Origin of the sequence: Pleurocapsa sp. PCC 7319, from assembly GCF_000332195.1 — a bacterium.
In the GTDB taxonomy this organism is placed as follows: Bacteria; Cyanobacteriota; Cyanobacteriia; order Cyanobacteriales; family Xenococcaceae; genus Waterburya.
In genome coordinates this window covers 2,106,240-2,163,910 of the sequence record NZ_KB235922.1, presented here as the reverse complement: position 1 = coordinate 2,163,910, position 57,671 = coordinate 2,106,240, and the positions used below count along the sequence as shown (strand labels likewise).

Below are 57,671 nucleotides of genomic sequence, written 5' to 3'. Positions count from 1 at the left end.
TTTGGCTACTATTTACTATCACAACCCAAAGTTAAAAACTAAGAACTAAAAACTAAGAACTAGGAACTAAATTAGCTTAAGCTTAATTACATAGTAAACTTGGCAAAATTTATTATTTATCTGTGAACGGTAACTCTAATTTGATTTCGTCCCCTGCAAGCCGAATGTTCAAACGCTTGGCTTTTAATGGTTGGACTATTCTAGTTATGGCGATCGCCTTAGTGATTGCCATGCCTATATTTTTTGTTTTTAGTAGTATTTTTACTAAATCTACTGCTATCTGGAAACATTTAGCGGCAACAGTTTTACAAGATTACATCCTTAACTCCCTAATGTTGATGCTCTTGGTAGGTATAGGAGTATGTCTCATTGGAGTAGGAACAGCCTGGTTGGTAACGATGTGTCGTTTTTGGGGTAGCAGATGGCTGGAGTGGCTGCTCTTGCTACCTTTAGCTGCTCCTGCATATCTCTTGGCTTATGACTATACCAAAATGCTAGATTACTTTGGACCAGTGCAAACCTGGTTACGTGGTCTGTTTGGCTGGACTAGTTTCAATGATTATTGGTTTCCTAACATTCGCTCAGTATGGGGGGCAGCGGTGATGCTGCTATTGGTTTTATATCCCTATGTTTATTTATTAGCACGGGTAGCATTTCTCGAACAGTCAGTATGTACTTTAGAAGCTAGCCGCTCTTTGGGATGTAATCCCTGGCGTAGTTTTTTGACGATTGCTATTCCTTTGGCTAGACCATCGATTATGGCAGGCTTAGCTCTCGCATTAATGGAAACCCTGAATGATTTGGGTACTGTAGAGTATTTTGGAGTTAATACCTTTACCACCGGAATTTATCGAACTTGGTTAGGGATGGGAGAAAGGGCAGCAGCAGCTCAATTAGCGGCTTTTCTGATGATTTTTATTCTGGTGTTAATTGTCTTTGAAAGGCGATCGCGTAGTGCTGCCCAGTATTATGAAAGCTCTAATTCTCTGAGAAGATTAACTCCCTATCAACTAAACTTTTGGCGTGGTACATTGGCAGGGTTCTGTTGTTTATTGCCCGTTATCTTCGGATTTATCATTCCTGCTATCTACCTATTACATTTGACTCTCAAAAATATTGATTCTGCTTTCAATGACGAATTCTGGAGTTTAGCCCAACATAGTTTTACTCTGGCTATAGTGACAGCGATCGCCGCTATGCTCATTTCCTTATTGATGGCTTATGGTCAGAGACTGGAACCAAACTGGTTTATGAAAACAGCAGTTAGGATTGCCGCGATGGGTTATGCCATTCCTGGTTCAGTAATCGCTGTAGGAGTACTAATTCCTGTAGCAGGATTAGATAATATTATTGACGGTTGGATGCGTTCTACCTTCAATATTTCTACTGGCTTATTACTTTCAGGAACGATAGCCTCCTTGATTTTTGCCTATTTGGTACGTTTTCTCGCGGTAGCTTTTGGCTCGGTAGAATCAAGCTTAAACAAAATTTCTCCGAGTTTAGACGACGCTTCCCGCAGCTTAGGATATGGTTCCACTAGTACCCTCTGGAAAATTCATACTCCTTTATTGTCTGGGGGATTATTAACTTCGGCGATGTTAGTCTTTGTCGATGTGATGAAAGAATTACCTGCTACTTTGGTAATTCGTCCCTTTAATTTTGACACTTTAGGAATTAGGGTATATCAATATGCTTCTGATGAAAGACTAGCAGAGGCTGCATTACCTGCTTTAGCAATCGTCTTAGTGGGGATCATTCCCGTGATTTTCTTGAGTTGGCGTATCACCCATTCTCGCTAACTAGTTATTGATCAAAGTTAAAGCACTTTTTTTCACTTGTTCCACATCAATCATTTGCCTGAGTTCATTTCCATCATATATACCCTCAAAAGCTTCTAGAGCTGCTCTTTCAATTGCAGCTTCAAAAGCTTCATTAATAGTTTCAATTAGTTCATCTTCATTGGCATAGTAACCGCCAGATTTTCGTCTCTTATTAGTACGCTTAATTTCTCTAACAGAATTATTAATGGAAACACCCCAGGATCTAGTTGTCCGTTTTTCAGCTTGTTGTTTGATCAAATGTACTAAGAGAATCACCGCATAACTATAAATTTTGTTAAGTTTATCTTCCTTAGACATCTCTTCCAACTCACCAACAAGTTCCAAAGCTTTGATGTAGTTTTTTTCTTCAATGTATTTTCTTAAAGTAATTAATTCTTCCATCGCTGACTTGTTTTTTGGCTAACTTCGGAACTAGACAAGGTTTAATAATGAAGCGGAATAGTCATTAAAGGCAAAAATAACCAACATACCCAACCCCAGTTTTGCCAGTGATTGATCTGAACGCGAGATATTGGTTCAGGTTGTGCCAACAAAAAATTGATTCTTTCATTAAGGCGATTGGCAAATATGGAATCACCGAAATTGGCACATAACAAAGAAGCTGTCTCCAAGGGAGTTTTGACTACAGTTAACAAAGATTCTGCTAGAAGTAAATAATCAACTTTTTGCGCAGCTTGCCGATCTGCTCTCAATTCTCTAAGTAACAATAATTCTTGCCATAGTGCTTCTGTATTGGGCAACCAGATAGTAAATGAGCGGAGCCAACCCAACCAGAAAAACCAAAACGTATCACGGTAATATTGATGGGCTTGTTCATGAGCTAAGACCGCAGCTAAATGTTCTTCATCTAAAGTGGCTAATAAACCACGACTGACAACTAGTTCAGAATTCCAAAAGCCGATTTGCGCGCTGTAGAGAAAGTCTTGTTCAATAATTCTGGCTGTCTTGCCAGCAATAACTTCTTGTTTATAGGTATTTAGCTGCTTGAGCGAGCGATTACCTTGATAAGCTAGTTTAATCAAACACCAAAGGGCAAACAACATTAAGCTAGCAGACACAATGCAGCCCAAAGACCCCGCTGCTAATCCTAACATTGCTCCATGACAACCCATCCAAAGTATGGCGATCGCTGTAGTTAATAACAATAAAGCGGGAAATATTAGTACAAATAATGCCTGATGCCAACGATCAGACCATGTTCCCGCCAATAATAGAGAGCTATTACGGATGATATAAGCTGCAGTGATAACAGTTAAAATGACTAATAAGTGCATTATTTCTGCTCCTCTCTTTGTCGGCGAATAGAGTTTAGACGAGCGGCAATTTCTTCAATTTGCTCTAAACTAGCAGCATCTAGACTATCAGCGAAAGAAGCAACCACATCTGGGTTACTAACAGCGAGAAATCCATTTAATCTTTCATAGGATTGAATAGCCTGAGCCTGTTCCCGAGAAACTAGAGCTTGCCAAGAAAAAGCCCGTCCTTTTTTACTACATTTGAGCCAACCTTTTTGAGTTAAGCGTCGTAGCACTGTGGTAACTGAGGTATAAGCTAGTTCTCGATTAGGATCTTTGAGAATATATTCGTGAACATTCTTAACCGTCACAGTTTCTAATTTCCAAACTATTTCTAGTATTTCTGTTTCTAGTGGTCCTAGAGACAATTTTTTAGGTTTATGTTGAGGTAAAAAAGCCATTGATTAGGATGGAGAAGGGCACTAATACATTTTACCGCTTTGATACCAACACAATTCTGCTTGATAGTTAAAATTAAAAAATCATATTTTAGAACCTGAATTAAATTACTAACGTTGTCTAACTCTTTACTCTTTGAGATTAAACTATCTAATAAGTGAATTTAAAGAGAGCTTTATGGGTGCTTCTTGTAGCCGCTAAGTACACTGAGAATTTCTACTTAAATTTAATATTAACTATATCTTTATAAAAATTTAAGAAATGCTTGGTCATGAATAATTGGTGCAAACGAACAGCTTTATTGGTAATTGTTATTGGCGGAATCGTTGGGACAAAACTTTCTGGTATTAATGCCCACGAAATTCAAATTGCTTTAAATAATAATTATGAAACTAAAGCTAATCAAAGAGCAGAAGTTAATCAAAATGAGTCTAAGTTTTTAGCTCAAAATACTTCTAGTTGCCATCAAATTAACTTGACCTATCAAGAAGTGTATAGCTTTGAAACTGAGGATTTTTATATTAGTATTTGTCAGCTAGAAAACAGTTTTTTTTATTATCGAGAACCTAAGTCTAATCAAGAAGACACCTTGCTAATTCCTGCCCAAGCTATGTTTAGCGGAGATGTTTTTCAAGCCACAAGTGGAAAAACAATCTATTTTGTTGGCAGGGACGGCGATCGCTACTACTCATCAGTAATGCAAAATAATAGTGAAATTGTCTTTGAGCCAGAGCTACAATCACCACCACCAAAGGTAGCAACATCAGGCTATGAAGTCAGTAATATCAGCTCTACTAGTTCTAGCCACGATGCAAATCGTGGTCAAGTTGAGTTAGGCGGTTCTGAAAACAATGTCAAGCAGTCATCAGTATGTACTAAGAATAAATCGGCTCTGCATCCTCACCTTGACGGCTGGCAAAAATTGATTGGTAAATCAACTGATACAGCTAATGAATATGCACTAAATAATGGTCACAGCTTTATTTCCCATGAACATACTCCAGACAAAGCTTTAATCAAAACTGAAACAGGAGCAATCATCAATCTCGATGTAGCCACTGTTAGCAACGTAATTGAACAAGTTTGTGTTCAACCTGGAGTCTAAAAAAACCGCTCAGACGAAAAGATACTAGTTTAGTTTTTAACCGTATTGGGAGTTTCAATCAGATAGCCAGTAGCAGCTTTAGGAATATTAACAGCAGGTTTGTTAACTGCTACGGCTAACATAACCGAATCAGAGTTAACGGTAGTAGGTGACTCGATATTTGCCATTCTAAAAGACAAAGGAGTAATACCTGGAATAATTCCCGACATAGCAGCTAAAAGAGAAGCAACCAGCACTCCGCCTCCCAAGACTAGCCCACGTTGCCGGTTGTGGGTGCGATCTATTTCACGAAATACTTGTAGAGAAACTTCTGACGCAGATTTGTTGCTAGGCGGGGCCCAAGAATTTTGCATCTGACTTTGCAAGGCCAAGAGTTGAGTATAGAGATGTTTAACTTCTGAATCTTGGTCGAGCAAAACTTGCACCTGATTCCGATCTGAGGCGCTCAATTCTCCATCAATATAGGCACTCACCAACTCAAAATAATCAGGAGCTGCCCCTAAATTGTCGGTCTCTAAATCTGGCACTTCAGTTGATTGGTTATGTTGTAAATCTTCAAATTTAGATGTCATTCGGGCATCACCACTGCTCTTAATAATAAATTAACAATAATTGCGAAGATAGAGATCAACAGAAATAAATCCAACTTTAGATGTCTACTAGAGTAAATACTATTTAACACCTTATTACTAATCTACTCTTCATCCAGATATTTTTGCAATACTGATTGAAGTTTAAGTCTAGCTCGAGCAATTCTAGACTTTACTGTTCCCAGAGATACTCCTGTAATATCGGCAATTTCTTCGTAAGCTAATCCTTCAATTTCTCGCAGTACAATAGTGGTACGAAAAGTCTCTGGCAATTGAGCGATCGCGCTTTGGAGATGCTCATAAAATTCTCTGGTAGCCAAATCATCACTGGGGCTGGGAGCATTGTCAGGTAGTTCCCAACTCATATTGCCATCTTCTAAATAGCGAGGTGCATCGAGAGATAAAGGCGGGCTAACACGTTTACGTTTACGTAATTCGTCGTAAAAAAGATTGGTAGCAATTCGACTGAGCCACCCTCGGAATTTAGCTGGATCTTGGAGACGATTAATATTGCGATACACTCTAATCCAGACTTCTTGAGTCAAATCTGCTCTTTCCTGCCAATCTGGAGCTAGATGATAAAAAAGACGATTTAAATGAGACTGATATCTCCGCAACAATTCGGCAAATGCCAACCTATCGGGCTGAGAATCTGCTTGACAAAGAACGATCAGATCGTAGTTGGAGAGTTGTTCAGGAGACACTAAGCTATTAGTTTCGCTTACCTCGGCTCTTGACCATGATACAGGAAGAGATAGACTCATAAACTTAATTAACCTTGGGTATTAGTGTACTAGGAAATTCTGTATGGTTTTCATGACTCGCAATAAATTACAAAAGTTCCTGACGTTATTCTGCAAGAAGACTATTTGTATCTAAGAAATGGGATTTTGTTCGTAATTGGGAGCATAATCTTTAAGCAAGCTACTCAGTTGACTTGCCACATCAGAATCATTTTTCCCACCCAAAGCTTGTCTTTCGGGGAAAAATTCTGGGCGATCGAGATAGCGAGCGATCGCCTCAGCTACTTGTTCTTGAATTAAATCCTGTAGTTCTTCCCGAGCTCGTTGACGCTGATAATTGGCTCCTTCTTCGGTAGTTGCATACAGTGGAGGCAACCGATTAAGGGCGTAAGCGGCAATATCTCCCACATCAAGAGAAGTGTCGCTGGTTTGCTCAATCTCAGCAACACGAGTAATAGCATCGCTTAAGACTAATTCTTCCATGACATTGATAAACTGCTTACGAGGAACAGCAACAACTTCTCCAGTGAGCAGCGAGCCCATCAGCTTATCCAAAGCCATGTACTCTTCTACGGATAGTTCTGCGGCCGTATCACAAATTCGACCTACTTCCGCTTCCATGCTGGGAGTTAGATAACCATCTTGTAAAGCTTGTTCAACAATAGACTTGATTCCCATAGTAATTTCCGATAATAATCAACTCGAATTAAGTAAACCTTCCGACCTATCTTAATCGCTAATATTGAGAATCGAAAAGACATTAGTCTAAAAAAGACGAAAAATCTGATGTTTTCTAACTTTAAATTATTCTATAACGCTAAACCTCCAAGGAACTGGATCTACCGCCACCTCATTAACATATAAGCCCCAATGTAAATGAGGTCCTGTAGAAGCTCCAGTGGAGCCAATGGTGCCGATTTGTTGACCAGCCTTAACCATTGCTCCCTCTGAGACGTTAATGTCTTGTAGATGCATAAAAACGCTTAATACCCCTTGTCCATGATCGATGCCCACAATATTGCCATGAACATGAAAACCTTCACTTTCTTTACCGACTAAGCTAACTTTGCCTGCTGCTGGAGCAATTACGGGCGAGCCATAACCACCAGCATAATCAACTCCTTTGTGATAGTAGTCCGAGGCAAATTCGCCGTTGTAGTAACGACGCACGCCAAATCCTGTAGATATGCTAGAAGCATTCGGTCTCACAAAAGAACCTTGCCAAAATTTTTCAGGAGTAACTAATTTTTTAAAGGCAGCTACTCGATCTAATTCTATCTGAGTTGCTGGACGAGAAGCTTTGCCACTTAGCCAAATGCGTTGTACTGGGAAATTGCGATTTTTTAACCAGACACCAATATTACTAACCTGATTATCTCCTTGAACACGAAGAGTCATTTTACCAGCAGAATTTAAGGGTGAAGTAGGAATCAAAGCGCGATATATACCATTATTCTCAAAAAGAGGATAGTTTTTGCTGTCTAAAGTAACACTGGGGGGAATATTGGGATCATCAGTGGTAACGATGACGGAAATAGTGTCACCCTGTTGGGGAGTTTCGGGTGAAACTTGAACTTCTAGAGCCTGAGCAGGAAGAGAGGTTAAGCTATGCAAACCAGCACAGCCAAAGGTTAACATTATTTTGGTGGTAATTCCAGTTAGATTTGTTCGACAGCCCTCAAACATAATTTCTTGATTATGATGACAATGATGATTAAAAACTAGTTCAAAGTGTATTCCAACTTATGGCAAACTGCGGTAATTGTTGCGAATTATAATTATTGATTGTAGTTAGTTAGCGAGTTTTTTGTAGGATATTGGAATAAGTGAAATATTCTTTTGTGTCAAATTGATTTGCCAAGGCACGCCAGCATGCTACCACAATGATAGTGTCAGGCTAGAGCAGTTGGTTAATCTTCAAGCTTGCTTTAAAAGGCAAGTAAGGGTACTCCAACCCAAGCGGGGAAGGTTCTTACTAAAAAATATTTATAGATGAGCAATTTAAATTCTGTGGTGGAACAACTACTAGAATCTTGCACAAATTTGCGACCGCAAATGTACTTTAAGTCTTCTCTGACAGCGTTATCTCACGCCATGGAAGATTTAGTATTAAATGATTCGGATACACCTTTGGTAATTGCTAGTTTCCAACGGGAGCGTTTTTATCGTCAGGAAGCTCATCGTTATCGACGAATTGCTCATAAATCTAAACACGTATATGTTTTAGCCGCTCCTGAAACAGACTTTAGTAATAGTTCTGAAAATTATGAAACTATTGCTTTTGAACCTACTGATACTCTGGCCCAAGAATGGCACTTGGTGATTATTGCTCAACAATATGCTAGTTGTCTGATCTGTCGGGAAAAAACTATTCCTCTCACAGAGCAGAAAGATGTTTCCACCATGGATACTAATCGTCGCTTTGAGGGAGTTTGGACATTTGACCGTACTGTTACTCTTAAAGCTGCGGAGATTTTACTCAACCGTATTGCTGTTTATCGCCCAGAACTAACCGCCAAAATCAATCAGGCTCGTCAATTATATTTTTCTTCTCCTATAGAAACATCTAAAAAGCTACAGCTTGATTCTCCTCTCACCAATCCCGATCCGTTTGTGCAGCGATTGGTTACTTATCTTCAAGCAGGGCAATATAAGTTATTAAAAGCCAACAAATCTTTAGCAGCAAAACAACAAAAAGAAAAGTTACTCAATTCAGTCAACGACGCGGTAAGAAGATCGCTAGATACGAAACAAATCTTAAAGGTAGCAGTGCAAAAACTAGGAGAAGGACTAGGAGTTTGTCGCTGTATTATTTATCGCTGCTATGAAAACGATTCTGTGGCTACTGTCGATTATGAGTTTACCAGTCCAGGTATTAAATCCGTCAGGGGAATGAAATGGCAATTAGCCAATAACCCTCTATTTGAGGAAGCAGTGGCATCTACTGAAACAATTAGTGTGGATAATACTCTGGAGGACGAGCGTGTAAATGAGATCATTAAAGCTAAAGGGACAGGAGAATTCTTTCAAAACCTAATTCAAAATTATTCTCTGTTTTCTTTACTATTGGTACCCATTTTTTATCACGGTCGACTTTTAGGGGTGATGGAGTTACACCACTGTGAAACTAAGCCCATTGCTTGGAAACCTGATGATGTTGCCTTGGTAGATGCGATCGCCACTCAGGTGGGAGTAGCTCTGATTCAAGCTGAAGCCTATGCGGATTTGGAAGACCTTAATGAACAACTAGAGGCTCTAGACCGCACCCGTTCTAACTTAGTGGCTATTGTGGGTCATGAGCTGCGTACTCCCTTGTCAACCATTCAAGTATGTTTAGAAAGTTTGGCAAGTGAACCTGATATGCCTCCCGAATTAAGTCAGGTGATGCTTGATACTGCTCTCAGCGATGCTGAAAGAATGCGTAATTTAGTTCAGGACTTTCTTACCCTTTCTCGTTTAGAAGGCGGCGGTGTGGAATGGAACTTAGAAACTTTATCTATTAGTGAATGTATAGATTTAGCCATCAGTAACGTTAAGGCTCGTCACCAAGAAGGAGGAATGCCTCAAATTACCAATTTAACTACTCCCAAAGATTTACCCTTAGTGCAGATTGATGGCGAATGGCTGGTGGAAGTTTTAGCCAAACTACTAGACAATGCTTGTAAGTTTACCCAGGCTGATGGCGAAATAGCGATCGCTGTTAAGACTAATGGTGGCAAGAATCTTGAAGTAACGGTTTCCGATACTGGCAGGGGTATTGAAACTAATAGTTTAGAAACAGTCTTTGATCGCTTTTATCAAGAAGAAGGAGCTTTAAGGCGTAGTGCAGGAGGGACTGGTTTGGGATTGGCTATTTGTCGACAAATAGTCAAAAATTGGGGCGGTAAAATCTGGGCAGAATCGCCAGGAAAAGATCTTGGCAGCAAATTTCATTTTACTATTCCCATCAAAGCCAAGAGTAATAAGTCTCAGCAATCAGCACAAACGAGTACCAAATCCACAACTAGCAAGAAAAAAAGTAACAAAAAGAAAAAGAACTAAAAACTGTAACAGTTTTTGACATACTCACAATATTGCCCTGAACTGAATGATAGGATGCCGTAAATACCTTTAATTGAGGATTTTTATAAACATGGCAGAAGAACTTTCTGGAAAAATGCCCCAATTTGGTGGCAGCACTGGTGGCTTATTAACCAAAGCGGAAGTTGAAGAAAAATACGCTATTACTTGGACTAGTAAAAAAGAGCAAGTATTTGAAATGCCCACTGGTGGCGCGGCAATTATGAATGAGGGTGAAAACCTACTCTATTTAGCTCGCAAAGAACAGTGCTTGGCATTGGGCGCACAGTTGCGGACTAAATTCAAGCCCAGAATTCAAGACTATAAAATTTATCGCGTATTTCCTAGCGGCGAAACTCAATATCTGCATCCCGCAGATGGTGTATTCCCCGAAAAAGTAAATGAAGGTCGTGAGTTCAACGGTAAAAAAGACCGCAGTATTGGTCAAAATCCTGAACCAGCTACGATTAAATTCTCTGGGAAAGCTCCTTACGAAGTTTAAGGGCAATACAGAAGATAAAATTAGGAGGGATGAAGAATGAATTAGATTTCAGACTCGTCCTTCCTTCTTTTTGGCGACAAAAAACCATATTTTAGAGATAAGTATCGCTAAATTTCTTTATAATTGGCATTTATAGCAATACGAACTTTTATTAGGACACTCATTACTCGTTACTCGTTACTCACCCTTCGGGAGGTGCGCATTCCCTTGCGCCTTACGTCGACGCGGGGTCGCACCTTTACTTACGAGCAATCAAATAAATTTGTCCTAACGTAACTTTATACGGCTATACATGGGGTAGTTTCGTTTCATCTTTTACCTGCAATTACTCATTACTTTTGTCATGATTTTTCCCAATTTTTCCCAATTCATTGAGCTGGCACAACAGGGTAATTTTGTTCCCCTCTACCAAGAATTAGTTGCCGACTTAGAAACCCCTGTATCTGCCTGGTATAAAGTTTGCGCTGGTCAACCCTATAATTTTCTTTTAGAGTCTGTAGAAGGGGAAGAAAAACTGGGTCGCTATAGTTTTCTGGGATGCGATCCTATGTGGGTGCTAGAAGCTAGAGGAGAAAAAACCACCCAAACTCACCGTAATGGAGTAGTTACAGAATATACTGGTAACCCTTTTGAAATTTGTAGTCAGTGTTTAGCTTCGATCAAACCAGTAAAGCTGCCTCAACTTCCCCCTGGTATAGGGGGTTTATTCGGGGTTTGGGGTTACGAACTAATTCGTTGGATTGAACCACGAGTTCCTGTAAATTCCCCTCAATCAGGAGACTTGCCTGACGGAGTTTGGATGCAGGTAGATAATTTGATTATCTTCGATCAGGTAAAACGAAAAATTTGGGCAATTTCTTATGCCGACCTACGCAATCCTCTGATCAGCTTAGAACAAGCCTATCAAGATGCCAGCGATCGCGTTACCAAGTTGATGCTTAAACTACAGTTACCTTTACCGATAGAAGCAAAATCATTAGAATGGAAAGCACCAAAGTACCATAGTGCCGAAGATAGTTCTGGGTTAGTTTACTGTAGCAACACTGACAAGGAGCTTTTTTGCCATAACGTTACTAAAGCAAAAGACCATATTCGAGCAGGCGATATCTTTCAGGTAGTAATATCTCAGAAACTTTCAACCATTTACCAAGGTCATCCATTCAACCTCTATCGTTCTCTTCGTCTCATTAATCCTTCCCCTTACATGGGTTATTATCAATTCGGTGATTGGCAACTGATTGGTTCATCTCCAGAAGTGATGGTAAAAGCTGATGTCAGAAGTGATGGCAAAATTGAAGCTAATCTCAGACCCATTGCCGGTACTCGTCCCCGAGGAAAGACTAGCGTCGAAGATGAAGCTTATGCCCAAGATTTACTGGCAGATCCCAAAGAAATCGCTGAACACATTATGCTAGTGGACTTAGGACGCAACGATCTGGGTCGTGTATGTGTTAAGGGTAGCGTTAAGGTAGATGAATTAATGATGATCGAACGCTATTCTCATGTAATGCACATTGTGAGTAATATTGTCGGTGAATTAGAACCCGATAAAACTGCCTGGGATTTGTTAAAAGCTTGCTTTCCTGCGGGAACTGTGAGTGGGGCTCCCAAAATTCGAGCCATGGAAATTATTAACGAACTCGAATCAGAAAGACGCGGCCCTTATTCAGGAGTCTATGGTTACTATGACTTTGAAGGACAACTTAATAGTGCTATTACCATTCGTACGATGATTGTCAGATCTTACAAGGAAAATCAATGTATGGTTTCGGTACAAGCCGGGGCAGGGGTGGTAGCCGACTCAGTTCCTGAGACTGAATATCAAGAAACTCTCAATAAAGCACGAGGATTATTAGAAGCAATCAGAAGCATAAATTAACTAGTCAAAAGTAATTATCAAATAATTAACTAACACACTAATCTGAACTAAATTGAATTTAATCGATAAATTTGGGAATACTAAGTGTGAAATCTATCGCTTAAATTAAATGTGAGTTATTTTCCCCTTAATCTTGACCTGGTTAAAGTTAAATGAATTGTTTCTTACTTCTCTAAAAATACAATCAAAAATGTAGTTTAGTGAGTGAGTCATGATTCTAAACTGATGTTAAAACTATTGAAAAAAATTAGATTTATCTAAGATTAATCGTTAGAATAAGTCAATTACTATACACACAAAATAAATCAGTATATATATTTGAGTTTAAAATAACAAAATTAAGGTCGATGACAGAAATAACTCCAGATTTATCATTGGATCAAGCTTTGTCTTTAATAGATAGTTATGGCTTCGACTTGGGAGGAGATGATGCTGAAAAATTATTAAAATATTGGTTAGATTTATATCATGCTAGTTGGATTAGGTTGGCAACGATAGAAGCTCTTTATTTAGGACGTTATAAAGCAATCTCCATTGAACATATCCTCAGCGTTTGGTTGCGCTTGGGTAGTCCAAATACTCATTTTACCTATGAATTTGAACGGGTAATCTGCCAAAGACTACCTAAGCATTTGAATAGTATATCCAATTTCAACTCAAGCCCAACTAAAGTATCAGAAATTAGTCTTTCTCAGCAAGATTTTCCCAAAAATCAATCAAATATTCCAGTAAAATCAAGCAGAGAACGGAAGGAAAATCGACAGGCTGTCATAGTAAGGCAAAATAATAAGGTTTTAAAATCAGAAATATCAAATCCAGCCATAATTCCTCCTAAGCCAGATTATTTAGAACAACCGAAAGTTTCTTTGGTTTCAGCATTAGGACTTCGCTATCAAGCTAATTGGTCAGAATTGTCTGAGGAGCAGAAGACGATTCATCAGTTTATACCTCTACCTGATGTCTCTTCTTTCTTTAATAAGTTGAAGGCATTTGGTGAAGAAAAGTTAGAAGGGTAGTAATTTATATTAAAATATGTAAAGGTAAAGCTGCTTTTCGGGAATTTTAGATTTAATGCGCGTAGCAATTGTTGGTGCAGGATTGGCAGGCATGGCAACAGCTATTGATTTAGTTGATGCAGGTGCTGAGGTAGAAATATTTGAATCTCGTCCTTTTGTAGGAGGGAAAGTAGGTAGTTGGGTAGACAAAGAAGGAAATCATATCGAAATGGGTTTGCACGTCTTCTTTGGCTGTTACTACAATTTGTTTGGATTAATGAAAAAGGTGGGGGCGATTGAAAATTTGCGCCTTAAAGAACATACCCATACCTTTATCAATGAAGGTGGTAGGATAGGTGAACTAGATTTTCGCTTCCTCACAGGTGCGCCGTTTAATGGCTTAAAAGCTTTTTTTGCTACTTCACAACTTTCAACTGTAGATAAGCTGGCAAACTCTTTAGCACTGGGTACAAGTCCGATTGTCAGGGCTTTGGTTGATTCTGAGGGTGCCATGAAAACCATTCGCAACTTAGATTCTGTTAGCTTTGCTGATTGGTTTCGCAGTCATGGTGGAAATAATGGTAGCCTACGCAAGATGTGGGACCCGATCGCTTATGCCTTAGGTTTCATCGATACAGAAAACATCTCTGCTCGCTGTATGCTGACTATCTTTCAGTTTTTTGCTACTAAAACTGAGGCTTCTGTCTTGCGGATGTTAGAAGGTTCTCCCAGTGAATATTTACATAAACCTATTGTGGAATACTTAGAGGCGAGAGGAACTAAAATACATACTCGTCGGCGAGTTAGAAAAATTTTATTTGATGAGACTGCAGATAGTACCAAAGTAACAGGAATAGTTGTCGCTAACGGAGAAACTGAAGAAACCATTACTGCCGATGCCTATGTCTGTGCTTGCGATGTTCCAGGAATTAAAAAAGTTATTCCTTCAGAGTGGCGTAAATGGTCAGAATTCGACAATATTTATAAATTAGATGCTGTCCCCGTAGCCACAGTCCAGTTACGTTTCGATGGTTGGGTAACAGAATTAAATGATGCCCAGCAACGCCAGCAGTTAAAACAGGCGATGGGAATTGATAATCTTCTTTATACACCCGATGCTGATTTTTCTTGCTTTGCTGATTTAGCCTTAGCCAGCCCTGGAGACTACTATAAATCAGGAGAAGGCTCACTGCTTCAGTTGGTTTTAACTCCCGGCGATCCTTTTATCAAAGAAAAGAATGAAGATATTGCCAACCACGTCTTAGAACAAGTACGTCAGTTATTTCCTTCTTCTAGAGAACTAAACATGACTTGGTATAGCGTAGTCAAACTTGCCGAATCTCTTTACCGTGAAGCTCCAGGGATGGATCCTTATCGTCCACCCCAACAAACACCTATACTCAACTTTTTCTTGGCGGGTAGTTATACCCAACAGGATTATATTGATAGTATGGAAGGCGCAACTATATCTGGTAAGCAGGCAGCTAAAGTAATCTTAGCTAATGCTGAACAGCTAAAATCTGTCATGGTGTAGAGATAATTTTTGTTAGGTAATTTAGTAATATAGAACTTCAAAAAAGATGACAGATTGGCTAGAACATACTGTACAAATAGAAGTACCTGTACCCATTGAATTAGCTTGGAGTCTCTGGTCAGATCTCGAACAGATGACTATTTGGATGAAATGGATTGAGTCAGTCAAAATCTTGGAAGAAGATCCTGAATTATCCCGTTGGAAATTAGCTAGTGGGGGCTTTAACTTTACTTGGCTATCTCGTATTGTCCAGGTTGTCCCACAACAAATCATTGAATGGCGTTCAGTAGATGGACTACCTAATAAGGGAGCAATCCGCTTTTACGATCGCCGAGGCAGTAGTATTGTCAAAATGACTTTCGCCTATGCCGTACCAGGTATTATCGGCAGAATTATGGATAGTTTAATTGGAGACATTGTGGAATCTACTGTCCAAGCAGATTTAGAACGATTCAAAGATTATGCTGTCAAGGTGCAAGCTGAATCTGGGGAATAAGAGACATTTGATTTAATATTTGTCTAATTTAATCAGATGCTAAAGTCTTACACTGAGCTTGATTATATAAAAGGCGATCACATACAGCGGTGTTCAGAGTTATTAAGCACACCTAGTTGACTTGAATTATTAGAATTGGAATTTATAACTGTACTTTTATTTACGTATTTTTGCTGTTCAAAAAAGACTTTATTGGTAAGAATTCAGGTACTAAATTGAGGGATTAAAGAAGGGCGATCGATAACACCGATAGTTGCCAATAAAGCTTGAGTGAAAAAATCCATCACAGAGCGACCCTGAAAACGGCAGGTTTGAATCACACTCAATAAATTAGCTGTATCTTGAAATCGTGTCATGCTGCGAGAACCACCACTTATTTTTCGTTTAGTGACTGCCAATCTTAAAGCACGTTCGGCGAGATTGTTATCAGGCGAAATTTCTGGATGGTCTAAGAAATACCACCATTGGTCTGCTTTTAATTTCAAATTCCGTAATAATTTACCAGCTTCATAACCTGCCTTCTCACTCCACTTACTCAAAGCTAAATTGATTTGAGTTTTTAATTGCGTAGTAGAATCGAGATATTGCTGCCGATGATTATTTTCACGCCATAATCGATGTTGTCGAAAAGCAGAATCCACAATTTCGGTCAAAGCTAGTCCCATTGATCCATTGTCAATTCCTGGTGTTTTCATGAGTCTTTGACAGTGACGACGTAAGTGAGCCTGACATTTTTGTTGTGCTGCGACCGGATAGCCATTGTACACGCTGAAATCATCGGAGATAATGATTCCCGAATACTGCGCGCCTAGTTGGTCTTCTATTTCTTTTCTCGAACGAGTATCCCCCGCTCGAAATAAGCAAAAATTCGGATTAGCAAACACCCACAACCATTCTTTTAATCCTCTTACTGACCAAGGTGTTTCATCAATATTTAAGGTTGGATGATTCTGATTAATCCATTCTTCTAGTTCACTAATGCTGGGCTTAATAGCTGCTGAAATTCTTTGGTTACTGGCAACTAAAGTTCCTAATCCAACTTCAATTTGACCTAACTCCCGCAATAGTTCCTGCTGCTTTTGATAGGGTAGATGCCCATAGTTTCCTAGCCATCCTAGTAATCCCTGTAACTTAATTCCCAAGTCTTGTCCTGGTACAATCTGATGAGACCATTGTGGCGATGTTATTTCTCCACAACACTGACATAGAGAGTGATGACGTTGATACTCAACTATTTCTATTGGTCTTTCTACTAATACTGCTGCTGAGTTGGTTTCAATCTTGATTGATTCTGCTGAGGCTAACAGTTCTCCACAACTCAAGCACTTTTCTGCTTTGAGTACTTCGCAGCGATCTACTCGCCCAAATCCTTTTCTTGTTTTCCCTTGATGTCCTAATTGCCCCCCGGGACTTTTTTTCGGTTTTTGAGACGATGACTTTTCTTTTCTTTCTGGTTTTTTGAGTAAATCTGATGATGGAGGCTTTGACGATATTTTACTGTCTAGGCTTCTGCTTATTTTTAGCTTCTCTATTTCTATTTTTAGCTGCTCGATGATTTCTTGTTGACTCAGTATGAGCTTCACCAGTTCCTTTTTTGACAACTGGTTGAGTTTTTCTAGTTCGTTTAACTCAGGTTCCTGGTTCATCTTACCGTTACATTACCCAGTTTTCTTAACGAGTGCAACCTTATCTCTCTTTTTAATACCTGAATCCTTACCTTTATTGATATCAAAGTATTTTTTTTTAATCTAATTACTTGATTGACAAATATATCTCTTGAAAACACTAAGGATTAAAGTTGTATCAAGAAAGATCTTATTTTCTCCTTTTATCAAAGAAAAACACTTATTTAAAATTATTATCTATCAAATTAGACCTAATTAGGAGTTTCTTAATTCCTTTTTTAAAAATTTGAGTATAAACACTAGAAAAAACATAGTAAATTCACTTATAGACACTTAATTTAATTGTCATTTAAGTTAGTAAAGTACAATTAATTGGATAATCTTAAAAATGACCAAATTTTTAAGTTTCGGCTCAAATAAAATCTCATTGCTATTGTTAGTTATATTTGTTCTATTTACTACTTCTTGCAGTGGAGGTGGTTCTAGTAATGGAGGTGGTTCTACTCCTCCTCCAAATGTAGAATGTTCTGATGGCTTTGGTGATGCAAGTCGCTGCGATACTAGAGATTTATTGTAAATATTTTTCCAAAACTTACATTTCAAGTATACAGATTAATAATTAAGGAGTAATACTATGACAGTTGGAAATTTGAACCCAATGGTAGGGTCATTGGGCAACGACCCGCTTTTTAACAGCTTTTTTGCAAATGATAATTCTAATAATTTACTTGCCTCAAATCTCGACATTATTTATGGTTTACAAGGTAATGATAATCTAAGCACAGATCCTAGTTTAACTTCAGAACAAAATGCAGTTTTAGTAGGTGGTTCTGGGGAAGACCAGTATCTAATTGGCAATAATAATTCTGTTGTAATTTTGGATAATGGTAATTCCAATGGAGATAGTTTAATCACCAGTGGGATTGGTTTTAATCGTCCAGATAGTTATGCTCTTACCATCGATAATCGTCATTTATATGCTTTTGATACAACATCTAATCAATATGTTCTTTTAATTGATTGGCAAGCACCTGAAAATAGATTAGAGACTATTGAAGTAGCTGGGGGTCAAATTCTTAATTTTGATCAATTTGTAGTTGAACTCAATAATATTCGTAACGACCCTACTTCTAATTTCTTAGGAGATTTCACCTGGGAGAATGTGCAAACAGATTCTCAATTACAAAGTTTAGGTGCAGAGATTGACCTAGGTGCTTTAGATCTATCTACTGAGACAATCAATTCAGCAATTGATGAAGTTGTTGCAACAGCGAACAACTTTGAAAATACTATTACCAGTTTTACTCTACCTAATCAAACTGTCACTGGTAGTTTGAGTGATACAGATAATTCCTATATCTCTGATAATGAAACCTATTATTATGACTTCTATTCATTTCCAGTAGAAACTGTGATAGAACCAGGAGATATAGTTACGATTAACATCTCTTCTAGTGAATTTGATCCATTGTTAATGATTTTAGATTCTAAGGGAAACGTACTAGAATTTGATGCTGATGGAGATGACGAACTTACTTTTGGAGTTGGTTCTGGAGAGCCTTTCTTTGTATCCGTAGAAAGTCGTAATCCGAATGAAACAGGCAACTATAGTCTTGCTATTGAAACAGTAGATGTTGATCCTATAAGTGCAGGTCTAGATGATACTAATGCATCTACGGATGCTATTTATGACATTGATCGAATTCAAACTAGAGATAGTTTAACGGGTAGTTTGAGCGAGGACGATAATCGGTTTACAGATCCAGCAACTGGTGACATCTTCTATCTAGATAATTTTTTAGTTGATGGTAATGTAGGTGATGTTGTTAATGTTACCCTAGACTCAGTCTTTGATGCAGAGCTTTCGATCTCTTCAATTGATAACTTAGGAGTTGTTAATTTAGTAGGTGCCGTAATTGATAATGTAGGTGCTGGTCAAGTAGAAAGAACTAATTTTACTATTCAAGCAGGTTTTGAATATGTAATTTCTGTTGATAGTGTTAATCCAATGACACCAGGTGATTATACTTTAACTACAAGTATTTAGATTAATAAACTGAAAATAAGTTTATAGTTACCGCTTTGAAAAAGCATAAATCTACTTGACTTTTTCAAAGCTTTTTTATGGTGATGGGTAAATTATTGAAAAAACTACACCTAAAGATTTCTCTTGCAGATCGCTACATTATCAGCCAGTTCATTCCTCCTTTAATTTTTGCTGTTGCCATTTGTACTATTCTTGGCGAACTAGTTGGTATTACTTTTGAACAGATTAGATTTATAAGTAGAGATGGATTACCTATTAATATTGCTGCTTATATTCACTTGTTAAAACTACCCGCTTTTATAACTTTGGCTTTACCAATGGCATTTTTAATAGCAACCATTATTACTTTCAGTCAACTATCAGCGAGAAGTGAAATCATTGCTTTGCAAAGTTTTGGCGTTAGCTTATATCGAATAATTATTCCTGTTTTATTTGTAAGCTTAATAGTAACAGGATTTATGTTTGTTTTTCATGAATTCATTGTACCTCCTGCCAATTATCGAGCAGCAATGATATTAGAAAAAGAATGGGGAGTAGATCGAACTAAATTAGCGAAATATAACAAAAGAGAAATTATTTATCAACAATTTGAGACTAATAAACTTAAACCTCATTTGAAATTACTTTTTATTGCTAATCGCTTTGATGGAAAACAGATGCAAGGTGTTACTTTATTCAAGTACCAAAATAAAAAGTTGCAAGAAATAATTATTGCTCAAGCAGCACAATGGAACGAAAAACAACAACTATGGCAGCTATTATGGGGTCGTCAAGATATTCTTAATCCAGATGGTACTTATGCTCAAACTAGAAACTTTGAAAAGCTATCTCTTAAGTTAACCAAAAACATTTTAGATTTTGCCAATCATCATCGCGATCGTCGTGAGATGAATATCATGGAGCTTTACCGACGATTGAAATTAATTACAAATACCAATAACGTCAAAAAAATTCGCCAGCTTAAAATTAGCATCCAAGAAAGATACGCTCACCCCTTCTCCTGTTTTGTATTTACTTTGTTGGGTTCGTCTTTGGGTATAAGTGCAGGAACAACAAGCAAGTCCAATAGTTTGGGAATTGCCGCGATCGCTATTTTTAGTTACTTTTTTGCACAGATATTTTTTACAGCATTAGCTGTAGTTGGCGTAATATCAATATTCTGTGGTGTATGGTTGCCAAATTTTCTAGGATTACTCTTTGGATTCTATTTTTTAGCATATCGTAGTGCTCACAGAATATTATAATCTCTAATTTAAACAGATAAAGTCTTACACTGAGCTTGATTATATAAAAGGCGATCACATAATACCAAAGCTACCATTGCCTCGACCATAGGCACAGCTCTAGGTAAGACACAGGGGTCGTGTCTACCTTTAGCAGCTAGAACAGTTTCTTCCCCACCTTTGGTTACTGTTTTCTGTTCTTTACCAATAGTTGCAGTGGGTTTGAATGCCACCCGAATCACAATATTTTCTCCATTAGAAATCCCTCCCTGGACTCCTCCCGAACGATTAGAAACCGTGCGAGTCTCGCCGTTTTCATCGATATAAAATTCGTCGTTGTGTTCGCTACCAGTCATAGTCGTACCAGCAAAACCAGAACCAATTTCAAAGCCTTTGGTTGCAGGAAGAGACATTACGCCTTTGGCTAAATCGGCCTCTAATTTATCAAATACTGGATCTCCTAAACCTTTAGGCACATTACGGGCTACACATTCTACTACGCCACCTAAAGAATCCTTATCTCTTCTGGCTAAATCGATGCGCTCAATCATAGTTTCAGCACATTTAGCATTGGGGCAACGGACAATATTACTTTCTACCTGTTCCAAGGTTACAGTGTTGGGGTCTACTTCGGCTTCAATATCTTTAATCCGTTTCACATAGCCCACAATTTCCACTCCAGTGACTTGCTGGAGAATCTTTTTGGCGATCGCACCGGCAGCAACTCGACCAATAGTTTCTCTGGCTGAAGAACGTCCACCTCCCTTCCAGTTACGGATTCCATACTTAGCATCATAGGTAGCATCAGCATGGGAAGGACGGTATTTGACAGCCATCTCATTATAGTCCTGAGAACGGGCATCTTTATTCCGCACTAAAATGGCGATCGGAGTTCCCAAGGTTTTACCTTCAAAAACTCCCGAAATTATTTCGCAAGTATCGCTTTCTTTTCTGGGGGTAGTAATCTTGCTTTGCCCTGGTCTTCTGCGATCTAAATCCACCTGAATTTCCGCTTCGCTAATTTCTAGTTGGGGTGGACAGCCGTCAATAACAACGCCAACACCTCCACCATGAGATTCTCCGAAAGTAGTAATACGAAATAAATGTCCGAATGTGTTCCCCATAATGCCTTTGCTGTCCTAGTAAAGCGACTTGTATTGTATCGCAACTTATGTGGCTAAATTATAAATCTCTTTCTAAGAGCTGATATTAACTCTCAAGGTTAACCCAGTCATGCGCCAGGTAGCAAAGCAATTTTCAAATAATACATTACTAGCACTTTCTAAATTTCCGTCTTGGTCAACAACCCCTCCTTCAATCAGCTTTCCGCCTCTAGTTTCTAGGTTTAGTCGTATCTCGCCATCATCTTCATATTTAAGGACTAATTTTCCTCTAGCTAATACTTGTCCAGCACGGCTAATAATTGAGCATTCCATTGTAGACTCGAAAAATAATTCAATAGCTGCCAAGAGAAACATCATCGCATATTGCCTGTAAATTTAGTACCTCAAAATATGAATCGAGGCTGGATCTATCAAGAACAAGTTAAAATTTCTGACGCAGGACAGACAGTACTAGAATACTATACTAAGAAATATAACCATTCTAGTCAGGATGAATGGCAAGCTAGAATTAAATCTGGTCAAATATTACTAAATAATCAAACTGTTACCGACACAATTATTCTTCAAACTGGAGACCAGTTAGCATATCATCGTCCACCTTGGATTGAGCCTGAGGTACCACTGGAATTTGATGTTTTGTATGAAGATCGAGATTTATTGCTAATTAATAAACCTTCTGGACTACCTGTAATGCCAGGGGGTGGTTTTTTAGAGCATACATTGCTCTGGCAACTAAAAGCCAACTATCCTCAAAATACTCCTGTGCCAATCCATCGTCTAGGCAGAGGAACTTCGGGATTAATGTTATTGGCGCGATCGCCATTAGCTAAATCTAGTCTTGCCCAACAAATGCGGGATAGTACTATCCATCAACAAGAAGACCGACCGCTTAAAAAAGTTTATCGTGTTTTGGTCACAGGCAACTCTATCCGCGATCGCCTAGTTATTGAGCAGCCAATCGGTAAGATTTTCCATCCTGTTTTAGGTTATCTCTATGGAGCAACTCCCCAAGGTAAATATGCTCGTAGTGAATGTAATGTCATTGAGCGATATCGAAACTGTACCCTACTGGAAGTAAGAATTTTTACAGGTCGCCCCCATCAGATTAGAATTCATTTAGCAGCTGTCGGATATCCTTTGTTGGGAGATCCTTTATATGTGGCAGGAGGTACTTTTGCTAACCTGATTCAAAATCAAGACCAAATAACTGTTCCTGGAGACTGTGGTTATTATCTTCATGCCTATCGTTTATCTTTTCTTCATCCACAAACAATGCAGAACATGAACTTTAAATGTTCATTACCGCAACAATGGCAATCAGTTTTTTAAGTTTTCGCTCAATACGAAGTAATTGTGAGCTGATTTGGTGGCAAATTCATGCAAAATATCTTTGATTTTTGCTATTTAACAGTACAATTTCATTGGTCAAAGATTACGGCTGACCCCGTAGTATCTTGACGAACATTCCTAGGTCCTTATCCTTTAGGGAGACCAGAGGCAACTATATTGGACGTTTGCGGAGAGTAACCTGTGACTATTTTATTCATCATAGTATTTTGAAGGTTCTGATTTTAAGTACAACAGATATAAGTGGTGGTGCCGCGCGGGCTGCCTACCGACTGCATCAAGGCTTATTAACAGCTGGAATTGACTCCCAGATGTTAGTACAGAATAAACTAGGTGATGATCATACGGTCATTGCACCCACAAGTAAAATTCAAAGAGGAATCGCGGCGATTAAACCCACTTTGGATCAGTTACCCTTCACTCTGCACCGTAACCGCGACCCTGGAATTAATATTTATTCTTCTCAATGGCTCCCTAATAAAACTGTCAATAAAATAGAGCAAATTAATCCCGATATTATTAACATTCACTGGATCTGTGGGGGTTTTATGCCCATCGAGGCTTTCGCAAAACTAAAGCAGCCTTTGGTCTGGACTTTTCATGATATGTGGGCATTTACGGGAGGGTGTCACTATAGTGGCAAATGCGATCGCTATCAACAATCCTGTGGCTCTTGTCCTCAACTAGACAGCGATCGTGATTGGGATTTATCTCGTTGGATCTGGCAACGCAAAGCTAATGCTTGGAAGGATCTAAACCTAACTATCGTTACTCCTAGCAAATGGCTAGCAGAATGTGCCCAAGCAAGCTCATTATTTCAAAATCTTGTTGTTAAGGTAATTGGCAATGGAATCGATCCACAAATTTATCAACCTCATCCAAAGCACCTCGCAAGAAGGATGTTTAAATTACCAGCAGATAAGAAGATTATCTTATTTGGTGCCGTTAGTGCCACGAAAGATTATCGCAAAGGTTTTCACTTGCTGATGCCAGCATTACAATATCTGGAACAATATTACACACCAGAGGAGGTTGAATTAGTTATTTTTGGGGCTTCTCAACCTAACTATTTACCAAATTTTAGCTTTAAAGCTCATTATCTAGGAAAATTAAATGATGATATATCTATTTCTTTACTTTATTCAGCAGTAGATGTTTTTATTGCTCCTTCTGTCCAAGAAAATCTATCCAATACAGTAATGGAAGCATTGGCTTGTGGCACTCCTAGCGTTGCCTTTGATATTGGAGGAATGTCCGATCTCATTGAACACCAACAAAATGGCTACCTGGCAACACCATATGATTCCCAAGATCTTGCTCAGGGCATTACTTGGATCATAGAAAAGTCAGAGCGTTGGCAAAGCCTCTCAAATTCAGCTACGGAAAAAACAAAACAAAAATTTACTATTGAGCAACAAACACAGGAATATATTAAACTTTATCAAGAAATTTTAGCTAATTAAAATGAAAACAAATGTAAGTAACAATTACCAGCCTAAAATAAGCTCTCAAAATTCAGAATATTACCCTTTGATTTCCATAATCACGGTGATTTTTAATGGCAAAAATTTTTTAGAGTCAACTATTAAATCAGTAATTAATCAATCCTACGAAAATGTGGAATATATTATTATTGATGGTGGGTCTACAGATGGAACCCTAGAGATTATCAAACAGTACGAAAAAAACCTGGCATATTGGATTAGCGAAAGCGATCGTGGTATTTATGATGCCATGAATAAAGGAATTAGAGTAGCAAAAGGCAAAATCATCGGTATTTTAAATTGTGGTGATTTATATAATCAAGATGCTCTAAAAAAAGTTGCCAAATTATATAAAAATAATCAGCAAAATGAATATTTAATTATTACCGGAGCTATGACTCGTTTTGATAATAATACCAAGATTGAATTTATCCAAAAACGAAGTCCAACGGATTTAAGACGGCGGATTAATTTAGGAATGCCAATTAACCATCCTGCAACATTTGTAACTAAAAACATTTATGAAACAATTGGTTACTTTGACCCCGAGTTTAAAATTGGTGGAGATTATGATTTTATTTTCAGAGCCTATCACAGTAAAATAGTTCAGTTTATTTTTGCTGATGATGTTTTAGCTTTAATGAGTATGGGAGGAGTATCAGAAAAATTAACTAATTTGTGGATTAGAGCCAGAGAAGCTATGAAAATTCGTAAAGCCAAACTGAGCACTGTCCACAATGTTTTGCTAGCTTTACGGTTAATTTTTATCGGCTATACTAAGCATTTATTAGTAGCAATTATGGGACAAAAAGCAGTTTCAATTAAACATAAAATCAAACAAAAAACTTCTAACCTGAGTAATTTAATCGACGAGGGCAAAAACTTGTCTTATTAATTTTTTTTTGGCGATGGAATTTTTTATCAATTCAGGGACAAAAATTAAGATTGGCAAAATAAATATTGAGGTAACAGTGTAAATGACCAAAAGTAGTGAGAGAATTGAACGGGAACAGCAATTTCATGACCTCCGTTATACTGAAGATTATAAACGGCGGCAAAAAGTAGGTAAATTCTACAGCATTACAGATTCGATTACCAAAGCATATCAAAAAAGCTTGCTAGACAGCAGTCAAAATTCTCAGGTAATTGAATATGGCTGTGGAAAAGGGAGTTGTGCTTTCAAAATTGCCAAAAATCAGGCAAAGTTGGTAACGGGAATTGATATTTCGCCAGTTGCCATTGACATTGCCCATCAGCAAGCAGTTAGAGAAAATCTTGGCGACAATCTAGAATTTAAGGTCATGAACGCGGAAAACCTAGAGTTTGGCGAAAGCTCTCATGACTTAATTTGTGGTTCAGGAATACTACATCACTTGGATTTGGCTTTAGCAACTAAATCTATTGTCAAAACTCTCAAGCCGCAAGGGAAAGCGGTATTTCTGGAGCCATTGGGACACAATCTTTTGATTAACCTCTATCGCCGTCTGACACCGACTATTCGTACTGAAGACGAACATCCCCTGTTAGAAAGAGATTTAAAGGCAATTAAATCTAAATTCAAACAGAGCAAGATTCACTACTTTTATCTAACCTCATTAGTAGCTAGCTTCATTGCAGATAAACCAGGATTTAAAATTCTTCTTCGTTGTTGTGAGTTGATTGATTCAATTTTATTGAGAATACCAGGAATCAGACAACAAGCATGGTTAGTTTTAATTGAGCTGGAACAACCAATTAAGTGAAATTCACCCTCAATTTGAAATGTTTTTGCCGTATTTGACGATAATTTCACTAACTAGTGATACACCTATAACTACCTTAGACAAATATCAACATGAGTGTGAGTAAAAATCCTTCTGTTTCGATTATTATCCCTACGTATAACGAAGTTGACAATATTGAAGCAGTAGTCGAGAAGTTTCTGGCATCCGAATATTCTAATCTATTAGAGATATTAATCATAGATGGACACAGCACAGATGGTACCCAAGATAAGGTCATAGGTTTATCCCACAATTATTCTAAAGTTAGGTTATTAGAAAATCCACGACGTATTCAGTCAGCCGCTCTCAATATTGGTCTAGAAGCTTGCCAAGGAGATATCTTTTTAAGAGCTGATGCTCACTGTAATTATGCTCCTGACTATGTAGAACAGTGCGTAGCAGCTTTACAAGGATCTCAGGCTATCAATGTTGGCGGGGCTCAACGATTTATAGCAGCTAATACATTTCAGGCAGGAGTGGCTCTGGCATCGAGGAGTCTTTTGGGTAGCGGGGGCGCCAAATATCGCGATCCTCACTATAATGGTTATGCTGAAACCGTATTTTTAGGCTGTTTTTGGCGTTCTGCTTTAGAATCTATTGGTGGATATGAAGTTACTCGTAAAGAAGACTCTGAGCTAAACTTCCGTCTTCAAAAAATTAAAGGCGATCGCGCTATTTATATTAGTTCTAAAATTAAAGTCTGGTATTTCCCTCGTCGTAATTGGCTCAGTTTATGGCGACAGTATGTCAAGTATGGTCGGGGCAGCTGTATTATATCTGCTAGATATGCGGACAAACTGCCTCTACGGAATAAAATTCCTTTTTTTGGGTTGCTTTTAGTAATTATAGCCTTAATCACTGATTTTACCCTGTTGAATGGCTCACTACATACAATACCGATAATCATCTTGGGTTTATGTATAATCGCTTTAGAAGCTGGTCGGATAACTTTAAAATATAAGAGCGTATTCCGTGATGAGTTTTGGTATCATCGGCAAAAGCCTGTTCCCAGCTTAGTTAGTCGCTGGTTATGTTGCACGATCGCGATCGCCACCATGCCGATTGCTCACTTTACTGGTTTTGGCTATCAACTTTATCTCAGAGAGATTGTCGGGAACAAAGATAATTGCTTTTTTGAATCGCGATCTAGTATTCCAAAGCACAATTCTCGTGTAAAAGCGAAAATGGAGGCATAAAGTTTGGTTAAATATTCTAGGTTACATATTAACGATTCAACCTAGATCAGAATCATTTAATTATGAATTTTATTGTTGGGAGTACAATATGAAAGTTATCATTTTGGGTGGAGACGGTTTTTGTGGCTGGCCGACCTCACTACACTTATCGAATCTCGACTATGAAGTAGTGATTGTCGATAATTTATCTAGACGCAATATTGATAATGAATTAGAAGTTAGTTCTCTGACTCCGATCGCACCTATTGGACAAAGGCTAAGCACTTGGAAAGATTTAACCGGTAAAGAAATTAAATTTTACAATATTGATATTGCAGAAGAGTATGATCGCCTATTGAACTTGATTTTGGCAGAAAAACCCGATGCTATTGTGCATTTTGCCGAACAACGGGCTGCACCCTATTCGATGAAGTCTTCTAAACATAAGCGATACACGGTTAATAATAACCTCAATGCTACCAACAATTTACTCTGTGCCATTGTGGAGTCGGGTTTAGACATTCACCTGGTACACTTAGGCACAATGGGTGTTTATGGTTACGGTACCGCAGGGATGAAAATTCCTGAAGGCTACTTGGACGTAGAAGTCGTTACCGATAGTGGCGATCGCATTCAACAGGAAATTCTCTATCCAGCAAATCCTGGTAGCGTTTACCACATGACTAAAACCCAGGATCAGTTATTTTTCTATTACTACAATAAAAACGACGGTATTCGCGTCACCGACTTACACCAGGGCATTGTTTGGGGAACTAATACTCCCGAAACTCTCATGCACGAAAAACTAGTCAACCGTTTTGACTATGATGGAGACTATGGCACTGTCCTTAATCGTTTTTTAATGCAAGCTGCGATCGGCTATCCTTTAACGGTACATGGTACTGGAGGACAGACTAGAGCCTTTATTCACATCAAAGATACGGTACGCTGTGTGGAACTGGCGATCGCCAATCCTCCCTCTAAAGGGGAGCGAGTCAGAATTCTTAACCAAATGACTGAAACCCATTGCGTTAAAGATCTCGCCAAAATGGTTTCGGAAATGACTGGAGTAGAAATTGCTTATTTGGAAAACCCCCGGAATGAAGCATCCGAAAACGAGCTGTTTGTCAAAAACCAGCGATTTCTCGATTTAGGATTGCAACCTACTACCCTCAGTCAAGGTCTACTCAAGGAAGTAACTGAAGTAGCTGAAAAATTTGCCCATCGTTGTGACAAGAGTAAAATTCCTTGTACTTCTTGGTGGATTCAAAAAAACAAACAAAAGCAAACAACTAAAGTTTAAGGCTAATTTATATTAGTCAGTAATCAAATTGACACTCCCCACGCATAGAATGCGGGGGATTCTTGATTCATCCCGACGTATCTAGATGAGAACACCAATGGTGAAGACACATCCCCGAAAGAGGTCGATCCACAAGCTTTCACTACCATTACAGGCAGTCTGTTCCTGGTTGTCCTCCAGTACAGTGAAGCAAATCTTCTTAACTTCGTGGCTAGAATATTTTACCCACTCAAGCTCTTGTGAGTGGAACCCTATATATTCTCTTTTCAAAGTACTGATTATAGACTTGGTTTTCATCTACAAAACTATAGTACATCAGTTCAAAATCTTGGTATATAAAGATTTTGTGTCGAAAATGTCAACTCTCAACCCTTTGTTGCCAAGTTCGCTTTCATCCCCATGTCTATAAGACAGGGGTCTTCTCGCTCACAAAAGGATAAAAAAACAAAATTGGTGAAGGATGAAGGTTGCACCGAGTAAATTTTCCCTTCACCCACAATATTTAGAGCAAAAGATTAATATAGTTAAAGCTAATTCACATCAGGCTTATTATGTACAACTTTACAATTATTGGTGGTGGTATTGTTGGCTTATCTACAGCAATGGCTTTGAGCCAAAAGTTTCCCTCAGCCAAAATTGCCATATTGGAAAAAGAAGCATCTTGGGCAGCACATCAAACAGGACATAATAGCGGCATAATCCATTCTGGTATTTATTACAAACCAGGCAGCTTCAAAGCCAAGCTTTGTCGTGAGGGTAATCGTTCCATGGTAGCTTTTTGTGAACAACACAATATTAACTATGATATCTGCGGCAAAGTAATCATAGCGACTGAGCCTCATGAATTGCCCTTATTAGAAAATCTCTACCAAAGAGGTCTCGCTAATGAAATTGACATTAGTAAACTAACTAAAGAGCAGGTTCAGGAAATTGAACCTCATGTTAATTGTTTGGCAGGCATTCGGGTTAAAGCTACGGGAATTGTCGATTATAAGCAAGTTTGTCAAAAGTATGCCGCGATCGCTAAAGAACAAGGTGTAGAATTGTTCACTAATACCTGTGTTCAGGGCATTAAGACTACCTCAGAAGGTCATATTTTAGAAACCAATAACGGCGAATATCAAACCAAATTTCTCATTAACTGTGCCGGACTCTACAGCGATCGCATCACGGAATTAGCTAAAGACAAACCTCCAGCTAAGATAATTCCTTTCAGAGGCGAATATTACGAATTAACCCCTGAAAAACGCTATTTAGTGAATGGAGCAATTTACCCTGTTCCCAATCCTAATTTTCCCTTTTTAGGAGTGCATTTCCACCCTCTGATCAATGGTAGTGTCCAGGCAGGACCTAATGCAGTGTTAGGATTCAAGCGAGAAGCTTATAATAAATTTGACTTCAATCTCCAAGACTTTATGGATACCATGACTTATCCTGGCTTTTGGAAATTAGCCACTAAGTATCCCAAAGAAGGTTTACAGGAGATGATTCGTTCCTATAGTAAGTTCATCTTTGTTCGTAGTTTGCAAAGATTAATTCCGGAAGTGCAAGGGGAAGATATCGTACCAACTCCAGCAGGGGTGAGAGCGCAAGCTTTAAAAATTGATGGCTCAATGGTTGAAGACTTTTTAATCCTCAATCGAGATCGAGTCATGCACGTCTGTAATGCTCCGTCTCCTGCTGCTACCTCTTCCATTGAAATTGGCAAACAAATCGTCTCTCAGATTCCTGATACTGTGAAAGTTTAACCGGCACTCAGAATAATTTTGTCAAAAATGCGATCGCTCTTTGTAACTAATCAACGTGAGTTCGATGAGTCCAAAATTGACTAGTTTTGGAAGAGGGAAGAGGCAATCGGGAATCGGGAACAGCTTATTCTTTAGTTTCTATTAATGAAGACAGGACTTACGCACTAAGTACTAGTAACCTTCTGTTCCCTGTTACCGATAACCAAAAACCTTGATTTTTCGTTTCACTGCGTAAGTCCTAGTAGAATTAGATCCTCAGTAAAATCTGTCGAACTCACGTTAATCATAAACTAGAGGTTGATCAGGCGAAAGGAAAAAGGTTAGCGCGATCGCACTAACTTGGTTGGGCTTCTATAGTCACGGTAATCGAGTTTTCTCCTAACAATCCACCCTGTCGGGGTGACAGAAAATGCTAAAGACTAGATGCAATCAAGCTTGCAGCCCTAAGACCTCGCTGATAATTAGCGCATTTCTGGGGACTTAACTTCATTAATTCCCGAATTTCAACAGCAAAGAATTGAATCGACTCTAACCAAGCGATTGGCAAAGCCAGTGCGCGGAGCGCAATCGCGTGTAAACCCAGATAAAAATTGCTGTGTCTGGGATAATTTCTGCCTTTTTCTTTGACTCGACCTACATATTTAGCTATTCCTTTATTCTTGATGATTTCTCCACAGAAAGTAGCTTGAGAATAAGCCAGAGTAATTAACAGAATTAAAGTCATTAATCTTTTATCTGATACCTTGGTTCCTTCGAGATTATAGCCACCACTTTTAAAGTCTCTAAACATCTCTTCAATGCCAAATCGTTTTTGATAAGCGTTAAGAGCTTCATCCAAACTATTTAGGTTGCTCAAAATAAACCAGGCTTCATCAGCTGTCCAACCTCTATATTTTCTTTTCCACTTACAAACGATATTAGCTCCGGCAAAACCCTTAGTTTTCGTCACTTTAACTCCTTGAAAATAGAGGGATACTCCTGGTCTTAATCCCACCGCTTGTAACTGCACCCAAATTTCTGGTTCTATCTCCAAATAAGCGTTGCGTTTGAGCCGTAAGCAGAAATAGGTTTGCTGCTGTTGCTGCAACCATTTGGCTAAATCAACTGAACAAAATTCTCGGTCTCCCAAGATGACTTTTTTATACCCTTTTAATACTGGTATAACTCGACTCAGAATTGTGGTTTGAGTCTCTAAATCACTATTCCCCACATGGTCTAATAGCTCAAAGTAAATGGGAATTGCTCTATGATTAATAATCAGACTCACCATCAGTAAATTAATCAATCCCCATCTCGTTCTGTCTATGGCAATATATAGCACTTCATCCCTAGTAAAACGCTGGTTTAACCAATCTTTGAAGAGCGGTAACCAAATTGTTTCAATCGTTAAACTTGGTAAATCTAAAAATCTCTGCAGTTTTTTTCGACGACTTTCAAAAAGTATGGGTTGAGGGAACTTGTTGGCTAACTCTTCTAATCTTACCCATCGATAACTTTGTAGCAGTTGTACCAGAATTGAAAGCATTAAATATTGAGCTTTATTCAGTTGAGTTGTTAGATGCGTTTGATACAGTTCAGGAAACATTTAAACCCATGGCTAATAATTGGCTATTATTGCAGATTTCTTGAGAACACACATAGCTCAATCCTAGACCTCATAAGCTTTTTAGTTCAATTGTGTCGCCCCGACAGCAATCCACCTATAAAATGAGCGATCGCACTCAGGGTATTTATCCGCCAAATTGGGGCAGGGATTGAAGTCCAGAAATGCCACAGGGGATTTGGGATGAGTAGAATTTTGCAGTAACCCACCGAATTTAATGATAGGCTGGTGCGTTTGACTTCATTAACGCGCCCTACAAGATCCGCAATCGCACTATAAGAGGGGCGATCTCACTGACACTTTTATGCTCCCATAGTAGATTCATTCAAATCATCAGTTATGCTTCCATTTGGAAGAATAAACATCTCTTTGTTACCAGTTTTGAAGCGGCGTGCAGTACTTAAAAAACTTCTTAATTCTGATTTCCAAAAATAGCCTAGTCTGATTTCAAACGAAGCTCCTGAAAACTTTTGTTTTAATTCCAACTGCACTTCTTGGTCATTATATATTTTAGGCGCTTTTGATATACTTGCCACTTCGAGTAATTCGTTTGTATCTTCTTTAATTGCAACATAGATGAAATCGTGGAATTCTTTTGTTGCTCTAGCATCGATAGGAACAATCGTAAAGTTTGAATTCCCATCTAAATCTTTAACAGGTATGGGCTTTGAGACAGGAATATCACTTGTATTTGGATCGATAGCTTTAATGTTTTCAAAGCCTTGATTTTTTAAGCTGTCTATGGCAATGTCTACTATATTCATTTTTTCAAAGCTCAGTAAGTTATCTAAAGATAACTATCCTCCTCCAACAAGGGATTCAGTCAAGAGATCGCTAACATTCCCATTGGGAAGCAAAAACATCTCTTTGTCTCCCAGCCTAAATCGACGTGCGACACTTAAACGACTTCTTAATTCAAAACATTGTTTCCAAAAATATCCAGGTATTATTTCAAATGACTCTCCTGGGAACTTTTCTCGTAATTTTGATTCCATTTCTTGGTCATTATCAATTTGTAATACTTTGGTGAAATTTGCTGCTTCGAGTAGAGTATTTGTTCCCTCTTCAATGGCAACATAAATAAAATCTTGAAATTCTTGTGTTGAGGTGGCATCAAGAGGCACAATAGTAAAGTTTGAAGCCCTATCTAAGCCTGTAATAAATATAGGCTCGGTGACGGGCGCACCACCGCCTATGTCAGGAATTTTTCGTATATCATTAAAACCATAAATATTTAAGTTAGCTAAAGCTATATCTATGGGATTTCCTGTCCCCCCGCCTGGAATAGTTAATGTTTTAGCTTCGGTTTGGATTGGTTTAAATTTTTCGTCTGTTTTCTTAGATAAAATAACTAATTTGTTTTTCCATTTGTTTCCATATGTATTTGCCAAGAAAAACTGTTGTTGAAGCGCAGCCATAAATTTATATCCTTCACTAGGAGAGTTATCAGAAGGATCTAAATAATGGACTGCTGTAATTTCTATTTTTCCATCTGCTACTTCATTAAATCGAATTCCATCAATTACAGTCCAGTGAGCGCCACTATTGACGAGACTGACACAAGGTATTTTCTCAAAAGAAATTGTATGATAAATTCGATCTAGGTTTCCTTGCAATGTATCTGAAGCAAAAGCATCTATCTTATCTGGTGTGAGTTTATTTAGATAACTACCTAACCCCTCGGGGCTAGAGTAGAATGCCACGGGATCATTTTCTGTATTTAGTTTCTGTATTTCTTCATATGCTGTGTCTTGTTGAGTATTTGTGATTTCAAAGTGAGAAAGAAACATTTGACTACAAGCTGGACCACAGTAGTTAAACTCTTCTTGATGAGAAAATGCAATTGGATCGATTTGTTTTTCTTCAATACTCATAGTTAATAAACCTCCTTCCCTATTGTTGTATTGATACAGGCTCGTGTTTTTCTGTAGGGACTTTAACCAACTGCGATCGCCCTCTGGTCATAGCAATTGATGAAATCAACCAACTTTTTGCCTATCCAGACATTGCTAGTCAATTTCTCGAACTGCTACGAACCTGGTCTGAAAGAGCCAAATTAAGGTCTACAGGTGATAATACTTGGCATAAGCTGCGACTGGTGATGGTTTGTTCTACAGAAATCCTGGTACCTCCTTCCATCAATCCCTCTGTCTTCAATAATGCACTGGTTATTAATTTACCAGAGTTTACCTCAGCTCAAGTACAAGATCTAGCATCTCGGTATAGAGAGGAGTTAAACGAACAAGAAATCGAGCAACTGCTTGCCCTTTTAGGGGGACATCCCTATCGCTTGCAGTTGGCATTTTATCACCTACAGCAGCAAACAATAACCTTAGAAGAACTGTTAGCCAATTCGGCGATCGCAACTGCTCTTTATGCAGAACATCTACAACAACAATGGTGGGACCTACAACGCTATCCTGAGTTATTAACAGTATTTACGCAGATCCTATGGCATTCAAGCCCTGTAGAGTGTAAGACAGAGCCAGGCTACCAGTTGCAACAGATGGGTTTGGTTCATTTGCATGGTCTTCAGGCAAGTCTCGCCTGCGAGTTATTTCGTCCGTTTTTCTGCGATCGCCTGGATCAAATCAGCTGTTAGAGTTTGCTAGTAATAGGTGCAGGAATTGAAAATGAGATAAGACCGCAAAATTGCTCAATTATTAATTTTTAACTGCCATTTATCCCATAAATCGGGACGGCGATCGCGAGTACGTTTAATTTGTTCTTCTCTGCGCCATTGATCTATCAGTTTATGATTACCTGAGCGCAATACTTCAGGAACTTCCCAGCCTCGATATTCTGCTGGTCTAGTATATTGGGGATAGTCTAGCAATTCGGTTTCAAAACTTTCTGCTTTTAGAGATTCTACTTTGCCCACTGTTCCTGGTAAGAGTCTGGTTACTCCATTAATTAAGGTTAGAGCTGGTATCTCCCCACAGGTTAAAACAAAATCGCCCAGAGAGATCTCTTTTGTAACTAAATGTTGTCTGATTCTTTCATCTACTCCTTCGTAGTGTCCACAGATTAAAATTAGTTGCTGATAATTAGTCGCTAAATCCTTAAGCAAAGGTTGATTTAACGGTTCTCCTTGGGGAGTCATCAGAATAACTTCTCGTTGGGGTAAGATCGGCAAGGACTCGACTGCGGCAAATATTGGTTCCGGCTTAAGCAACATTCCTACACCACCGCCATAGGTAATGTCATCTACCTTATGATGTTTATCTTGAGTAAAGTCACGAGGGTTGACTAAATTTACTGTGGCAATTTCTTTGGCGATCGCTTTACCTAGTAAGCTGCAATTGAGAGGTGAAGCAAAAAAGTCGGGAAAAAGAGTGATAATATCGAAACGCACAGTAATAAACTTAAAAAAAACTTTAGAAGTTCAGTATAAGCTTGATAGACTCCAGGAGTTAAGTAGTCTTTGACACAGTAGTAAGGTAGTTTGCGTAGTTACTATCTATAGTATGTCAGAGGTTTGTCTCCTGTCCGCCAACTCAATTATGATTAATACCGAAATTAAAAATCAAACCACATACTCATCACAATCCACCAAAAACGCTATTTTGGTCATTGGTGGTGCGGAAGATAAAGTTCACGGCAAAGAGATACTACAAACGTTCTTTAATCTTTCAGGGGGGATAGATGCCATCATTGGGATTGTTCCCTGTGCTTCTCGCGAACCTAGTCTGATTGGGGAGCGTTACTATCGGCTCTTTAATGATATGGGAGCAAAAGAGATTAAAGTTCTCGATGTACGCGATCGCTCTCGAGCAGAAGACTCAGTTTATCGTAATTTTGTCGAAGATTGCACGGGAATTTTTCTGACTGGTGGCGATCAACTTCGTCTTTGTGGCTTACTTGCCGATACGACCCTAATGAATCGGATAGTTGAGAGGGCGCAGAAGAGAGAAATCAGTTTAGCCGGGACTAGTGCTGGAGCCGCTGTAATGGGACGTCACATGATTTCGGGTGGCAGTAGCGCCGAGTCCCCTAACCGCTCTCTGGTAGATATGGCAGTTGGTTTAGGAATTATTCCTGAAGTATTAGTTGACCAACATTTTTATAATCGTAATCGCCTGGCACGTTTATTGAGTGCTATTGCTGGATATCCTCAATTGATAGGAATTGGCATTGATGAAGATACCTGTGCCATGTTTGAAAGCGATGGCATGATTCAGGTAATTGGCAAAGGCACGGTAACTATTGTCGATCCTAGAGAGATGTCCTATACCAATCACAGGGAAGTTCATGGTAATGAGCCTTTAAGTATGCATAATCTCAAACTGCATATCTTAAGTCATGGCGATCGCTATGACCTACATAAACACCTTCCTCTAAACCGCTCGATAAGCTAGATACAAGAAAATAGTTCTAAAACTGTTCAGTGAGAACAGTTTGGCAGCCCAAAATAACGAGATGATTACCTAACTTGTTTCTAATGCTGTCAATAATCTCAGAACAGCAAACCGTAACCATAATATGAGAATTCTGAAAACTCAAACCTTACGTGGTCCTAATTATTGGAGTATTCGGCGAAATAAGCTGATTTTAATGCTGCTGGATCTAGAGGAGTTAACCGAAAAGCCATCCAATGAGATTCCTGGATTCTACGATGGTTTAACACAAGTCTTACCTAGCCTGGTAGAACATTACTGTTCACGGGGTTATCGTGGTGGTTTTTTTGAAAGACTAAAAGAAGGCACCTTAATGGGGCATATTGTGGAACACGTTGCCCTAGAGTTACAGGAACTAGCGGGAATGCCTGTCGGGTTTGGTCGTACTAGAGAAACCTCAGACACAGGAATATTTAATGTTGTCTTTGAATATGTCGAAGAACAAGCTGGTCGCTATGCAGGCAGGGCTGCGGTTAGACTCTGTAAATCAATAGTCGAAACCGGTACTTATCCCCCCAGTGAGTTAGAACAAGATTTATCGGACCTTAAAGAATTATACGCAAATACCTCTTTAGGACCTTCTACTGAGACGATTATCAAGGAAGCTGAAGCCCGCAAAATTCCCTGGATGTGGCTTAGTGCGAGAGCAATGTTGCAGCTAGGTTATGGAGCTAGCCAAAAGCGAATTCAAGCTACCTTAAGTAATAAAACTAGTATCCTGGCAGTGGAGCTAGCCTGTGATAAAGAGGGAACTAAAACCATACTAGGTAATGCAGGAGTGCCTGTTCCTCAAGGCACCGTCATCCAGTATTTAGATGAGCTGGAGCAGGCGATCGTAGATGTTGGCGGCTATCCCATCGTGCTCAAACCTTTAGACGGCAATCATGGTCGAGGTATTACGATTGATATTAATGATTGGCCAGAAGCAGAAGCAGCTTATGATCTAGCTAGTAAAGCTTCTAAGACACGTTCTGTCATTGTTGAGCGATTTTATCGGGGTAACGATCATCGAGTTCTCGTGATCAATGGTCAGGTGGTAGCTGTAGCAGAGAGAGTTCCAGCTCATGTTACTGGAAATGGGGAATCTACTATTGAGGAACTAATTGCCCTAACTAATCAAGACCCTAAACGCGGTGATGGACACGATAACGTTTTAACCAAAATTAGTATCGATCAAACCTCAAAAGCAGTATTAGCCAAACAAGGTTACAATTTGGATTCCGTATTACCTCCGCAAGAAATAGCTTATTTAAGAGCTACAGCCAATTTAAGTACGGGAGGAGTAGCCATTGATCGTACAGACGAAATTCATCCCGAAAACGTTTGGTTAGCCCAAAGGGTAGCTAAAATAATTGGTCTCGATATTGCAGGTATTGATATTGTCACTTCGGATATTAGTCAACCTCTGAGAAAAACAGGAGGAGTTGTGGTTGAAGTCAACGCGGCTCCTGGTTTTAGAATGCACGCCTCACCTAGCCAGGGATTACCTCGCAATGTAGGTGCATCGGTATTAGAAATGTTATTTCCCAATAACACTCCTAGTCGCATTCCCATCGTGGCAATTACAGGGACAAATGGGAAAACTACGACTACCCGCCTTACTGCCCATATTTACCGCCAAACAGGAAAGATAGTCGGTTTTACTGCTACCGACGGGATCTACATTCAAGAATATTTAGTCGAAAAGGGAGACAATACCGGACCCTATAGTGCCGGAGCTATTCTTAAAGATCCGACTGTAGAAGTAGCTGTACTAGAAACCGCCCGAGGTGGCATTTTGCGTTCGGGTTTGGCATTTGACCGTTGCGATATTGGGGTGGTGTTAAACGTTGCTGCCGATCACCTCGGTTTAGGTGGTATTGATACTATTGAACAGATGGCCAAAGTTAAAAGCGTAGTTGCCGAAACAGTTCATTCCGAAGGTTATGCCATTCTCAATGCTGACGATCCTTTGGTAGCAGCGATGGCAGAACAGGTAAATTGCAAAGTTGCCTATTTCTCGATGAATCCTGATAATCCAATTATCATCGAACACTGTCGCCGTAATGGTTTGGCGGCAATATATGAAGATGGCTATCTGGCGATTTTGGAAGGAAAATGGACCCTCAGAATTGAAAAAGCCGTTAAGATTCCCATGACCATGGGAGGAATGGCTCCCTTTATGATTGCAAATGCTTTGGCTAGTAGCTTAGCTGCTTTTGCCCAAGGAGTAGATATTGAACTAATTCGCAAAGGAGTTCGCACCTTTCAAAATTCGGCAGAACAAATTCCAGGCAGGATGAATCTGTTTGATTTAGGTGATTATCATGCTTTGGTAGACTATGCTCATAACCCACACGGATATAAGGCAGTAGGAGATTTTGTCCGTAATTGGCAGGGCAAACGAATTGGTGTTGTCGGCGGTCCTGGCGATCGCCGTGATGAAGATTTAATCCAATTAGGTAATATCTCGGCTCAAATATTTGACCGCATCATTATCAAGGAGGATGAAGATCCTCGTGGTAGAGAACCAGGAGAAGTTGCAGACTTAATTGCCAAGGGAATTGGTCAAGTTAATCCCAACTCTGTCTACGAAGTTATTCTCCAAGAAACAGAGGCGACTAATGCTGCTTTAGATCAGGCACAAACAAATAATTTAGTGGTTGTATTTCCTGACAAAGTCAATCAGGCTATCAGTTTAATTAAGCAGCGAATTAAATAGCTTAATTATTAACTGTTTTGATCAGTATTATTTCCAGGACTAAATTTAATTTCTATGTAAAGAGATGTAGTTTTAGGGCGAGATAAAATTAAAATTACGTAAATTTAGGCTATTTCACGGTACTCATTCCTAGGCAATCCAGATTATTTATGTATATATAGAGAGAGTAAGATTTGAGATTTAAATTCTTATTTGCTTATCTATTAATTATTAGTGATATTAGTGAAAATTACCGCGATGAAAATTAACCGACTAGAAAATGATAATATTAATCGCAATGTCATGGAAGTATTGGTTGCTGAAGAAATCGATAGACAAATTGGTCGTCTTCCCAGTAATATCAAAAAATTTATTAACCCCATTGAAGTAGCTACTTATGCTCTCAATAGATTACCAGCTTTGTATGCTTCTTCTCAGCAAGGTTTTAATAAACAAAAGTTAAAAGGACGCTCAGAGTATAGCGTTCATATTACTCAACAAGTTCGTAAAGGATTTGCGGCAATTCAAAAAGATCTATTACGCAGCTCTACTCCTTTAGTAGCAGATAAAGAACGAGATCTAAATCAAGATATTCAGGATGCCGAAGAAGCTTTAAAGGAATTAGCTGCATATTTACCAGAAAAAGATTTATCCTGGAGAAATATTGTTAAGCTAGTTAAGCCTATCCTAGCCGAACTTCAAGAGCAGGATGAAGCAGAAATCAACGCCAGGAACGTTCGTTCTAAAACTAGTAATATGTGGGAAGATTCTATTTATAAAAAATAGTCTTATGCTAATAAATAACTTAAAAATTTAAAAATAAGGAGTATTAGTTAGCTATCCAAATATTTTACAAATACTTTACAAATATTCTAAATTTTGGCTTACTAGTATTATTTTATAATTTACTTGATAAATTAACAGTCTTTATCTTTAATTAGAATAAAAAATAACGTTGTGCCATTGGTAAGATGTGTGCTGGTTCACAAGTTAGTAATTCGCCATCTGCCCTTACTTCATAAGTTTCGGGATTAACTTCAATATTCAACAAGGCATCATTTAATTTCATATCTGTTTTACTCAAATTGCGGGTATTACTAACAGCCATCGTGGCAGTTTGCAGTCCAATTTGCTCTGGAATATCTGCATCTAGTGCAGCTTGAGAAACAAAAGAAAGAGAAGTAGCCGCCGTTGCTCCACCAAAACTGCCAAACATGGGACGCATATATACAGGTTGAGGAGTGGGAATACTCGCGTTAGGATCACCCATTTGAGCATAAGCGATCGCGCCACCTTTAATCACAATTTCTGGTTTGACCCCAAACATAGCCGGCTTCCACAGACAAATATCCGCTAGCTTACCTATTTCAATTGAACCAACATGATCGGCGATCCCGTGAGTAATGGCAGGATTAATCGTGTATTTAGCAATATAGCGTTTAGCACGAAAATTATCAGCTGGTTCCTCTGTAGAAGCAGACAAGACCCCTCGTTGTACTTTCATTTTGTGGGCAGTTTGCCAAGTACGAATAATCGTTTCACCTACCCGACCCATTGCCTGAGAATCAGAAGCAATCATGCTAAATGCCCCTAAGTCATGTAAGATATCTTCCGCAGCGATAGTTTCTTGGCGAATACGAGATTCAGCAAAAGCGACATCTTCAGGAATACTCTTATCCAGATGATGACACACCATCAACATATCCAGGTGTTCTTCTAAAGTATTAACGGTAAAAGGTCGAGTAGGATTGGTCGAAGAAGGTAAAACATTACTTTGGGCGCAGACTTTGATAATATCGGGGGCGTGTCCACCGCCAGCTCCTTCAGTATGGTAGGTGTGGATCACTCGATTTTTAAACGCGGCGATCGTATTTTCGACAAAACCTGCTTCATTGAGAGTATCAGTATGAATCGCTACTTGAACATCATATTGCTCGGCAACTTCTAAGCAAGTGTCGATCGCTTTAGGCGTTGTTCCCCAATCCTCATGAAGTTTTAGCCCCATCGCTCCAGCTTGGATCTGTTCGATTAGTCCTCCTGGCTGGGCACTATTGCCCTTACCTAAAAAGCCTAAATTCATGGGAAAGGCATCCGCAGCCTGAAGCATACGCCAAATATTCCATGCCCCAGGAGTACAGGTAGTAGCGTTAGTCCCTGTCGCCGGACCTGTTCCACCACCAATCATGGTGGTAATCCCAGACGCGATCGCTGTTTCGATTTGTTGGGGACAAATAAAGTGAATGTGGCTATCGATGCCTCCTGCCGTCACAATATGTCCTTCTCCTGCTACAGCTTCAGTTGCAGCACCAATTATAATATCGACATTATCTTGAATGTAGGGATTTCCTGCTTTGCCAATTTTATGAATCTTGCCATCTTTAATCCCAATATCTGCTTTAACAATTCCCCACCAGTCGAGAATTAAAGCGTTAGTAATTACCATGTCTACCGCCCCATCGGCACGCGAAATAGGAGACTGTCCCATTCCATCACGGATTACCTTTCCTCCTCCAAACTTAACCTCGTCACCATAGGTAGTGTAATCTTGTTCAACTTCGATCAATAATTCCGTATCCGCTAACCTAACGCGATCGCCTACTGTAGGACCATAAGTATCTGCATATGCTCGCCGATCCATTTGATAGCTCATAGTTTTTATCTTTGATGCTGATTCTTTAACCGCTAAATCTGGTGTAATTTTGCTGGAAGCAAGGGAATAATTGACTTTGATGCCTAAAAATCCTAACCACTATCTAGATTAATTGCACTGAAGCCAATTTTTAAGACAAAACAGAATATATTAAGGATCTGCAAATTGATTTTTTCTGCTCCAACCCAAACTGAACCAACGGTTACTCTCTTCTGTCAGTAGATTGAATTAGATGGAGTTTCGGGAACTATGAACATAGAAGTTAAGTTAATAGTTCTCCCAATGAAAAAACGTCAAACCCATGATCTAGCTCCTTATATTTTGTTAATCGCACTCGTACCATCGACTTGGTGGTTATTACAAATAAGCTTTTGGTATGGTTTATCTATTATCATCTGTTGTGCATTATTAGCTCAATTTATGGTTCCAAAGCAAAGAGCTTGGTACGAAGAACCAAGTTACTTAGATATGGTGTTGGGAACAATTGTTATCAGTTGTAGTGTCGCATTGAGCTTAAAACTCTTCGGTTTTTTAGCTGAATTACCTATAGATATCAACGCAAGTCAATGATTTACCCAAAAAATTTTGGTATAACTGCATAAAAATAATAGACCATTCGTAATCATTAAATGTAAGCAAAACAAATACAAAATTCAATTTTTACGAGGTCTATAAACATGAAAAAATCTACATTAGCAATTTTTACTGCAGTTATCGCTTTCGCTCCTTTAACTGCTTTTGCTCAAGATACTCAAAATTCGGCGCAAATCAATAGCAACTCAGCAGCAGCAGTAGGTTACGGTAACTATATTGAACAAGAAGCTAACCAAACCAGCTTCCAAGATCAACTAAGTCTTGATGCCTACGGTGTTCCTTCTGCTGGCGATGCTCAAAACTCTCTACAAGTTAATACCAATGAAGCAGCGGCGATCGGTGAATACAATGTAATTGACCAAGAAGCAAATCAATCTAACGTTCAATATCAAACTGACATTGAATCATACTATCCACATTACTAAGCTCACAGCGGTAATTATACTAGATCCTTTTCGTTTGGCACTCCCACGACTACACATTTGTTGAAGTCGTGGGATTTTTCCGTCTAGCTTCAAAATTGTGTTAAATCTAATAGATATCTATTAGCATAAATTGCTTGATATAAGCCTAAATATTAATAAGTGTTAAATATAGTTCGCCATTTCGCTCTTTTTTTGATATAAATTGTGGTCGCAAATATAAGTATTTTCAATATCTGCGGGATATTGTTGCTTTTTGTTACGCAAATTGTTAACTTTAGTAACAGGAGCAAAATTCTCAGTTTAGTATTTAGGTCAAATGCTATGGAAATAAAATGGAAAAAATTAATACTGCGGGTTGGGGTTTGGTTGACCCTAGAGGTTTGTTTTAACTATGTTGGGTTGGACACCATAGCCGATTACAGCGAATTTATTTTTGATCGTAAGCTAGTCGCACTCAATAGTTAGAGCAGAAGTTAAAGCTATTGAATATTTATGTTTAAGAATATTAATTGGCAATTGTAAATCGTTACATAAATGATATCAAAGATCTGATTGAGACCTTTGACTTCTGAGTAGTTAAAGCCAAAAATTAATAACTAATAGCTAAACGCTCCAATCAAGCTAATTTATATTAAACGTTCAAAGCATTTTTATGACATCTGTTACAACGACATCGAGTGGGAAAGAGCCAAATCAACCAACCTGGAAAATTAAGCTACTGTACGACGGAGAATGTCCCTTGTGCGTTCGTGAAGTCAATTTTCTCACCAAGAAGGACGCAGGTAGAGGAATTGTCAAATTTGTGGACATTGCCGATCTAGATTACGATTCTCAAGATAATGCGGGGATCGATTTTGCTACTGCGATGGGTCGTATTCATGCTGTGTTACCCGATGACAAGATAATCAAAGATATTGAAGTGTTTCGGCGTGTTTACGAAGAGCTGGGGATGGGCTGGATTTATGCCATTACTAAGTTGCCCGTCTTGGGTGCGATCGCCGACTGGCTGTATGGTATTTGGGCAGACTGGCGATTAAAGCTTACAGGAAGACCAGATCTTGCGACCGTGATTGCCAAAAGGCAAGAAAAACTTAAGTCTAAGTCTGATCCTGGCAGATGTAAGATATATTAGAGATTGGAAAGCTGGCAATAATAATTAGTCAAAGTAAATAATATCCTTGCACTCAAGTAGTTTGCGTTGATATTATCAATCCAATCAATGTGCCAGAGATTATTATAGGTAACAATTATGGTTCAAGCACCTGTATCTCCAGTGGTGCTAGCTATCTTAGATGGTTGGGGTCATCGTGAGTCCACAGAGGCTAATGCTATTGCCACTGCCGAGACACCAATATTTAGTAGCTTAAAAGCAGTCTATCCGAATACATTAATTAATACATCAGGGAAGGATGTTGGTTTGCCTGATGGACAGATGGGTAATTCGGAAGTTGGGCATCTTAACCTCGGTGCGGGAAGAGTTGTTCCCCAAGAGCTAGTCAGAATATCTGATGCGGTTGAGGATGGTTCATTATTAGATAATCAAGTATTAATTGATGCTTGCACCAAAGCTAATGCTTCTGGAGGTAAACTGCACTTAATTGGTCTTTGTTCAGAAGGCGGAGTACATTCTCATCTAAAGCACCTTATTGGACTGCTCAATTTAGCCAAGCTAAATGATGTCAAGGATGTCTGTATTCATGCGATTACCGATGGCAGAGATACCTATACTACGGAAGGGATCAAGGCACTAAATAAAATTCAAGACTCCATCGATAAAATTGGTGTTGGTCGTATTGTTACTATTAGTGGTCGTTACTATGCAATGGATCGCGATCGCCGTTGGAATCGAGTCCAGCAAGCTTACGAGATCATGGTCAAAAACGGTTCTAGTGATGGGCGTTTAGCTTCTGAAATTCTAGAATCTTTTTATGCCGAAGAAGTTACTGACGAATTTATTCCTCCAACCAGAATAGCCTCAGGAGCAGTTGAGTCAGGTGATTCGGTCATTTTCTTTAATTTCCGACCAGACAGAGCAAGACAGCTTACCTATGCTTTTGTAAATGACCATTTTGATGGGTTTACCAGGGAAAAAATTCAGCCCCTAAACTTTATTACTTTTACCCAATACGATGCTAGTGCCCCTGTAGAGGTAGCCTTTAAACCGCAAAATTTGACTAACATTTTGGGAGAGGTAATTGCTCAGCATGGTTTACGTCAATTCCGTACTGCAGAAACAGAAAAATATCCCCACGTTACCTATTTTTTTAATGGTGGATTGGAGCAACCTTGTGAGGGAGAAGACCGAGAATTAATTCAAAGTCCGATGGTAGCCACCTATGACCGCGCGCCAGATATGTCGGCTCAAGCAGTGACTGATGCAGTTTGTAACGCAGTCGATAAAAGTATTTATTCTTTGATTGTGGTTAATTATGCTAACCCCGATATGGTTGGGCATACGGGTAACTTGGAAGCAGCAATCAAGGCGATCGAAACTGTAGATCGCTGTTTAGGTAGAGTAGTCGAAACCGTTAACAAAGCTGGAGGAACTCTTTTGATTACTGCCGACCATGGTAATGCTGAATATATGAGAGATAGTGAAGGCAATCCTTGGACTGCACATACGACGAATCCAGTACCGTTCATATTAGTTGAAGGTGAAGCAAGAAAAATTGTCGGACACGGAACAGAAATACCTTTAAGAAAAGATGGTTGTTTGGCGGATGTAGCACCAACGATCCTGGAAATATTGCAGATACCTCAACCAAAAGAAATGACAGGTCAATCTCTAATTGAACCAGCATCTTACGAAGCTAAAGCTAATCGAACTCCAATTCGGATCTCGATGAGAGGTTGATCAATTAGAACCAAGCAAATTTACGCCATCTATTAAAAACAAGTTGAATATGTCTCTGTTAACAGCCTACAATGGCTATCAGTCTCTAGTTAAAGAAAAAACCTAAATTAGATTTTTGTGATGAATACATATCAATTAGTTAAAATTATTTGGGCACTTTCTGCCTTATTATCAATTATATTTATCTTGTTACACAGTCCTAAAGGTGATGGCTTGGGTGGCATTGGTGGACAGTCTCAGATGTTCACCAGTACCAAAAGTGCTGAGAACGCTTTAAACCGTATTACCTGGATTTTAAGTATTGTTTTTGTGGCTTTAACCGTTGTTTTAAGTGCTGGTTGGTTAGCACAATAATCAAGTGAACTATTGATTTGGATTTGATTATTAATTATTGGCGTAAGTGGCGATTAAAATGGCAAAAACAATTTCTATTGGCGATCGCTACTTTATTAATTGCCTTGATTTTTCCTAATTTTGCCTTATCCCAATCTCCCTCTACTTCTGATTTACCATCGCCTCAAGTTCATCCCTTACCAGAATCATTAGCTAACTGGCAAGATAAATCAAATAGTGGCAATTATTTAGATCGGGTTGAATCTACTCCTTTAGGTTATTTAGTTTGGTCAAAGTTTCCTGTAACTGTTTATGTCCAACAGCCGATAACTGTTCAAGATACCGCAGCAGCTCAGCGTTTCCGGCAGTGGAGACTAGCCGTCCAAAAAGCGATCGCCGAATGGAATGTTTATTTTCCCCTACAAGAAATTTCTGAGCGAGAATCAGCCGACATTATTATCTTGCGATCGCAACCAGATAGGGAAGTTAAATTAAACCGCGACACAGGATTGTATGATATTCCTAGAGCAGTTGCGGCCGAAACCGATTACAAATTTTATCTACGAAAAAATCCGACTCTAATTGCCCATCGTATGACAGTAAGAGTTAGCCCTAGTTCCGCAGGAGCATCTCTTTTAGCCACAATTCGCCACGAATTAGGTCATGCACTGGGTATTTGGGGACATAGCCCAGAAAAAAGTGATGCACTATATTTTTCTCAGGTACGCGATCCCCTGCCAATTTCCCCTAGAGATATTAATACCCTCAAAAAGATTTACCAACAGCCAACTAGATTAGGTTGGAAAATTTAATTTTCGATTTTGATTACAACCAGGAGTGGACAATTCTGGTTTATGAGGAGTGACAACGGTCGGATTGGCGGTTAAAACAATATTGCCTTGACGATCTGTGACCCACCCTTGAATCATTTCAATTTTTTTGACCTGCTCTATTTCCTCAGTTTGCTCTAATTTTTCTACTGTTTCCAATTCTTGATTTATAATGCGCCAGTCAGACCAAGTATTTTCAGAGAGTAAATCATCATCGGGAATCCGAGGAATGCCACCACGACCAGTAATAATGTATTGACTCTCTTGACTAATCTGGCAAAATTGATTTTTAAACAAATAATCCACATCCACAAAATCGGGAGGTAAATTAAACAATCCTTGGGTGGCAGTGAATTGTGGAAAGACAAGTGTCACTCTACCTTCTGTTCCAAAATTAGAACTAGCATCAATATCATTAGTAATATTAGGTGGTTGGGAATTACGCTCTTCTATACCGAAAATTCCCAGAGCAGATATAGCTATATTTCCGCCATTTCCGCCAATCGCATTAGCAACAATGTCGTTATTTTGTTGGGGAAAAGCAATAATAAACTTGGCATCAAGATCGATGTTGCCTCCATTGGCGTTGGCGAAAGCTTGAGCCGAAATAATACTATTTTCTTGTAGAGTAATATTGTCTTTGATGTGTAATTGAATATTACCTCCTTCAGTAGCAGAAGCATTAGCAGCAGTTATCCTGGCACTATTATTTAGCTCAACTGTATTAGCATTGATAAATAAATTTCCTGGAGTGCCCGAGCTTAAACCCCTAACGGTAATCTGCCCTTGGTCTTTAATAGTCAAGCGCTCCGTATTTATATTTACATCTCCAGCGTCGCCAATAGTAAAAGTTTCTGAGCCTAATCCACTTCTAAGTACTCCATTTCCTGAAGTGCCAATAATTTCGAGAGTTTGAGTATTGATAACAATCTCTCCCCCATTACCAAGTGCTAAAGTCCCTGCTGTAATTCCCCCTCCATCTTGGAGCAATAATCGATTTGTACTTAAGTTGACGTTGCCGGCATTACCTGAACTAAAGGTATTAGATGTAATTAAACCGACTAATTCACTTTCTGGTATAGAAGAACCTGAAATTTCAATCAATTCTTGAGCGTTGATGTTAATATTTCCCCCATTGCCAATACCTGGGGGAACAGGAGAATTACTAATACTACTTCCATCCTTAATTTTTAGTTGGTCGGTAAAAATGTTAATATCTCCCCCAGGACCATTACTTGCCGATACGATATCTATACGGCTTCCCCTAGAGATTTCAATCAAACGCGCTAAATCCAAAACAGCTCTGGCTTCGGGTGGTATGGGAAATAATTCTTGAGCATTATCAGCAACCCCCAACAGGGGTCTTAAACCTTTTAACTCAACAGACGTCGCATTTGTAATCAGAATATCGCCACTAGCACCCAATTGCTGCTCGGGATTATTTGGTAGTGCAACGGTTTGCGCTTGTATCTTGGCACTATCAAGGATAGAAAGTTTTGGGGTTTTAAATATAATATCGCCACCGTCTCCTGAACCAAAGGTGTTAGTAATTATGCGACTGGAAATAGGAAAAAATATGCCTATGGGGGAAAAGCCAGGATCTAAAACCTGATTAGTGGGATCGCTTCCTGTAATCTCAATTAGTTCTGTTGCCTCTAGAGTAATATCTCCTCCATCTATTGCCCCTACCGTATCAGAAAAAATTGCCGAACCATTTAAAACTTGCACACGTCGCCCCTGAATATTGATGCTGCCACCACCTTCTCCACTGGCAGTAACCGAGGCTAAGTTATTAAATTCTAAATCGCGAAATTGGCTGACCTTTTCGTAGTTAACATTCCATCCTTGTGGAACTGGATTCAGAGAAACAAAGCTATTTTCGGCAACACTACCTAATTCTATATTTCCTGCGGTGGCTGTAATTGCACCGCCATCAAAAGTTATATCCCCTCCCAATAGTGCCAAGGTTTTTCCTGGTGGTGTAGTAAGTCCCAATTTAATTTGGCTTTGACCAGTGGGGTCAGCAGGATTAGGAATTTGAAAATTAGCTTGATTAGTAATCTTGCCAGGGTTATTGCCAAACTGTAAACCCAAAGGTACGCTGACTGTTAATAAAGGCTCTAAGTTATTTTGATTGGTGCTAAATTGGCTACCGTCTTCAAAAACCAAACTTTCTGCTGTAGTGCCAATAAATGAACCACCTATATTTAAAGTGGCATTTTCACCAAAAATAATGCCGTTGGGATTAATTAAGAATAAGTTTGCTGTACCGTTACTTTGAATTAAACCGTTGATTTCAGATATAGAAGAACCTGTAATACGGGTAATGATATTTTGAATCGAAATCGCGTTATTGAAAAAGACCGATCCATTATTAGGTATGGAAAATTCTCTAAAGCTGTGAAATAAATTGTTGCCTCTTTGATCTCCGGCATTAACTGTGAAATCACGGTTATTTTCGCTATTGACTTCTGTAGAGAGAGTGTTGTCTTCAATTACCTGCGCTTGAACTGAATTTTGCGCATAAAGGTCACAAAAAGCGATCGCCCCAAGAGCGATCGCTTTGTTAATTGCCAAATATTTTATTCTAATCATCTTTGGATAAGAGAATATATGCAGTCTCTTCCCACAATCATACAGCGAGCAGTGGTTCATCTTAAATAAGAACACCAATCACTCCACCCACCTGGATATAACTTGGCATTATCAATACCAGCAATTTGTAAAGATAGTAAATTAACACAAGCAGTTACACCAGAACCGCAGTAAACAATTATTTCTTCTGCTTGTCGATAAGAAGACCACAATTTTGCTTGTTCTTTTTGAGGATGCAGGTATCCTTCTGGCTCAGAAGCTTGTTTCCAAGGAGAATTAACTGCCCCTGGAATATGACCAGCAATCGGATCGATGGGTTCTCTTTTCCCTTCATAGCGATCGCTATCTCTAGAATCAACTAAAATCACACCTGGCAAATCTTTACGGCTCTTAACTGTTTCTAGATTCACAATCCAGTCAGTTTGAGGTTGAGAAATAAAAGAGCCTTTTTGAGGTTGAGGAATCTCTTGAGTAGTAGGATAATCAGTAGCTTGCCAAGCATTCCAACCACCATCAAGTAAAACAACGCGATCGTGACCTAAATATCGCAGCAGCCACCACAAACGAGACGCAAAAGCAAAACGAGAATCATCATAGGCTACCACCAAAGTCTCTGACTGGACTATGCCAATAGAGGCTAGCTTAGTGGCAAGTTGGTCTAGATTAGGTAAGGGATGGCGACCACCATGAAGTTTTACTGGGCTGGATAAATCTCGATTTAGATCTAAATAATAAGCACCTGGAATATGAGCAAGACAATATTGGTCGTATCCCCAGGTGGGAGAAGCAAGTTGAAAACGACAATCTACAATCACTACCTGTGGATGGTTTAGATTTTCTGCCAACCATTGACAATTTACATAATAATTATTGGTCATCGCATTAATTCACATCACTAATCATTCCTCTTTTAAGACTATGGAGTAAGCTAATTGAATTAGCAAGCACCAGAGAGTAAATGCTTTAGAGATTGACTTTGGGAAAAAGTAGATTCAGTGTAAGCGGATTAAAATTGACCTACGTAAGTTCGGAATTCGGAGTTAGGAGTTAGGAGTTAGGAGTTAGGAGTTAGGAGTTAGGAGTTATGTTGTTCTTAACGAAATAATCAGGACTTTAGAGATCTAAAAATTAGAAAGTTGCGAAATATTTCAGTTTTTTCCATCTCGTCGAACTCCTAGAAAACAAATTGTTTCTCTCAGACATAACGAATTCTTTTCGTTGGATGCTCACGTTGACCTATCTATAGTCTCTAAGATTTAACGAAGTGTCGTGCAGAATTCCCCATCTTCTTAAGTTGTGGGATGAATGCACGACAAATAACAAACTGCGCAGCATCCAATCAAGATTCTTTTCCACCTGACTGATTATCAATATACTGTTTGATGACTTCTAATGGTGCGCCGCCACAAGAAATAATACACTTGGAGTCATGCCATAATTTAGCATTTTTCCCCCAGTAATGTTGAGCTATTTCCTGGGGGTATTTTTTTCTCAAAATCCTGCTACTTGCAGATTTGAGAGAAGATACCAAATTAGAAATATTGTTATTTGGATGTAAGTCAATAAGCAAGTGCAAATGGTCAGCTTCACCCTCGCAATTAGACAAAATTGAGTAGTTAGATTCTAGAATTCTTTGAAATACTTTTTTGGCATCCTTAATCATCTCCTTAGTCAAAACTTGGCGACGATATTTAGTCACAAAAATTACGTGCAAGTGAATAGAAAAAACAGAGTGTGAAGCTTTTCTTAAGCTAGTTGACATGACATCGACTGATTGTGATATGCTTTATCTTATCGACTGAAACATTAAATCTATTAAATCACATATGGCACTTAGAAGATACACATTTCGGCTGTACCCAAACAAGACTCAAGAAAGAGAATTGTTTGCTGCTCGTCGTCTTCATGGGTATCTCTATAATGCTTGTATCGCTCATCGCCGCTTTGAGTGGAAGAAAAATCAAAAAACTGTTGACTATTTTCAACAGCAAAACTGTTTACCAGCATTCAAAAAAGAATGGGTTGAATTTGCTTATCTTCATTCTCAAGCTTTGCAGTCAACAGTAAAAAGGGTTGATTTAGCCCATAATTCTTTTCTAAAAGGATTAAGAGGCTTGCCAAAGTTCAAAGCGATTAGAAATTATTCAGGCTGGACATATAGTTCTAGGTCTGGTTGGAAGGCTAAAACCAACGGTAAGCACGGCGTAGTTACTCTTAATGATTTAGGTATAACCCTGAAAATGAGAGGACAAGCAAAATCTTGGTGTACTCCAACTACGTTAACCATTGTTTATAAGCCAAGCAAAAAACAGTGGTTTGCCAGTTTTACTTGTAATGTTTCAGTTGAACAAGCAAAGTTTGGTTCTTTGTCAGATTTGAAATATGAGTCAATAGTTGCTTTTGATTTGGGTACTGCTACTGCTATTACTTGCTTTGATGGTAAAAAGTTTGAGGAAGTATCTAATCCTCGTTTTACGAAAAATACAGAGAAGAAAGTCAAGCAAGAATCAAAAAAACTCAGAAGAAAACGCGCACCAAATAGAAAGAAAAGCATAAAAGCTTCAAATCGTTGGAAAAAGCACGAAGACAAGTATCAAAATTACAGCGCAAAGTGGCAAATCAGCGTGCCGATTGGCAGCACAAAATTACCTCAGACATAGCAAGTCGTCATGACATCGGGGTAACTGAAAAGCTAAATACCAAAGGCTTAACACGCAAAGCAAGACAAGGTAGCAAACGTAAGAAGCGCGAAAGTGCGGTCTTGGGGGTTTCCCCCATGAGCAACTTTCGTAAGAAGCAGAAAGCAGGACTTAATAAGTCTATACTTTCTGTTGGCTTTGGCACTCTTAACCAAATGATTGCTTACAAAATTGAAGCCAAAGGCGGTTTGCTACTTCGATTAAACACGAGAAGAGTCAAACCTAGTCAAAGATGCCCTAAATGCGGGACGGTACATAAAGACTGGGCTAACTTGTCTAATCGCTATCATATTTGTGATAGCTGTAATTTTGAAATTGAACGTGATCGAGGTTCTGTACTTGTCATGTATAACGTTGCTACAAACCAGCAACAGGGGTGTGGGACGCATCTCTCAGACAGTGGATGTCTAAGCTCTACTTCCTTGACTAGTAAGCGTAAGCATACTGGCTCGATGAAGCAACTTGGGCAGATGAAACGTCAAAAATCACAACGCAATTCCAAGGTTCATGGGAAACCCCATCGCCTTGCGTTGGGGTAGTTCATTTCACAGTTATCTGTTATCTGTTATCTAGCAGTCACCAATCTTCTTGTGACTAACTTATCCACACTGACAGGAGAATCAAGATAGTATTCTAGATACCAGTTAATAAAATTCTCTAACCCCTGAGCAAGTGTAGTCGTAGGCTTAAAATCTATATCTGCTATTAATTCATCTATATCTGCAAAGGTAGAAACTACATCTCCTGGCTGCATGGGGAGTAAATTTTTCTGGGCTGATTTACCCATTATTCTCTCGATAATAGCGATAAATTCGTTCAACTCTACGGGATTATTATTGCCGACATTATAGATTTTATAAGGAGGTTGATTTTTTGAAGATTGGGGAGTTTTTGCCAGAACTCTGACTATGGCCTCAATAATGTCGTCAATATAGGTGAAGTCCCGCTTCATCTTACCAAAGTTGTAAACATCAATCCTTTCACCTTTGGCGATCGCTCTGACAAATTTGAAATAAGCCATATCGGGTCTACCCCATGGTCCATAAACGGTAAAGAATCGCAACCCAGTCATAGGAATTTGATACAGATGACTATAGGCGTGTGCCATTAATTCGTTAGCTTTCTTTGTAGCTGCATACAGAGAAACTGGATGATCTACATTATCGCTAACGGCAAAAGGAACTTTGGTATTGGCACCATAAACTGAACTGGAGGAAGCAAACACCAAATGTTCAATTTGGCTTTGACGACAACCTTCTAAAATGTGAGTAAAACCAACTAAATTGCTATCAACATAAGCGTGAGGATTTTTGAGGGAATAGCGAACTCCTGCTTGGGCAGCTAGATGAATGACATAATCAAAATTATGTTTTTGAAATAATTCAGTCACCAAAAAGCGATCGCTAATATCTAAATAATCGAAAGTGAATCTAGGGTGTGGTAGTAGTTGCTCTAAGCGTGCGTGCTTGAGAGTAAGATCATAGTATTCGTTAAGATTATCAATCCCATGTACTTGGTTCCCTTCTGCTAATAGTCTTTTTGCTAAATGGTAGCCAATAAAGCCAGCTACACCAGTAATTAGAATTTTCATTGAATAGTTATAGCTTTCTATTAAGAATTAATATTTAAGAAAATGCTTATTGATATTTAATGCTTATTTACTCTTTTGCCTTTAAAAGATATCTTCGTCTCGATCGATGAAGGAGATGTGAAGTTTTTATGAGAGATTTTTCATTAAAAGCTGTCAGCTATATTTTTGCTCGACTAGAAACGAAATAAAGTTCTGACTGTGCCCACCCAAAGAGTACTACCATCATCGGTATCAGGATTGATAATGGTAAAAAAACCAGGGGTGATTTCGATATTGTCATCGATTTCTACACGATACAAAGCTTCAATGTGCAGAGGAGTTTCTGCCGCGATTAAACTACTATCATCATGATTGGCGATCGCTGGTGGTACACCGATAATGATTCCTCCCAGATTATTTTCTACCAGCAGATCGGGGAAAGCAAAGGTTAGGGCTCCATTCAGAATAGTGGCTTCGGCATCACCATTGTTTTGTTGTTGAGCTTGAGTATAGCCAAACCACCCGCCAACTTCCAAACTAGAATTAACTATCCAATTGAACTGTAAGCCTAAATTATTTGCAGTGGTGGCATTACTACCGAATGGTTGATTTGATTCTTCAATTCCCGTTGAACCCATTAGATTAACATCTTCATTTTGTTGGTAAATATGGGTATAGGTTAAGGCTAAAGCCAATTTATCTTTAGGTTTAAGCACAAGTTGAGCGATCGCACTAGCAGAACTTTGCCATATCCCCCTACCAGCTTCAGGATTAGCAACATTTTCACTCTCGATTAAATAACCGGCACTGGCAGAAACTTTGTCGCTAAATTCTTGTTCGATGCCAATTCCCGAACCTCCTGCACCACGTAAAGTAGCGGGATCTCTGCGAGCAAAACGAGATAATGCACCTTGACTACTACTGGAAAAAGGATTTAAAACTTCTCCAATATCATTCAGACCAACTCCTACAGTTCCCAACATAATCTCTGTATTTTTGGCAGGACTAAACGCATAAGAAAGTTCGGCGATTTCAGTTCGACCATCACTATCACCATCAACACTTAAACGACTTAAAAAAGTATCTGTAACATCGTCTAAACGTCCGATATTTCTATTTTCTAAACGAATTTTGAGCAGATCTTGACCATCAAAACTAGTATCAAAATCTAATCTGGTTCGATAACCTGAAAAAGTTGCGCTGTTATTTGCCTCTTGACCAAAACTATCTGCAAGAAAGAATAAAACCTGAGCATTAAGTCTGGTTGTAGTAGAAAATTGATGTACTTCTACTTGGTTTAGATCAGTTTCAACCTCATCGATTTTATTGCTTAAGTCAACTAATTCTAAAGCAAAATTTTGTTGCAGTCTCTGCCAAGTAGCTAAGTCTTTGGGGTCAGAAATAGATTCAAATTGCTGTAAACAATTATTTAAACCGACAGCAAATTCGTAACGTGTAATAGGAATATTACTGAGATCGTGGGAGAATTTTGTAGAGCAGCTATAACGTTGTGCCAAGGATTGTAATGCTAGGTATTCCCGGTCTGAATTGTGGATTAATTTGAGTTTAAATACAGCAGGAATTGATTCTAAAGTATTAGCTAAAGTAATAGAGGAAGAGAAAATTGTGGCAATAGCAACTATTCCCAACTTTACAGTTGGCTTAAAGATTTTTCTCATCAACCTCCAACTACAAAATAGTAAATCATAAATTATTTACAGCATATTGATTATTATTTAATTTATCAGCTAGATGGCTATTATTAATTGGCAATACACCCTGCAGTATAGATTGTCGTTTGCCGTGGGGATAATGAATTACGCTAAGGTGATTAGCTATTTCTAAAGGAGTAGCGATACCTAAAGTTTTACGGACAATTTGAGAGAGTAGTTTTTCTGGTGCAATAATCAAACCAGTGATTAAACTGGCTGGTTTGGAATCATAGTTGAGCTGTTGTCGGTTAAAAATTGTCTGTTGCCAGCTTTCGAGAAAGCAATCTTGAGATACTGATAAATGTATTGTCTGTTTACCAAACTTAAGCAGTTTATTAGCTAAATGTTCTGACATTTGAGAATTGTCTGTCAAGATACAATTAATTAAATCTCGATTGACGAACCTGGGTAAAGCAGACGAATCTAGTAAATTTTCTGGAACTTGATTGGACAATAATAGCCATCTCCAGCCTGTGTTTCCCGCCTTGAGCTTGGGTAAATCCTCACTGAGATGATCGGTTACATTGAGAAAGCTTAATTTACCACTACTATAATTCGTGTGTGAAAATTCTAAACAACTGATTCCGCAATTAGATTGTTGTAAACTGTGATAATGCTCAGGGTTTAATCCAATGGCTGTGCTAATCAATGCCCGATTTGTCCCCCCATGAGCCACAACTAGAATAGTTTGACCTCGATGCTGTTCTAAAACCTGGTGCCAAAAATTTTCTGCTTGTTGGAATAAATCTAATACAGGAAAAGAAATAGTAGGGCTAGTACTAAAAGAAAAAAGATGGGGTGTTTCTAGCCAACAACGATAAGCTTCAGAAAATTTTTCTTTCACTTCTTGGTAGAATAATCCCTGCCAATCAGACATCTGAATCTCAGTCAATTTCGGCTCAGTAATCACAGTGGGCAGATTATCAGCTGTTTGCTGTAAAGCAAAAGTAATTTCTTGAGTTGTTTGTTGCACCCTAGTTAAAGGGCTAGTGTATATCGCATCAAAAGAAAATTGTTGTAAAGCTAATCCAGTTCGATAGGCATCTTTATGTCCTTTAGCTGTTAGTACTGAGGCGTCACTACTGCCTTGATATCGACCCTGCTCATTATAGTTGGTGCGAGCATGGCGAACCAAAATGACTTTAGTGGTTGTTGTTGATTGAGAATCTGGAAGAGAGATGACAGGGGAAGGAGAAACATGGTTCATTGATCGATTTTTACCAATTATTTTTTGGATGTCGCAACCTATTTTAGTCAGTACTTTCCGGTATACGCCACTACTAGTCTCAATACTTCTCGCTTAAAGCAAGTGTTGAAGCCGAAGGGCTTATGGCTTATAGCTACGAGCAAAGCTCGTTTATCCTTCAAATCAAAGTTTACAGACCACTACTAACGATATTGAACTGTTTGTTGTAATCGGTAAAGAGTAGAGTAGTTTTGACCTTGGCTCATTAATTGCTGATGAGTTCCTCGTTCGACAATCTTCCCGCCTTCAAGATAAAAGATTTGGTCGGCATTTTTGGCGGTTCTTAAATCGTGGGTAATCAAAAAGGTAGTCGAGGTTTCAGTTAGACGCTCTAAAGCCTCGGTTACAATTTGTTCGCTACGATTATCGAGTCCAACTGTTGGTTCGTCAAGAATTACAATTGGAGCATTACGAATAGCGGCACGGGCGATCGCAATACGTTGTCTTTGTCCTCCAGAGAGAGTTGCCCCTCTTTCTCCCACCTCAGTATCGTAACCTTCTGGGAGTGCCATGATAAAGTCGTGGGCATTAGCTAACCGGGCAGCAGCTTCCACCTCTCTATTAGTTGCCTTGGCACAACCGTAGGCAATATTATCCCTGATGCTGGCGGCAAATAAAATACTGTCCTGCAGAACAATACTGATTTGTTTTCTCAGAGAATCGAGAGTATAGTTCTTAATATTTTGTCCGTCAATTAAAACTTGACCTTCTTGGGGATCGTAAAGACGTAAAATTAAACTTACTAAAGTAGATTTTCCCCCTCCAGATGCTCCTACTAGAGCTACTTTTTGCCCTGGCAAAACTGTTAGAGAAAGATTATTAAGACTATTAGATTGGTTTTCGTAGGCAAAACTAACTTGACGAAATTCCACTATGCCTCGAAAAGAATGAGCCGGCTCCGCCCATCTAGAGTCTCTAACTTCTGGTACTATTTCCAATAGATCGACAATTCTCTCTCCCGAAGCGATCGCTTTAGCAATTTGCCCAGTATATTTTGCCAGTTGGCGCATCGGTTTAAAAGCTACTTTGAGGTAAGTAATAAAAACCAGCAAATCCCCAGGAGTAACGGTTCCCTCTCTGACTAACATTACCCCGCGCCAGAGAACACAAGCAGTTCCGATCGCCACTAATACTTCTACTGTACGTTCCTGTCCTGCCCTTAACTTTTGAGTTTGCGCACTTTCATTCAGGCTTTTTTGATTTTGG

50 protein-coding genes and 1 pseudogene (1 of these 51 only partly in view) are annotated in these 57,671 nt (G+C 38.9%); 29 read left to right on the top strand and 22 right to left on the bottom strand.

Annotated features, from left to right (window positions below):
* The first annotated feature begins 164 nt into the window (after positions 1-164).
* Positions 165-1,799 (top strand): iron ABC transporter permease, encoded by a 1,635-nt coding sequence (locus PLEUR7319_RS0113640; protein ID WP_019505792.1) that lies wholly within the window; start codon positions 165-167, stop codon positions 1,797-1,799.
* On the opposite strand, the gene PLEUR7319_RS0113635 is transcribed toward PLEUR7319_RS0113640, so the two are convergent.
* The 3 genes from PLEUR7319_RS0113635 to PLEUR7319_RS0113625 are packed head-to-tail and all read right to left on the bottom strand — an operon-like array spanning position 1,800 to position 3,537.
* On the bottom strand, positions 1,800-2,222 hold the full coding sequence (locus PLEUR7319_RS0113635; protein WP_019505791.1) for a DUF29 family protein: 423 nt from the start codon (positions 2,220-2,222) through the stop codon (positions 1,800-1,802).
* A gap of 41 nt (positions 2,223-2,263) precedes the next feature.
* Complete coding sequence (locus tag PLEUR7319_RS0113630) at positions 2,264-3,115, bottom strand: M56 family metallopeptidase (protein ID WP_019505790.1); 852 nt, start codon at positions 3,113-3,115, stop codon at positions 2,264-2,266.
* Entirely contained in the window at positions 3,115-3,537 is a 423-nt protein-coding gene (locus tag PLEUR7319_RS0113625; RefSeq protein ID WP_019505789.1) for a BlaI/MecI/CopY family transcriptional regulator, read from the bottom strand. The genes PLEUR7319_RS0113630 and PLEUR7319_RS0113625 overlap by 1 nt, the downstream gene beginning before the upstream one ends.
* Positions 3,538-3,806: 269 nt before the next feature.
* Between PLEUR7319_RS0113625 and PLEUR7319_RS0113620 the strand changes: the two genes are divergently transcribed.
* A complete protein-coding gene (locus PLEUR7319_RS0113620; protein ID WP_019505788.1) occupies positions 3,807-4,640 on the top strand; it encodes a hypothetical protein in 834 nt (277 codons plus the stop codon).
* A gap of 29 nt (positions 4,641-4,669) precedes the next feature.
* Here PLEUR7319_RS0113620 and PLEUR7319_RS35270 read toward each other — a convergent pair whose 3' ends face one another.
* The 4 genes from PLEUR7319_RS35270 to PLEUR7319_RS0113600 form a co-directional block, all read right to left on the bottom strand.
* Positions 4,670-5,212 (bottom strand): anti-sigma factor, encoded by a 543-nt coding sequence (locus PLEUR7319_RS35270; RefSeq protein WP_019505787.1) that lies wholly within the window; start codon positions 5,210-5,212, stop codon positions 4,670-4,672.
* Positions 5,213-5,334: 122 nt separating this feature from the next.
* On the bottom strand, positions 5,335-5,994 hold the full coding sequence (locus tag PLEUR7319_RS0113610; protein ID WP_019505786.1) for a sigma-70 family RNA polymerase sigma factor: 660 nt from the start codon (positions 5,992-5,994) through the stop codon (positions 5,335-5,337).
* A 111-nt stretch (positions 5,995-6,105) separates the two neighbouring features.
* Complete coding sequence (locus tag PLEUR7319_RS0113605; protein ID WP_019505785.1) at positions 6,106-6,651, bottom strand: late competence development ComFB family protein; 546 nt, start codon at positions 6,649-6,651, stop codon at positions 6,106-6,108.
* 126 nt (positions 6,652-6,777) lie between these two features.
* A complete protein-coding gene (locus PLEUR7319_RS0113600; RefSeq protein WP_019505784.1) occupies positions 6,778-7,659 on the bottom strand; it encodes a M23 family metallopeptidase in 882 nt (293 codons plus the stop codon).
* 306 nt (positions 7,660-7,965) lie between these two features.
* On the opposite strand from PLEUR7319_RS0113600, the gene PLEUR7319_RS0113595 reads away from it, so the two are divergent.
* The 6 genes from PLEUR7319_RS0113595 (at position 7,966) to PLEUR7319_RS0113570 (ending at position 15,438) form a co-directional block, all read left to right on the top strand.
* Positions 7,966-10,014 carry a DICT sensory domain-containing protein gene (locus PLEUR7319_RS0113595; protein ID WP_019505783.1) on the top strand — a complete coding sequence of 683 codons (2,049 nt, stop codon included), beginning with the start codon at positions 7,966-7,968 and terminating at the stop codon, positions 10,012-10,014.
* Positions 10,015-10,105: 91 nt separating this feature from the next.
* On the top strand, positions 10,106-10,534 hold the full coding sequence (locus tag PLEUR7319_RS0113590) for a photosystem I reaction center subunit II PsaD (RefSeq protein WP_019505782.1): 429 nt from the start codon (positions 10,106-10,108) through the stop codon (positions 10,532-10,534).
* 343 nt (positions 10,535-10,877) lie between these two features.
* On the top strand, positions 10,878-12,413 hold the full coding sequence (trpE, locus tag PLEUR7319_RS0113585) for an anthranilate synthase component I (protein WP_019505781.1): 1,536 nt from the start codon (positions 10,878-10,880) through the stop codon (positions 12,411-12,413).
* Positions 12,414-12,760: 347 nt separating this feature from the next.
* Entirely contained in the window at positions 12,761-13,429 is a 669-nt protein-coding gene (locus PLEUR7319_RS38105; RefSeq protein WP_019505780.1) for a hypothetical protein, read from the top strand.
* 55 nt (positions 13,430-13,484) lie between these two features.
* Positions 13,485-14,942 (top strand): 9,9'-di-cis-zeta-carotene desaturase, encoded by a 1,458-nt coding sequence (gene zds / locus PLEUR7319_RS0113575; protein WP_019505779.1) that lies wholly within the window; start codon positions 13,485-13,487, stop codon positions 14,940-14,942.
* Positions 14,943-14,988: 46 nt separating this feature from the next.
* Complete coding sequence (locus PLEUR7319_RS0113570; RefSeq protein WP_019505778.1) at positions 14,989-15,438, top strand: SRPBCC family protein; 450 nt, start codon at positions 14,989-14,991, stop codon at positions 15,436-15,438.
* Positions 15,439-15,641: 203 nt separating this feature from the next.
* Here the strand turns inward: PLEUR7319_RS0113570 and PLEUR7319_RS0113565 are convergent, their stop codons facing one another.
* The gene (locus PLEUR7319_RS0113565) at positions 15,642-17,084 is read right to left on the bottom strand and encodes an IS66 family transposase (RefSeq protein ID WP_019503489.1); all 1,443 of its coding nucleotides are present in this window, start codon (positions 17,082-17,084) and stop codon (positions 15,642-15,644) included.
* A gap of 367 nt (positions 17,085-17,451) precedes the next feature.
* Here PLEUR7319_RS0113565 and PLEUR7319_RS0113560 point away from each other — a divergent pair, with 367 nt between their 5' ends.
* The 3 genes from PLEUR7319_RS0113560 to PLEUR7319_RS0113550 all read left to right on the top strand — a co-directional run bounded on the left by PLEUR7319_RS0113560 (position 17,452) and on the right by PLEUR7319_RS0113550 (position 20,354).
* Positions 17,452-17,640, top strand: coding sequence for a hypothetical protein (locus PLEUR7319_RS0113560; protein ID WP_019505777.1), 189 nt, complete (start codon positions 17,452-17,454; stop codon positions 17,638-17,640).
* 57 nt (positions 17,641-17,697) lie between these two features.
* Entirely contained in the window at positions 17,698-19,110 is a 1,413-nt protein-coding gene (locus tag PLEUR7319_RS0113555) for a hypothetical protein (protein WP_019505776.1), read from the top strand.
* Between the two features lie 83 nt (positions 19,111-19,193).
* Positions 19,194-20,354, top strand: coding sequence for an LptF/LptG family permease (locus tag PLEUR7319_RS0113550; RefSeq protein WP_019505775.1), 1,161 nt, complete (start codon positions 19,194-19,196; stop codon positions 20,352-20,354).
* 8 nt (positions 20,355-20,362) lie between these two features.
* Here PLEUR7319_RS0113550 and aroC read toward each other — a convergent pair whose 3' ends face one another.
* Positions 20,363-21,457 carry a chorismate synthase gene (gene aroC, locus PLEUR7319_RS0113545; RefSeq protein WP_019505774.1) on the bottom strand — a complete coding sequence of 365 codons (1,095 nt, stop codon included), beginning with the start codon at positions 21,455-21,457 and terminating at the stop codon, positions 20,363-20,365.
* Between the two features lie 72 nt (positions 21,458-21,529).
* Entirely contained in the window at positions 21,530-21,814 is a 285-nt protein-coding gene (locus PLEUR7319_RS0113540; RefSeq protein WP_237743574.1) for a hypothetical protein, read from the bottom strand.
* Between the two features lie 33 nt (positions 21,815-21,847).
* Between PLEUR7319_RS0113540 and PLEUR7319_RS0113535 the strand changes: the two genes are divergently transcribed.
* From PLEUR7319_RS0113535 to lhgO, 7 genes are all read left to right on the top strand, one after another.
* On the top strand, positions 21,848-22,786 hold the full coding sequence (locus PLEUR7319_RS0113535) for an RluA family pseudouridine synthase (protein WP_019505772.1): 939 nt from the start codon (positions 21,848-21,850) through the stop codon (positions 22,784-22,786).
* 227 nt (positions 22,787-23,013) lie between these two features.
* Positions 23,014-24,267 carry a glycosyltransferase family 4 protein gene (locus PLEUR7319_RS0113530; RefSeq protein ID WP_019505771.1) on the top strand — a complete coding sequence of 418 codons (1,254 nt, stop codon included), beginning with the start codon at positions 23,014-23,016 and terminating at the stop codon, positions 24,265-24,267.
* Between the two features lies 1 nt (position 24,268).
* Positions 24,269-25,183 (top strand): glycosyltransferase family 2 protein, encoded by a 915-nt coding sequence (locus tag PLEUR7319_RS35260; RefSeq protein ID WP_019505770.1) that lies wholly within the window; start codon positions 24,269-24,271, stop codon positions 25,181-25,183.
* An 82-nt stretch (positions 25,184-25,265) separates the two neighbouring features.
* The gene (locus PLEUR7319_RS0113520; RefSeq protein ID WP_019505769.1) at positions 25,266-26,030 is read left to right on the top strand and encodes a class I SAM-dependent methyltransferase; all 765 of its coding nucleotides are present in this window, start codon (positions 25,266-25,268) and stop codon (positions 26,028-26,030) included.
* Positions 26,031-26,122: 92 nt separating this feature from the next.
* On the top strand, positions 26,123-27,247 hold the full coding sequence (locus tag PLEUR7319_RS0113515) for a glycosyltransferase family 2 protein (RefSeq protein ID WP_019505768.1): 1,125 nt from the start codon (positions 26,123-26,125) through the stop codon (positions 27,245-27,247).
* Positions 27,248-27,335: 88 nt separating this feature from the next.
* Positions 27,336-28,529 (top strand): NAD-dependent epimerase/dehydratase family protein, encoded by a 1,194-nt coding sequence (locus PLEUR7319_RS0113510; RefSeq protein ID WP_019505767.1) that lies wholly within the window; start codon positions 27,336-27,338, stop codon positions 28,527-28,529.
* A gap of 551 nt (positions 28,530-29,080) precedes the next feature.
* Positions 29,081-30,277 carry an L-2-hydroxyglutarate oxidase gene (gene lhgO, locus PLEUR7319_RS0113500; RefSeq protein WP_019505765.1) on the top strand — a complete coding sequence of 399 codons (1,197 nt, stop codon included), beginning with the start codon at positions 29,081-29,083 and terminating at the stop codon, positions 30,275-30,277.
* A 412-nt stretch (positions 30,278-30,689) separates the two neighbouring features.
* Here lhgO and PLEUR7319_RS0113495 read toward each other — a convergent pair whose 3' ends face one another.
* From PLEUR7319_RS0113495 to PLEUR7319_RS0113485, 3 genes are all read right to left on the bottom strand, one after another.
* Complete coding sequence (locus tag PLEUR7319_RS0113495; RefSeq protein ID WP_019505764.1) at positions 30,690-31,862, bottom strand: IS4 family transposase; 1,173 nt, start codon at positions 31,860-31,862, stop codon at positions 30,690-30,692.
* Between the two features lie 320 nt (positions 31,863-32,182).
* On the bottom strand, positions 32,183-32,644 hold the full coding sequence (locus PLEUR7319_RS0113490; RefSeq protein ID WP_019505763.1) for a hypothetical protein: 462 nt from the start codon (positions 32,642-32,644) through the stop codon (positions 32,183-32,185).
* 33 nt (positions 32,645-32,677) lie between these two features.
* Complete coding sequence (locus PLEUR7319_RS0113485; protein ID WP_019505762.1) at positions 32,678-33,754, bottom strand: C39 family peptidase; 1,077 nt, start codon at positions 33,752-33,754, stop codon at positions 32,678-32,680.
* A gap of 5 nt (positions 33,755-33,759) precedes the next feature.
* On the opposite strand from PLEUR7319_RS0113485, the gene PLEUR7319_RS35255 reads away from it, so the two are divergent.
* Entirely contained in the window at positions 33,760-34,482 is a 723-nt protein-coding gene (locus PLEUR7319_RS35255; protein WP_083892476.1) for an AAA-like domain-containing protein, read from the top strand.
* A gap of 54 nt (positions 34,483-34,536) precedes the next feature.
* On the opposite strand, the gene trmD is transcribed toward PLEUR7319_RS35255, so the two are convergent.
* On the bottom strand, positions 34,537-35,235 hold the full coding sequence (gene trmD / locus PLEUR7319_RS0113475; protein ID WP_019505760.1) for a tRNA (guanosine(37)-N1)-methyltransferase TrmD: 699 nt from the start codon (positions 35,233-35,235) through the stop codon (positions 34,537-34,539).
* A 148-nt stretch (positions 35,236-35,383) separates the two neighbouring features.
* Between trmD and PLEUR7319_RS0113470 the strand changes: the two genes are divergently transcribed.
* The 3 genes from PLEUR7319_RS0113470 (at position 35,384) to PLEUR7319_RS0113460 (ending at position 39,743) form a co-directional block, all read left to right on the top strand.
* The gene (locus PLEUR7319_RS0113470) at positions 35,384-36,238 is read left to right on the top strand and encodes a cyanophycinase (protein ID WP_019505759.1); all 855 of its coding nucleotides are present in this window, start codon (positions 35,384-35,386) and stop codon (positions 36,236-36,238) included.
* 124 nt (positions 36,239-36,362) lie between these two features.
* Entirely contained in the window at positions 36,363-38,978 is a 2,616-nt protein-coding gene (gene cphA, locus PLEUR7319_RS0113465; RefSeq protein WP_019505758.1) for a cyanophycin synthetase, read from the top strand.
* A gap of 237 nt (positions 38,979-39,215) precedes the next feature.
* Positions 39,216-39,743 carry a late competence development ComFB family protein gene (locus tag PLEUR7319_RS0113460; protein WP_019505757.1) on the top strand — a complete coding sequence of 176 codons (528 nt, stop codon included), beginning with the start codon at positions 39,216-39,218 and terminating at the stop codon, positions 39,741-39,743.
* A gap of 151 nt (positions 39,744-39,894) precedes the next feature.
* On the opposite strand, the gene ureC is transcribed toward PLEUR7319_RS0113460, so the two are convergent.
* Positions 39,895-41,607 carry an urease subunit alpha gene (gene ureC / locus PLEUR7319_RS0113455; protein WP_019505756.1) on the bottom strand — a complete coding sequence of 571 codons (1,713 nt, stop codon included), beginning with the start codon at positions 41,605-41,607 and terminating at the stop codon, positions 39,895-39,897.
* Positions 41,608-41,856: 249 nt separating this feature from the next.
* On the opposite strand from ureC, the gene PLEUR7319_RS0113450 reads away from it, so the two are divergent.
* From PLEUR7319_RS0113450 to PLEUR7319_RS0113420, 6 genes are all read left to right on the top strand, one after another.
* Positions 41,857-42,177 (top strand): hypothetical protein, encoded by a 321-nt coding sequence (locus PLEUR7319_RS0113450; protein WP_144054300.1) that lies wholly within the window; start codon positions 41,857-41,859, stop codon positions 42,175-42,177.
* Positions 42,178-42,284: 107 nt separating this feature from the next.
* Positions 42,285-42,626, top strand: coding sequence for a hypothetical protein (locus PLEUR7319_RS0113445; RefSeq protein WP_019505754.1), 342 nt, complete (start codon positions 42,285-42,287; stop codon positions 42,624-42,626).
* 652 nt (positions 42,627-43,278) lie between these two features.
* The gene (locus PLEUR7319_RS0113435; RefSeq protein ID WP_019505752.1) at positions 43,279-43,758 is read left to right on the top strand and encodes a thiol-disulfide oxidoreductase DCC family protein; all 480 of its coding nucleotides are present in this window, start codon (positions 43,279-43,281) and stop codon (positions 43,756-43,758) included.
* Positions 43,759-43,875: 117 nt separating this feature from the next.
* The gene (gene gpmI / locus PLEUR7319_RS0113430; RefSeq protein WP_019505751.1) at positions 43,876-45,480 is read left to right on the top strand and encodes a 2,3-bisphosphoglycerate-independent phosphoglycerate mutase; all 1,605 of its coding nucleotides are present in this window, start codon (positions 43,876-43,878) and stop codon (positions 45,478-45,480) included.
* Between the two features lie 120 nt (positions 45,481-45,600).
* The gene (secG, locus tag PLEUR7319_RS0113425) at positions 45,601-45,834 is read left to right on the top strand and encodes a preprotein translocase subunit SecG (RefSeq protein ID WP_019505750.1); all 234 of its coding nucleotides are present in this window, start codon (positions 45,601-45,603) and stop codon (positions 45,832-45,834) included.
* A gap of 17 nt (positions 45,835-45,851) precedes the next feature.
* Positions 45,852-46,625, top strand: a complete 774-nt coding sequence (locus PLEUR7319_RS0113420) for a hypothetical protein (protein ID WP_019505749.1) — start codon at positions 45,852-45,854, stop codon at positions 46,623-46,625.
* On the opposite strand, the gene PLEUR7319_RS38100 is transcribed toward PLEUR7319_RS0113420, so the two are convergent.
* The 3 genes from PLEUR7319_RS38100 to tnpA form a co-directional block, all read right to left on the bottom strand.
* Entirely contained in the window at positions 46,608-49,238 is a 2,631-nt protein-coding gene (locus PLEUR7319_RS38100) for an S-layer family protein (protein WP_019505748.1), read from the bottom strand. The two genes, PLEUR7319_RS0113420 and PLEUR7319_RS38100, sit on opposite strands and share 18 nt — an antisense overlap.
* Positions 49,239-49,294: 56 nt before the next feature.
* Positions 49,295-50,116: a sulfurtransferase gene (locus PLEUR7319_RS0113410; RefSeq protein WP_019505747.1), complete on the bottom strand. Its 822-nt coding sequence runs from the start codon at positions 50,114-50,116 to the stop codon at positions 49,295-49,297.
* Positions 50,117-50,577: 461 nt separating this feature from the next.
* The gene (gene tnpA / locus PLEUR7319_RS0113405; protein ID WP_019503279.1) at positions 50,578-51,000 is read right to left on the bottom strand and encodes an IS200/IS605 family transposase; all 423 of its coding nucleotides are present in this window, start codon (positions 50,998-51,000) and stop codon (positions 50,578-50,580) included.
* 64 nt (positions 51,001-51,064) lie between these two features.
* Between tnpA and PLEUR7319_RS43500 the strand changes: the two are divergent.
* A pseudogene (locus tag PLEUR7319_RS43500) lies at positions 51,065-52,476 on the top strand (RNA-guided endonuclease InsQ/TnpB family protein).
* 26 nt (positions 52,477-52,502) lie between these two features.
* Here the strand turns inward: PLEUR7319_RS43500 and PLEUR7319_RS0113395 are convergent.
* From PLEUR7319_RS0113395 to PLEUR7319_RS0113380, 4 genes are all read right to left on the bottom strand, one after another.
* Positions 52,503-53,528 carry an NAD-dependent epimerase gene (locus PLEUR7319_RS0113395; RefSeq protein WP_019505746.1) on the bottom strand — a complete coding sequence of 342 codons (1,026 nt, stop codon included), beginning with the start codon at positions 53,526-53,528 and terminating at the stop codon, positions 52,503-52,505.
* A 173-nt stretch (positions 53,529-53,701) separates the two neighbouring features.
* Positions 53,702-55,186, bottom strand: coding sequence for an iron uptake porin (locus tag PLEUR7319_RS0113390; RefSeq protein ID WP_019505745.1), 1,485 nt, complete (start codon positions 55,184-55,186; stop codon positions 53,702-53,704).
* A 25-nt stretch (positions 55,187-55,211) separates the two neighbouring features.
* Entirely contained in the window at positions 55,212-56,426 is a 1,215-nt protein-coding gene (locus PLEUR7319_RS0113385; RefSeq protein WP_019505744.1) for a histidine phosphatase family protein, read from the bottom strand.
* Between the two features lie 182 nt (positions 56,427-56,608).
* Positions 56,609-57,671: the 3' portion of an ABC transporter ATP-binding protein gene (locus PLEUR7319_RS0113380; RefSeq protein WP_019505743.1), read on the bottom strand. The gene runs 764 nt beyond the window's last position; 1,063 of the gene's 1,827 nt are visible here — the last part of the coding sequence; its start codon lies off the right edge, out of view — the gene reads right to left on this strand; the stop codon is at positions 56,609-56,611.

Excerpts from the sequence above, each read along its gene's own strand:
- tnpA (WP_019503279.1), bottom strand. The coding sequence starts at position 51,000 with ATGTCAACTAGCTTAAGAAAAGCTTCACACTCTGTTTTTTCTATTCAC.
- PLEUR7319_RS0113410 (WP_019505747.1), bottom strand. The coding sequence starts at position 50,116 with ATGACCAATAATTATTATGTAAATTGTCAATGGTTGGCAGAAAATCTA.
- ureC (WP_019505756.1), bottom strand. The coding sequence starts at position 41,607 with ATGAGCTATCAAATGGATCGGCGAGCATATGCAGATACTTATGGTCCT.
- PLEUR7319_RS0113630 (WP_019505790.1), bottom strand. The coding sequence starts at position 3,115 with ATGCACTTATTAGTCATTTTAACTGTTATCACTGCAGCTTATATCATC.
- cphA (WP_019505758.1), top strand. The coding sequence starts at position 36,363 with ATGAGAATTCTGAAAACTCAAACCTTACGTGGTCCTAATTATTGGAGT.
- PLEUR7319_RS0113550 (WP_019505775.1), top strand. The coding sequence starts at position 19,194 with ATGGGTAAATTATTGAAAAAACTACACCTAAAGATTTCTCTTGCAGAT.
- PLEUR7319_RS0113520 (WP_019505769.1), top strand. The coding sequence starts at position 25,266 with ATGACCAAAAGTAGTGAGAGAATTGAACGGGAACAGCAATTTCATGAC.
- PLEUR7319_RS0113515 (WP_019505768.1), top strand. The coding sequence starts at position 26,123 with ATGAGTGTGAGTAAAAATCCTTCTGTTTCGATTATTATCCCTACGTAT.
- PLEUR7319_RS0113635 (WP_019505791.1), bottom strand. The coding sequence starts at position 2,222 with ATGGAAGAATTAATTACTTTAAGAAAATACATTGAAGAAAAAAACTAC.
- PLEUR7319_RS0113620 (WP_019505788.1), top strand. The coding sequence starts at position 3,807 with ATGAATAATTGGTGCAAACGAACAGCTTTATTGGTAATTGTTATTGGC.
- PLEUR7319_RS0113610 (WP_019505786.1), bottom strand. The coding sequence starts at position 5,994 with ATGAGTCTATCTCTTCCTGTATCATGGTCAAGAGCCGAGGTAAGCGAA.
- PLEUR7319_RS0113445 (WP_019505754.1), top strand. The coding sequence starts at position 42,285 with ATGAAAAAATCTACATTAGCAATTTTTACTGCAGTTATCGCTTTCGCT.
- zds (WP_019505779.1), top strand. The coding sequence starts at position 13,485 with ATGCGCGTAGCAATTGTTGGTGCAGGATTGGCAGGCATGGCAACAGCT.
- PLEUR7319_RS0113600 (WP_019505784.1), bottom strand. The coding sequence starts at position 7,659 with ATGTTTGAGGGCTGTCGAACAAATCTAACTGGAATTACCACCAAAATA.
- PLEUR7319_RS38100 (WP_019505748.1), bottom strand. The coding sequence starts at position 49,238 with ATGATTAGAATAAAATATTTGGCAATTAACAAAGCGATCGCTCTTGGG.
- gpmI (WP_019505751.1), top strand. The coding sequence starts at position 43,876 with ATGGTTCAAGCACCTGTATCTCCAGTGGTGCTAGCTATCTTAGATGGT.
- trpE (WP_019505781.1), top strand. The coding sequence starts at position 10,878 with ATGATTTTTCCCAATTTTTCCCAATTCATTGAGCTGGCACAACAGGGT.
- PLEUR7319_RS0113605 (WP_019505785.1), bottom strand. The coding sequence starts at position 6,651 with ATGGGAATCAAGTCTATTGTTGAACAAGCTTTACAAGATGGTTATCTA.
- PLEUR7319_RS0113640 (WP_019505792.1), top strand. The coding sequence starts at position 165 with ATGTTCAAACGCTTGGCTTTTAATGGTTGGACTATTCTAGTTATGGCG.
- PLEUR7319_RS0113625 (WP_019505789.1), bottom strand. The coding sequence starts at position 3,537 with ATGGCTTTTTTACCTCAACATAAACCTAAAAAATTGTCTCTAGGACCA.
- PLEUR7319_RS0113485 (WP_019505762.1), bottom strand. The coding sequence starts at position 33,754 with ATGAGTATTGAAGAAAAACAAATCGATCCAATTGCATTTTCTCATCAA.
- lhgO (WP_019505765.1), top strand. The coding sequence starts at position 29,081 with ATGTACAACTTTACAATTATTGGTGGTGGTATTGTTGGCTTATCTACA.
- PLEUR7319_RS35260 (WP_019505770.1), top strand. The coding sequence starts at position 24,269 with ATGAAAACAAATGTAAGTAACAATTACCAGCCTAAAATAAGCTCTCAA.
- PLEUR7319_RS0113450 (WP_144054300.1), top strand. The coding sequence starts at position 41,857 with ATGAACATAGAAGTTAAGTTAATAGTTCTCCCAATGAAAAAACGTCAA.
- PLEUR7319_RS0113590 (WP_019505782.1), top strand. The coding sequence starts at position 10,106 with ATGGCAGAAGAACTTTCTGGAAAAATGCCCCAATTTGGTGGCAGCACT.
- PLEUR7319_RS0113395 (WP_019505746.1), bottom strand. The coding sequence starts at position 53,528 with ATGAAAATTCTAATTACTGGTGTAGCTGGCTTTATTGGCTACCATTTA.
- PLEUR7319_RS0113390 (WP_019505745.1), bottom strand. The coding sequence starts at position 55,186 with ATGAGAAAAATCTTTAAGCCAACTGTAAAGTTGGGAATAGTTGCTATT.
- PLEUR7319_RS0113570 (WP_019505778.1), top strand. The coding sequence starts at position 14,989 with ATGACAGATTGGCTAGAACATACTGTACAAATAGAAGTACCTGTACCC.
- PLEUR7319_RS0113470 (WP_019505759.1), top strand. The coding sequence starts at position 35,384 with ATGATTAATACCGAAATTAAAAATCAAACCACATACTCATCACAATCC.
- PLEUR7319_RS0113385 (WP_019505744.1), bottom strand. The coding sequence starts at position 56,426 with ATGAACCATGTTTCTCCTTCCCCTGTCATCTCTCTTCCAGATTCTCAA.
- PLEUR7319_RS0113555 (WP_019505776.1), top strand. The coding sequence starts at position 17,698 with ATGACAGTTGGAAATTTGAACCCAATGGTAGGGTCATTGGGCAACGAC.
- PLEUR7319_RS0113565 (WP_019503489.1), bottom strand. The coding sequence starts at position 17,084 with ATGAACCAGGAACCTGAGTTAAACGAACTAGAAAAACTCAACCAGTTG.
- PLEUR7319_RS0113595 (WP_019505783.1), top strand. The coding sequence starts at position 7,966 with ATGAGCAATTTAAATTCTGTGGTGGAACAACTACTAGAATCTTGCACA.
- PLEUR7319_RS0113535 (WP_019505772.1), top strand. The coding sequence starts at position 21,848 with ATGAATCGAGGCTGGATCTATCAAGAACAAGTTAAAATTTCTGACGCA.
- PLEUR7319_RS35270 (WP_019505787.1), bottom strand. The coding sequence starts at position 5,212 with ATGACATCTAAATTTGAAGATTTACAACATAACCAATCAACTGAAGTG.
- secG (WP_019505750.1), top strand. The coding sequence starts at position 45,601 with ATGAATACATATCAATTAGTTAAAATTATTTGGGCACTTTCTGCCTTA.
- aroC (WP_019505774.1), bottom strand. The coding sequence starts at position 21,457 with ATGGGGAACACATTCGGACATTTATTTCGTATTACTACTTTCGGAGAA.
- PLEUR7319_RS0113460 (WP_019505757.1), top strand. The coding sequence starts at position 39,216 with ATGAAAATTAACCGACTAGAAAATGATAATATTAATCGCAATGTCATG.
- PLEUR7319_RS0113560 (WP_019505777.1), top strand. The coding sequence starts at position 17,452 with ATGACCAAATTTTTAAGTTTCGGCTCAAATAAAATCTCATTGCTATTG.
- PLEUR7319_RS0113510 (WP_019505767.1), top strand. The coding sequence starts at position 27,336 with ATGAAAGTTATCATTTTGGGTGGAGACGGTTTTTGTGGCTGGCCGACC.
- PLEUR7319_RS0113495 (WP_019505764.1), bottom strand. The coding sequence starts at position 31,862 with ATGTTTCCTGAACTGTATCAAACGCATCTAACAACTCAACTGAATAAA.
- PLEUR7319_RS38105 (WP_019505780.1), top strand. The coding sequence starts at position 12,761 with ATGACAGAAATAACTCCAGATTTATCATTGGATCAAGCTTTGTCTTTA.
- PLEUR7319_RS0113490 (WP_019505763.1), bottom strand. The coding sequence starts at position 32,644 with ATGAATATAGTAGACATTGCCATAGACAGCTTAAAAAATCAAGGCTTT.
- PLEUR7319_RS0113435 (WP_019505752.1), top strand. The coding sequence starts at position 43,279 with ATGACATCTGTTACAACGACATCGAGTGGGAAAGAGCCAAATCAACCA.
- PLEUR7319_RS0113540 (WP_237743574.1), bottom strand. The coding sequence starts at position 21,814 with ATGATGTTTCTCTTGGCAGCTATTGAATTATTTTTCGAGTCTACAATG.